66 protein-coding genes, 2 pseudogenes and 1 riboswitch are annotated in these 57,671 nt (G+C 37.1%); of the genes and pseudogenes, 57 read left to right on the top strand and 11 right to left on the bottom strand.

All coding sequences use genetic code 11. The annotated features are described in order from the left end of the window. The 11 genes from CHB72_RS18760 to CHB72_RS18810 all read left to right on the top strand — a co-directional run. A partial coding sequence (locus CHB72_RS18760; RefSeq protein ID WP_207652602.1) for a transposase occupies positions 1–594 on the top strand: 594 nt, incomplete at its 5' end. Between the two features lie 728 nt (positions 595–1,322). Beyond that, complete coding sequence (locus CHB72_RS18765; RefSeq protein ID WP_207652603.1) at positions 1,323–1,922, top strand: TetR/AcrR family transcriptional regulator; 600 nt, start codon at positions 1,323–1,325, stop codon at positions 1,920–1,922. 36 nt (positions 1,923–1,958) lie between these two features. Then, positions 1,959–2,798 (top strand): alpha/beta fold hydrolase, encoded by an 840-nt coding sequence (locus CHB72_RS18770; RefSeq protein ID WP_089284417.1) that lies wholly within the window; start codon positions 1,959–1,961, stop codon positions 2,796–2,798. A 36-nt stretch (positions 2,799–2,834) separates the two neighbouring features. Next, positions 2,835–3,743, top strand: coding sequence for an Mph(B) family macrolide 2'-phosphotransferase (locus CHB72_RS18775; protein WP_089284418.1), 909 nt, complete (start codon positions 2,835–2,837; stop codon positions 3,741–3,743). A gap of 513 nt (positions 3,744–4,256) precedes the next feature. Then, positions 4,257–4,484, top strand: a complete 228-nt coding sequence (locus CHB72_RS18780) for a helix-turn-helix domain-containing protein (protein ID WP_089284419.1) — start codon at positions 4,257–4,259, stop codon at positions 4,482–4,484. 3 nt (positions 4,485–4,487) lie between these two features. Beyond that, positions 4,488–5,387, top strand: coding sequence for a DNA cytosine methyltransferase (locus CHB72_RS18785; RefSeq protein ID WP_089284420.1), 900 nt, complete (start codon positions 4,488–4,490; stop codon positions 5,385–5,387). A 3-nt stretch (positions 5,388–5,390) separates the two neighbouring features. Next, complete coding sequence (locus tag CHB72_RS18790) at positions 5,391–6,290, top strand: DNA cytosine methyltransferase (protein ID WP_278277874.1); 900 nt, start codon at positions 5,391–5,393, stop codon at positions 6,288–6,290. A 126-nt stretch (positions 6,291–6,416) separates the two neighbouring features. Continuing rightward, a complete protein-coding gene (locus tag CHB72_RS18795) occupies positions 6,417–8,927 on the top strand; it encodes a type IIL restriction-modification enzyme MmeI (RefSeq protein WP_176431472.1) in 2,511 nt (836 codons plus the stop codon). A gap of 6 nt (positions 8,928–8,933) precedes the next feature. Then, positions 8,934–10,868 carry a DEAD/DEAH box helicase gene (locus tag CHB72_RS18800; protein ID WP_089284422.1) on the top strand — a complete coding sequence of 645 codons (1,935 nt, stop codon included), beginning with the start codon at positions 8,934–8,936 and terminating at the stop codon, positions 10,866–10,868. Beyond that, positions 10,861–12,042, top strand: a complete 1,182-nt coding sequence (locus tag CHB72_RS18805) for a GIY-YIG nuclease family protein (RefSeq protein WP_089284423.1) — start codon at positions 10,861–10,863, stop codon at positions 12,040–12,042. Before CHB72_RS18800 ends, CHB72_RS18805 begins: the two co-directional genes overlap by 8 nt. A gap of 390 nt (positions 12,043–12,432) precedes the next feature. Continuing rightward, positions 12,433–12,741 (top strand): hypothetical protein, encoded by a 309-nt coding sequence (locus CHB72_RS18810; RefSeq protein WP_089284424.1) that lies wholly within the window; start codon positions 12,433–12,435, stop codon positions 12,739–12,741. Between the two features lie 208 nt (positions 12,742–12,949). On the opposite strand, the gene CHB72_RS18815 is transcribed toward CHB72_RS18810, so the two are convergent. Next, positions 12,950–14,044 (bottom strand): CGNR zinc finger domain-containing protein, encoded by a 1,095-nt coding sequence (locus CHB72_RS18815; protein ID WP_089284425.1) that lies wholly within the window; start codon positions 14,042–14,044, stop codon positions 12,950–12,952. A 422-nt stretch (positions 14,045–14,466) separates the two neighbouring features. Here CHB72_RS18815 and CHB72_RS18820 point away from each other — a divergent pair, with 422 nt between their 5' ends. The 14 genes and pseudogenes from CHB72_RS18820 to CHB72_RS18885 all read left to right on the top strand — a co-directional run. Then, positions 14,467–15,033 (top strand): hypothetical protein, encoded by a 567-nt coding sequence (locus CHB72_RS18820; RefSeq protein ID WP_089284426.1) that lies wholly within the window; start codon positions 14,467–14,469, stop codon positions 15,031–15,033. 357 nt (positions 15,034–15,390) lie between these two features. Beyond that, entirely contained in the window at positions 15,391–15,825 is a 435-nt protein-coding gene (locus CHB72_RS18825; protein ID WP_089284427.1) for a sigma factor-like helix-turn-helix DNA-binding protein, read from the top strand. Between the two features lie 72 nt (positions 15,826–15,897). Continuing rightward, the gene (locus tag CHB72_RS26750; protein WP_176431473.1) at positions 15,898–16,074 is read left to right on the top strand and encodes a hypothetical protein; all 177 of its coding nucleotides are present in this window, start codon (positions 15,898–15,900) and stop codon (positions 16,072–16,074) included. Beyond that, on the top strand, positions 16,067–16,381 hold the full coding sequence (locus tag CHB72_RS18830) for an rRNA biogenesis protein rrp5 (RefSeq protein ID WP_089284428.1): 315 nt from the start codon (positions 16,067–16,069) through the stop codon (positions 16,379–16,381). The genes CHB72_RS26750 and CHB72_RS18830 overlap by 8 nt, the downstream gene beginning before the upstream one ends. Then, positions 16,381–17,532 (top strand): DUF2800 domain-containing protein, encoded by a 1,152-nt coding sequence (locus tag CHB72_RS18835; RefSeq protein WP_089284429.1) that lies wholly within the window; start codon positions 16,381–16,383, stop codon positions 17,530–17,532. The genes CHB72_RS18830 and CHB72_RS18835 overlap by 1 nt, the downstream gene beginning before the upstream one ends. Before the next feature lie 142 nt (positions 17,533–17,674). After that, a complete protein-coding gene (locus tag CHB72_RS18840) occupies positions 17,675–18,448 on the top strand; it encodes an REP-associated tyrosine transposase (protein ID WP_089284430.1) in 774 nt (257 codons plus the stop codon). Positions 18,449–18,665: 217 nt separating this feature from the next. Continuing rightward, the gene (locus tag CHB72_RS18845; protein WP_089284431.1) at positions 18,666–18,866 is read left to right on the top strand and encodes a hypothetical protein; all 201 of its coding nucleotides are present in this window, start codon (positions 18,666–18,668) and stop codon (positions 18,864–18,866) included. 32 nt (positions 18,867–18,898) lie between these two features. Continuing rightward, positions 18,899–19,603 (top strand): JAB domain-containing protein, encoded by a 705-nt coding sequence (locus tag CHB72_RS18850; RefSeq protein WP_089284432.1) that lies wholly within the window; start codon positions 18,899–18,901, stop codon positions 19,601–19,603. 210 nt (positions 19,604–19,813) lie between these two features. Then, positions 19,814–20,446: a TetR/AcrR family transcriptional regulator gene (locus CHB72_RS18855; RefSeq protein ID WP_089284433.1), complete on the top strand. Its 633-nt coding sequence runs from the start codon at positions 19,814–19,816 to the stop codon at positions 20,444–20,446. 1 nt (position 20,447) lies between these two features. Further along, entirely contained in the window at positions 20,448–21,146 is a 699-nt protein-coding gene (locus tag CHB72_RS18860; protein ID WP_089284434.1) for an ABC transporter ATP-binding protein, read from the top strand. Further along, positions 21,146–23,389 (top strand): ABC transporter permease, encoded by a 2,244-nt coding sequence (locus CHB72_RS18865; protein ID WP_176431474.1) that lies wholly within the window; start codon positions 21,146–21,148, stop codon positions 23,387–23,389. The genes CHB72_RS18860 and CHB72_RS18865 overlap by 1 nt, the downstream gene beginning before the upstream one ends. Positions 23,390–23,525: 136 nt before the next feature. Further along, a riboswitch (cyclic di-GMP riboswitch) is annotated at positions 23,526–23,613 on the top strand. A gap of 873 nt (positions 23,614–24,486) precedes the next feature. Next, positions 24,487–24,909: an RNA polymerase sigma factor gene (locus CHB72_RS18875; protein WP_089284437.1), complete on the top strand. Its 423-nt coding sequence runs from the start codon at positions 24,487–24,489 to the stop codon at positions 24,907–24,909. Positions 24,910–25,457: 548 nt separating this feature from the next. Continuing rightward, positions 25,458–25,604 carry an SHOCT domain-containing protein gene (locus CHB72_RS18880; protein WP_089284438.1) on the top strand — a complete coding sequence of 49 codons (147 nt, stop codon included), beginning with the start codon at positions 25,458–25,460 and terminating at the stop codon, positions 25,602–25,604. A 74-nt stretch (positions 25,605–25,678) separates the two neighbouring features. Continuing rightward, a pseudogene (locus tag CHB72_RS18885) lies at positions 25,679–26,455 on the top strand (recombinase family protein); the annotation flags it as partial. 873 nt (positions 26,456–27,328) lie between these two features. On the opposite strand, the gene CHB72_RS18895 reads toward CHB72_RS18885, so the two are convergent. From CHB72_RS18895 to CHB72_RS18920, 6 genes are all read right to left on the bottom strand, one after another. Further along, positions 27,329–29,647, bottom strand: coding sequence for an FtsX-like permease family protein (locus CHB72_RS18895; protein WP_089284440.1), 2,319 nt, complete (start codon positions 29,645–29,647; stop codon positions 27,329–27,331). Beyond that, a complete protein-coding gene (locus CHB72_RS18900) occupies positions 29,644–30,327 on the bottom strand; it encodes an ABC transporter ATP-binding protein (RefSeq protein ID WP_089284441.1) in 684 nt (227 codons plus the stop codon). The genes CHB72_RS18895 and CHB72_RS18900 overlap by 4 nt, the downstream gene beginning before the upstream one ends. Beyond that, positions 30,324–30,929, bottom strand: coding sequence for a DUF308 domain-containing protein (locus tag CHB72_RS18905; RefSeq protein WP_207652604.1), 606 nt, complete (start codon positions 30,927–30,929; stop codon positions 30,324–30,326). The genes CHB72_RS18900 and CHB72_RS18905 overlap by 4 nt, the downstream gene beginning before the upstream one ends. A 66-nt stretch (positions 30,930–30,995) precedes the next feature. Beyond that, positions 30,996–32,033, bottom strand: coding sequence for a sensor histidine kinase (locus tag CHB72_RS18910; RefSeq protein WP_089284442.1), 1,038 nt, complete (start codon positions 32,031–32,033; stop codon positions 30,996–30,998). Between the two features lie 9 nt (positions 32,034–32,042). Continuing rightward, a complete protein-coding gene (locus tag CHB72_RS18915) occupies positions 32,043–32,729 on the bottom strand; it encodes a response regulator transcription factor (protein ID WP_089284443.1) in 687 nt (228 codons plus the stop codon). Next, positions 32,722–32,901 carry a helix-turn-helix domain-containing protein gene (locus CHB72_RS18920; protein ID WP_089284444.1) on the bottom strand — a complete coding sequence of 60 codons (180 nt, stop codon included), beginning with the start codon at positions 32,899–32,901 and terminating at the stop codon, positions 32,722–32,724. The genes CHB72_RS18915 and CHB72_RS18920 overlap by 8 nt, the downstream gene beginning before the upstream one ends. Before the next feature lie 1,352 nt (positions 32,902–34,253). Here CHB72_RS18920 and CHB72_RS18925 point away from each other — a divergent pair. The 9 genes from CHB72_RS18925 (at position 34,254) to CHB72_RS18965 (ending at position 40,449) form a co-directional block, all read left to right on the top strand. Further along, positions 34,254–34,439: a helix-turn-helix domain-containing protein gene (locus CHB72_RS18925; RefSeq protein ID WP_176431477.1), complete on the top strand. Its 186-nt coding sequence runs from the start codon at positions 34,254–34,256 to the stop codon at positions 34,437–34,439. 52 nt (positions 34,440–34,491) lie between these two features. Further along, positions 34,492–35,187, top strand: a complete 696-nt coding sequence (locus CHB72_RS18930) for a response regulator transcription factor (protein ID WP_089284445.1) — start codon at positions 34,492–34,494, stop codon at positions 35,185–35,187. Between the two features lie 3 nt (positions 35,188–35,190). After that, positions 35,191–36,114, top strand: a complete 924-nt coding sequence (locus CHB72_RS18935; RefSeq protein WP_089284446.1) for a sensor histidine kinase — start codon at positions 35,191–35,193, stop codon at positions 36,112–36,114. A 114-nt stretch (positions 36,115–36,228) separates the two neighbouring features. After that, on the top strand, positions 36,229–37,152 hold the full coding sequence (locus CHB72_RS18940; protein ID WP_089284447.1) for an ABC transporter ATP-binding protein: 924 nt from the start codon (positions 36,229–36,231) through the stop codon (positions 37,150–37,152). Continuing rightward, positions 37,145–37,927: an ABC transporter permease gene (locus tag CHB72_RS18945; protein ID WP_089284448.1), complete on the top strand. Its 783-nt coding sequence runs from the start codon at positions 37,145–37,147 to the stop codon at positions 37,925–37,927. Before CHB72_RS18940 ends, CHB72_RS18945 begins: the two co-directional genes overlap by 8 nt. Positions 37,928–37,945: 18 nt before the next feature. Continuing rightward, positions 37,946–38,758, top strand: coding sequence for an ABC transporter permease (locus tag CHB72_RS18950; RefSeq protein ID WP_089284480.1), 813 nt, complete (start codon positions 37,946–37,948; stop codon positions 38,756–38,758). Positions 38,759–38,788: 30 nt separating this feature from the next. Further along, positions 38,789–39,253, top strand: coding sequence for a hypothetical protein (locus tag CHB72_RS18955; protein ID WP_089284449.1), 465 nt, complete (start codon positions 38,789–38,791; stop codon positions 39,251–39,253). A gap of 345 nt (positions 39,254–39,598) precedes the next feature. Further along, the gene (locus CHB72_RS18960) at positions 39,599–40,231 is read left to right on the top strand and encodes a class I SAM-dependent methyltransferase (RefSeq protein ID WP_089284481.1); all 633 of its coding nucleotides are present in this window, start codon (positions 39,599–39,601) and stop codon (positions 40,229–40,231) included. Beyond that, positions 40,228–40,449 (top strand): FMN-binding protein, encoded by a 222-nt coding sequence (locus CHB72_RS18965; protein WP_089284450.1) that lies wholly within the window; start codon positions 40,228–40,230, stop codon positions 40,447–40,449. The genes CHB72_RS18960 and CHB72_RS18965 overlap by 4 nt, the downstream gene beginning before the upstream one ends. Before the next feature lie 174 nt (positions 40,450–40,623). Here CHB72_RS18965 and CHB72_RS28335 read toward each other — a convergent pair whose 3' ends face one another. Further along, the gene (locus tag CHB72_RS28335; RefSeq protein WP_089284451.1) at positions 40,624–40,950 is read right to left on the bottom strand and encodes a helix-turn-helix transcriptional regulator; all 327 of its coding nucleotides are present in this window, start codon (positions 40,948–40,950) and stop codon (positions 40,624–40,626) included. Positions 40,951–41,281: 331 nt separating this feature from the next. Between CHB72_RS28335 and CHB72_RS18975 the strand changes: the two genes are divergently transcribed. From CHB72_RS18975 to CHB72_RS19065, 23 genes and pseudogenes are all read left to right on the top strand, one after another. Next, entirely contained in the window at positions 41,282–41,518 is a 237-nt protein-coding gene (locus CHB72_RS18975; RefSeq protein WP_141131501.1) for a hypothetical protein, read from the top strand. 68 nt (positions 41,519–41,586) lie between these two features. Further along, a pseudogene (locus CHB72_RS18980) lies at positions 41,587–42,755 on the top strand (IS3 family transposase). A gap of 422 nt (positions 42,756–43,177) precedes the next feature. Beyond that, the gene (locus tag CHB72_RS18985; RefSeq protein WP_089284453.1) at positions 43,178–43,477 is read left to right on the top strand and encodes a nucleotidyltransferase domain-containing protein; all 300 of its coding nucleotides are present in this window, start codon (positions 43,178–43,180) and stop codon (positions 43,475–43,477) included. Between the two features lie 24 nt (positions 43,478–43,501). Then, entirely contained in the window at positions 43,502–43,846 is a 345-nt protein-coding gene (locus tag CHB72_RS18990; RefSeq protein ID WP_089284454.1) for a hypothetical protein, read from the top strand. A 12-nt stretch (positions 43,847–43,858) separates the two neighbouring features. Then, entirely contained in the window at positions 43,859–44,104 is a 246-nt protein-coding gene (locus CHB72_RS18995) for a GrpB family protein (protein ID WP_330397088.1), read from the top strand. A 147-nt stretch (positions 44,105–44,251) separates the two neighbouring features. Next, positions 44,252–45,007 carry an MBL fold metallo-hydrolase gene (locus CHB72_RS19000; RefSeq protein ID WP_089284455.1) on the top strand — a complete coding sequence of 252 codons (756 nt, stop codon included), beginning with the start codon at positions 44,252–44,254 and terminating at the stop codon, positions 45,005–45,007. Positions 45,008–45,393: 386 nt separating this feature from the next. After that, a complete protein-coding gene (locus tag CHB72_RS26765) occupies positions 45,394–45,576 on the top strand; it encodes a hypothetical protein (protein WP_176431478.1) in 183 nt (60 codons plus the stop codon). A 19-nt stretch (positions 45,577–45,595) separates the two neighbouring features. Next, positions 45,596–45,889, top strand: coding sequence for a recombinase family protein (locus tag CHB72_RS27475; RefSeq protein WP_242975200.1), 294 nt, complete (start codon positions 45,596–45,598; stop codon positions 45,887–45,889). 334 nt (positions 45,890–46,223) lie between these two features. Beyond that, complete coding sequence (locus CHB72_RS28015; protein WP_330397089.1) at positions 46,224–46,457, top strand: KilA-N domain-containing protein; 234 nt, start codon at positions 46,224–46,226, stop codon at positions 46,455–46,457. Next, entirely contained in the window at positions 46,423–46,791 is a 369-nt protein-coding gene (locus CHB72_RS28020) for a KilA-N domain-containing protein (RefSeq protein WP_330397090.1), read from the top strand. Before CHB72_RS28015 ends, CHB72_RS28020 begins: the two co-directional genes overlap by 35 nt. An 11-nt stretch (positions 46,792–46,802) precedes the next feature. Next, complete coding sequence (locus CHB72_RS28025; protein ID WP_330397091.1) at positions 46,803–46,949, top strand: hypothetical protein; 147 nt, start codon at positions 46,803–46,805, stop codon at positions 46,947–46,949. Positions 46,950–46,979: 30 nt separating this feature from the next. Beyond that, positions 46,980–47,261 (top strand): hypothetical protein, encoded by a 282-nt coding sequence (locus CHB72_RS19015; protein WP_089284456.1) that lies wholly within the window; start codon positions 46,980–46,982, stop codon positions 47,259–47,261. A gap of 14 nt (positions 47,262–47,275) precedes the next feature. Beyond that, positions 47,276–48,508 (top strand): YecA family protein, encoded by a 1,233-nt coding sequence (locus CHB72_RS19020; RefSeq protein WP_089284457.1) that lies wholly within the window; start codon positions 47,276–47,278, stop codon positions 48,506–48,508. A gap of 23 nt (positions 48,509–48,531) precedes the next feature. Next, positions 48,532–48,819 carry a hypothetical protein gene (locus tag CHB72_RS19025; RefSeq protein WP_141131503.1) on the top strand — a complete coding sequence of 96 codons (288 nt, stop codon included), beginning with the start codon at positions 48,532–48,534 and terminating at the stop codon, positions 48,817–48,819. 113 nt (positions 48,820–48,932) lie between these two features. Continuing rightward, entirely contained in the window at positions 48,933–49,154 is a 222-nt protein-coding gene (locus CHB72_RS19030) for a hypothetical protein (RefSeq protein ID WP_089284459.1), read from the top strand. A gap of 642 nt (positions 49,155–49,796) precedes the next feature. Beyond that, positions 49,797–50,084, top strand: a complete 288-nt coding sequence (locus tag CHB72_RS19035) for a type II toxin-antitoxin system prevent-host-death family antitoxin (RefSeq protein ID WP_089284460.1) — start codon at positions 49,797–49,799, stop codon at positions 50,082–50,084. Continuing rightward, on the top strand, positions 50,068–50,385 hold the full coding sequence (locus CHB72_RS19040) for a type II toxin-antitoxin system RelE/ParE family toxin (RefSeq protein ID WP_089284461.1): 318 nt from the start codon (positions 50,068–50,070) through the stop codon (positions 50,383–50,385). The genes CHB72_RS19035 and CHB72_RS19040 overlap by 17 nt, the downstream gene beginning before the upstream one ends. 317 nt (positions 50,386–50,702) lie before the next feature. Further along, positions 50,703–50,867, top strand: a complete 165-nt coding sequence (locus CHB72_RS26770; protein ID WP_176431479.1) for a hypothetical protein — start codon at positions 50,703–50,705, stop codon at positions 50,865–50,867. A 312-nt stretch (positions 50,868–51,179) separates the two neighbouring features. Next, positions 51,180–51,638, top strand: coding sequence for a helix-turn-helix domain-containing protein (locus tag CHB72_RS19045; RefSeq protein ID WP_089284462.1), 459 nt, complete (start codon positions 51,180–51,182; stop codon positions 51,636–51,638). Beyond that, positions 51,631–52,575: a HipA domain-containing protein gene (locus CHB72_RS19050; RefSeq protein WP_089284463.1), complete on the top strand. Its 945-nt coding sequence runs from the start codon at positions 51,631–51,633 to the stop codon at positions 52,573–52,575. The genes CHB72_RS19045 and CHB72_RS19050 overlap by 8 nt, the downstream gene beginning before the upstream one ends. Positions 52,576–53,036: 461 nt before the next feature. After that, positions 53,037–53,639 carry a class I SAM-dependent methyltransferase gene (locus tag CHB72_RS19055; protein WP_089284464.1) on the top strand — a complete coding sequence of 201 codons (603 nt, stop codon included), beginning with the start codon at positions 53,037–53,039 and terminating at the stop codon, positions 53,637–53,639. Positions 53,640–54,093: 454 nt separating this feature from the next. Next, a complete protein-coding gene (locus tag CHB72_RS19060; protein WP_089284465.1) occupies positions 54,094–54,579 on the top strand; it encodes an RNA polymerase sigma factor in 486 nt (161 codons plus the stop codon). Further along, positions 54,576–55,478: a zf-HC2 domain-containing protein gene (locus CHB72_RS19065; RefSeq protein ID WP_089284466.1), complete on the top strand. Its 903-nt coding sequence runs from the start codon at positions 54,576–54,578 to the stop codon at positions 55,476–55,478. Before CHB72_RS19060 ends, CHB72_RS19065 begins: the two co-directional genes overlap by 4 nt. 313 nt (positions 55,479–55,791) lie before the next feature. Here CHB72_RS19065 and CHB72_RS19070 read toward each other — a convergent pair whose 3' ends face one another. From CHB72_RS19070 to CHB72_RS19080, 3 genes are all read right to left on the bottom strand, one after another. Continuing rightward, positions 55,792–56,607, bottom strand: coding sequence for a transposase (locus CHB72_RS19070; RefSeq protein WP_089284467.1), 816 nt, complete (start codon positions 56,605–56,607; stop codon positions 55,792–55,794). Between the two features lie 171 nt (positions 56,608–56,778). Further along, positions 56,779–57,114 (bottom strand): transposase family protein, encoded by a 336-nt coding sequence (locus tag CHB72_RS19075; protein ID WP_089284468.1) that lies wholly within the window; start codon positions 57,112–57,114, stop codon positions 56,779–56,781. Between the two features lie 137 nt (positions 57,115–57,251). Beyond that, positions 57,252–57,512, bottom strand: a complete 261-nt coding sequence (locus CHB72_RS19080) for a hypothetical protein (protein WP_089284469.1) — start codon at positions 57,510–57,512, stop codon at positions 57,252–57,254. Positions 57,513–57,671 lie beyond the last annotated feature (159 nt).

The following is a 57,671-nucleotide window of genomic DNA, read 5'->3' on the forward strand; positions in this document are numbered from 1 at the left end:
TCCAAATTTGTAGTAAAAGGTTTTTCAACTCAGCAATCCAAAAACCTTTCAAAATCAGTGAAGAAACATCAGTGGCAAAAAATCAATATCCAAGTGCATGTTGCAGAGATTCCTACTTCAACAGGTCTAAGGACCATTGTCTGTGAATTCGTTGGGAAGGATGGGCAAATTAAATATTCTCATTTACTTACCAACATTAGAGCTGAAGAAATGAATGCAATCCAACTATTTCACTTTTACAATGAACGACAAACCATAGAAGCCTTCTTTAGAACTTGTAAAGAAGTATATGGTATTAAGAATTTAAGAACATCTAAATTCTATGGCATTTATGGATTTTTATGGCTAGTGTTTATCACTCATAACCTGATTACTTTGATGAAAAATACAGCCTTTAATACATCTAAGCTTAAGGATATGGGTGTCCATTCATTGATAAAAAAACTAGGGACAATCACTGCTAAAGTAATAGAATTAAAAGATCATATTGAGATTGTTGTACCTAGCTTATCAGAACTGACAAAATTATTTGTTGAAGCATTACAGCCTAAGTATGTTCAATTAAGCTTCCATCATTTTCTAAATATAGCTTAGTTATTTGTACAAAACTTAGGTAGCTAATAAGTTTGATGTTATTAGAGAATAAAGTTTAGAGATCGGCTCTGGCGTGATGAAGACCTAGAAGATGTAATCAAGCACCCAAAGGAGAGAACATCGCTTCAAAATGTACCAGTGTGGATCAAGGACTTAATCGCCAGTGTTGAAGCTAGAAAATCAATCAGATGAAGATTGAAACGAATACTACTGGTTTTTGCACCCACCTTGAGACTTATACAAGTAAAAAAGGGGGGATAGGAATTAAGTATTTACCTCGGCTACAGTGCCATTTGTTAAATTGTATAATACTTATGTGATACCACATGTTGAGACGGTGGTGTTAATGTCGAAAAACTAAGACTCTAGAAGCATTGATATTATTGGGTTTCTAGGTTTACAAATAATATAAAGTAAATCTGTCAATTCAACTTTAGCCCTCGATATTTGTTTTAGGGAACATATCGGAGGTATTTTTTTTGGACAAAAATGGGGTTAGGTTGAGGAGACAGATTAGATAAATTCGTGGGGTTGGGTAGATAAATTGGATATACAAAACGGTCTTTTGATAAACTAACGTTGAATTAAATTCAGGCCTTGAAATAGACGTAAAATATAACTTTTGTATCAATCAAAACTATTTTTCTTGATTTTTACATACACCCATGCTACAATAAAAACAAATAAACAATTTGTTTTTATGTTATGCAATGGAGGTGTTTTATGTTGTGCCTAAATTTACAGAGTTAGAAAAAGAAAAAATTCGAGAAGAATTGCTTAAAGTTGCCTATCGGTTTTTTATAGATAAAGGCTTTAAGAGTACTTCTCTTGAGGATATTACTTCATCAGTTGGCATTGCAAAGAGTTCTTTTTATATATTTTTCGAATCAAAAGAAATGCTATATATGAAATTGTTAGCACATGAGGGAGAGCAAATTGAAAAGCAGGTTTGGCTAAAGGTTATAGCTGCAGAGGATATGCGTTCAGCTATAAAGATATACTTAAATGAGATGGCTTTGGAACTAGAAGATAAGATATTAACACAAAGACTTGTTTACGACCTTGAGGAGTACAAGCTTGTATCTAGAAAGCTAAATCCAGATTATGTTGGCTCAGAGCATCTAAGAAGCATCGTCCCTCTTATGGAGTTTATAAAGTTACGTCAAGAATCTAATGAGATTATCGATGAAGAGCCAGGCATTATAGCTGGAGTTTTAAGAGCAGCTTGGTTAATAGGTTCTCAAAAGGGAGATTTGCAGCAATACAATTATGAAAGAATTAAAGAGTTATTATTCGAAGCTGTTGCTGATCGAATCACTCGATTTTAATTTAGACTAGGTAAAGATATATGAAGGTGGTTATCTATGACAGAAAGAATAATTCGTTTTAATGATGTTCATATCTGTACAGAGAGTTTTGGAAATACTAATGAGCCAACTATCTTATTAATAATGGGAGCTACTTCATCAATGATTTGGTGGGAAGAAGATTTTTGTAGGAGGCTAAGCAATCAAGGGTTTCATGTTATACGTTATGACAATCGGGATGTAGGCAAATTTATTACTTACGAATATGGTCATTCGGAATATACCTTTGAGGATTTGGCTGATGATGCAATTCAGGTACTAGATGCGTATAAGGTTGATAAGGATCACATAGTCGGTATGTCTATGGGTGGAATAATTACGCAGATAGTAGCTCTTAAACACCCCGGTAGAGTTCTTACTATTTCACTAGTTATGACATCGAATTATGATACTAGTCTTCCTAAGAAGAATAGCAAAGTAACAGAAGTTTTTGCCAAAATTAACATCAACAACTGGGAAGATAAAGAGGAAGTGATCAAGTATGTTATTGATAGGAGTAAAGTTCTCGTAGGAACTAAGCATCCATTTAATGAAGAGAAAATAAGGAAATTAGCTGGGAGGGATTTTAATCGAGCTAGTAATATGGAGAGAATGGAAAACCATGGATATGTAAAAGGATGGGGATTATATTTATCTAGAACCCATGAAATTAATGTTCCTACACTAGTTATTCATGGGACGGATGATCCTATTATACCTTATGAGCATGGAGTGCATCTTTCTAAAATCATATCTAATGCTGTGCTAGTTAGCCTGGATGGTGCTGGGCATGAGCTACACCATGATGATTGGGATGAAATTATTATTGCTTTATCCAAGCATGCTACAAGTTTATAATTGCTATATAGAAGCTAAAGTCGGGAGTGATTTTTAATGAGTAAAGATATTAAACAAGTAATTGAGATAGCAAAAAAACACAATCTTTTCCTAAAAGAAGAAACGATGCAGTTTAATGAATCAGGGCTTGATTTTCAAGCTGTTTTTGCACAAGATAATAATGGAATTGATTGGGTTCTAAGATTGCCTAGACGGGAAGATGTGATGACTAGAACAAAGGTAGAAAAACAAGCTTTGGATTTGGTAAATAAGTACGATATATCCTTTCAAGCACCAAACTGGATCATTTACACAGAGGATCTAATAGCTTATAAGAAGTTAGATGGTGTGCCAGCAGGTACGATAGATCATAACATAGGTAACTATATTTGGGAGATAGACATAAATAATGTTCCAGAATTATTTCACAAGTCGCTAGGCAGGGTGCTAGCAGAGCTTCATAGCATACCTAGTAATAAAGACGCGGAGCTTGACCTTGTAGTACACACACCAGAAGAAGCAAGAATGTCAATGAAGCAGCGCATGGAGGCGGTAAGAGCAAAGTTTGGTGTAGGTGCGAATCTATGGAACAGATGGCAAGCATGGATGAATGATGATGATATGTGGCCTAAGAAAACTGGGCTGATTCATGGAGATGTACATGCCGGACATACTATGATTGATAAAGATGCTAATGTGACTGGATTAATCGATTGGACTGAAGCTAAGGTTACAGATATTTCAAATGACTTTGTTTTCAACTATAAAGCTTTTGGGGAAGAAGGGTTAGAAGCTTTAATTCTCGCTTATAAGGAAGCTGGTGGATATTACTGGCCTAAGATGAAAGAGCATATTATCGAACTTGACGCAGCATACCCAGTTTCAATCGCTGAGTTTGCATTAGTGTCTGGCATTGAGGAATATGAACAGATGGCAAAGGAAGCATTGGAAGTGCAAGGTTCGTAAGCGGTGTAAATTAGTTATCGATATGTTCCCTTCTACCGATAGTACCAAAAATGCTATGGATATGTTTCCGATAACGGACACTTCGTAAGACATTTATCCTGTCCTCTCAAGCCACGTGGAGTGTGTTGTGTTGATAGAGAAGAAGTAGGTTGGAATCAGTGGTTTAGAAGATTTTATATGAAAATTAAAAAGTAATACATGTTCCCCTAGACAACAAGTTTAGGGGGTTTTTCTTTAGTGGGGGGGGGAAGAAATTTCGCAGAATGAGGGATCGTGTAAAGGTTGGGTTATGTGTATTTCTTTATGGTGATAGTGAAACACCCATCATCGGTATCGAATATTGGCTATTTTTTATTTAAGTTCTATTTAATAGTGATATCTAAAAATGTGCAAAACCTCTCTATTATTGGCGAATAATTTGAATACTTAGATTGAGTTTTATTGATAAGTGGATAGTTAAATGATAAAATATTAGGGGCATTACTAATTCATAAATTGGATAAAGGTGATTTTATGCATACAAGTTACAAAAAACTATGGATATTACTTATCGAGAAAAATATGACAAAAAGTGAGTTGCGAAAAAAGGCTAAGTTGTCTACAGGTGTTTTTACACGATTAAATAAGGAAGAGGCTGTATCACTTGCAGCACTTAAAAGTATATGTGTGGTTTTGTCCTGTGATATTGGTGATATTTGTAGCTTAATTTCAAACGATAAGAATACAGAACGAGAGGGATAAAAGATGCTAAAGACAGTTGATTTATTTGCAGGGTGTGGAGGTATGTCACTAGGATTTCAGAATGCAGGATTCAATATAATAGCGGCATATGATAACTGGAAACCTGCAGTAGAAACGTATAAAAAGAATTTTAAACACCCAATTTTTTTAAGGGATGTTTCGGAAAGTGGCATAATTGATGAGATATTAGGATTTCAGCCTAACGTTATTATTGGAGGGCCACCTTGTCAAGATTTCTCTTCAGCTGGACATAGAGATGAGAGCCTTGGAAGAGCTGAGTTGTCTATAACATATACTGACATTATTATTAAAGCAAAACCTAAGTACTTTGTAATGGAAAATGTCCCTAGAATTAGAAAAAGCGAAACATATAAAAGCGTATATTCTAAGTTAAAGGAAGCGGGTTATGGGTTAACGGAAAAAGTGTTAGATGCAAGTCTTTGTGGAGTCCCACAAAAGAGAAAGCGCTTTTTTCTTATCGGGCATATTGGTGATGCAGATAATTTTCTGGCAGAGAGACTAGATGAAAAGCTTGCAAATAAACCTATGTCAATATACGACTATTTAGGGGATTCCCTAGGGGTTAAGTACTATTTTAGAATACCACGCAGTTATAATAGGAGAGCAGTTTTTAGCATATATGATCCCTGTGTAACAATCAGGGGAGTGGATAGACCGATTCCTAAAAATTATGTAAAACATCCAGGAGATTTGGTTGATATAGGTCCAGAGGTAAGAGCATTAACTCCTATTGAAAGAAGTTACATGCAAACTTTTCCTAAGACTTTTATTTTTGATGATAATAAGTCAAATTTGAATCAAATGATAGGAAATGCGGTTCCTGTAAAACTAGCAGAGTATGTTGCTTCAGCTGTCATGGAGTACGAAAAAAATTTCAATTAAGAGGTGAGGACAATTAAAGTTGTAGATTTATTCTGTGGTTGTGGAGGTATGTCTCTAGGATTTCAGAACGCAGGATTCGATTTAGTTGCTGCATATGATAATTGGGAACCTGCAGTTAAAATATATAAGAAAAACTTTAATCATGCCGTTCATAATAAGGATTTAAATGATGAAACGGTAGATGTAGAAATATCAGCTTTTAAACCTGATATAATCATAGGGGGGCCACCTTGTCAGGATTTTTCAATTGCAGGAAAACGCAATATGGGAGAGAGGTCGAATCTTACAATTAGATTTGCTGAAATAGTATCGTCTGTTCAGCCAGAGTGGTTTGTTATGGAAAACGTGTATAATATTGAACGAATGCCAGTTCTACCTAAGGCAGTTTCAATACTGAGAAATGCAGGATATGGACTTACTATAAAGATTCTCGATGCATCACGGTGCGGAGTACCTCAAGCACGAAAAAGATTTTTTATGATTGGTCATCTTGGTGATACAGATGGTTTTTTGGAAGAACTTCTTAATAGCAGAATGAGCGCAAAACAAATGACACTATATGAATACTTGGGAGATTCTCTAGGTACTCAATTCTACTATATGCACCCAAGAAGCTACAATAGACGAGCAGTCTTTAGTATCCATGAACCAAGTGCTACGATAAGAGGTGTGAATAGGCCGATTCCAGAAGGATACCAAAAGCATCCAGCTGATAAGACCGAAATATTAGATGGAGTAAGAAGTTTGACATCTAAAGAAAGAAGTTATATTCAGACTTTTCCTGAATGGTTTGAATTTGATGGGAGCAAAACTGTTATTGAGCAGGCTATCGGAAATGCTGTTCCGGTAAAATTAGCCGAATATGTAGGAAAGTGTGTACTTGATTATGCCGAAAGGGGGTAATTTTAAATGACGGAATACGAGGCACTACAATTAGATATTAAGAGTATTTGTGCGGAGGAAAATCCATTAGAATTTTTTTGTGGCATTCTAAGATGCTATAAAATCCCAAAAGCAACTATTATGCGTTTGAATTTGCAAGAAAATTTCAAGGTTGATAATGAAATAGGCATATCGAATAAGTTATCATTTATTTTTACTACAAGTGAAAATTTGTATACAAAGTTTGACAGTTTAAAAAGAATACGCCAAAGGAAATCTAGTGCAAGAATTATTATGCTGATGAACCAAAGAGATATTTTGGTGTATGACACTGTATTGGAAGAGTGGTTAGCTGTTTCAAGAATAGAGTTTTATAAACAATATGATTTCTTTCTCCCTTTAATGGGGAGGGAGAAGTCTGTTTTAAATGACAGAAAGACGGTTAACGTTAGGATTGGTGAAAAATTTGCTCAGTTATATAATGAACTACTTATATTAAATTCAGGGGAGACAGGGGAAGAAGAAAAGCTAAGACCTTTTTTGGTTAGGCTACTTTTTTGCTTTTTTGCAGATAGCTTTGGCATCATAATGAATGGCTCACTTCACCAATTGATTACAATGTATAGTAAGCAAGATGGCAGTGACTTATCTAAACTTATAAATCATATCTTTTTATCGTTATATAATAAAACAGATAATACAGTTCCGGAATATGTAACAGATGTAATAGTAACCGATAACATTAGTTTTTTTGCAACTAGGGAAGAAGTTTCGACCTTTGATGCATCAACTAGGAAACTATTATTAGATATATGTGAAATGGATTGGTCTGAGGTTGAACCAGATGTTTTAGGTTCATTAATTCAAACAATTGCTTTTCCTGAAATGGCAGGAGTTGCTTACAATTATACAAGTACTGCAAATGTCTATAAAGTAATAGGACCTCTATTTTTGAATGACTTATATGACAAATTTGAAAAGGCAAAAGGAAATGCTGAAAAATGTAAGGAGATATTACGGGAAATTACATGTATCAAGGTGTTTGATCCCGCTTGTGGAACGGGTAATTTTTTAATGATTACTTTTAGGGAACTTAAGCTACTAGAAAGAAGGGTTAAGACACATCTGCGTGAGATTAATGGTGAATGTGATAGTAAGTATGATGTTGAAATTAGCCAGTTTTATGGAATCGAATTAAATCCTTTAGCATGTGATATTGCTAAGATTGGTCTGTATTTTATAAATTACAAAATGTCTATGGATGAAGAACCAGAATCAATAAGAGACTTAAATTGGCTAGGGACTAATAATGTTATACAGGGGATTGCTACAGAATATGAATGGGATAAGGTATGCCCTAAAGATCAGGGAACTGTGTATATAATAGGTAATCCATCATATAGAGGTGCAAGAAAACAAACTGATATTCAAAAAAGAATAGTAAAAACGGTATTTAAAGAAGAAATAGAGAGAGTAATGAAAATTGGAGATATTGATTTTGCAGCCTGTTGGTTTTATCTAGCCGCAAAATACATAAGTGGTACAAATAGTGGATTTGCATTTGTAACTACCAATTCTCTCACACAAGGAGTGCAAGTTCCTGAGTTATGGCCTGTAATTTTTAATAAAGGAGTTGAAATATCATTTGCACATACTGCATTTAAATGGAAAAATGATGGACAAAACAATACAGCTGTTACTGTAGTAATCGTAGGTTGCCGTTCTGTATGTTTTGTACACGAAAAAACCATCTTTAATAATAATATAGCTTATGATGTAGAAAAAATTAGTCCTTATTTAACAGCTGGAGACGTGATTGTACATAAGGAGAATAGGGCATCAATAAGCGGCTTGCCGGCTATGGTAAAGGGAAATATGCCGTATGGTAAAGAATTGCTTCTTACTCCGACTGAGAAAGATGAAATTCTTACTATTTATCCAGAGGCTGCAAAATTCTTAAAACGCGTAGTAGGTTCAGAAGAATTTATTCACAATATAGAGCGTTGGTGTTTGTGGATTAAAGATAATGATTTAAATGATGCACTTTCTATACCAGTTATTGCTGAACGAATAGAAAATGTCAAGCAAGCACGTTTGGCAAGTACTGATAAAAGTGCACACAAATTAGCGGGAAGAGCACATCAATTTAGAGAAACGAATGAAGCTAGAAAGTATACATTAGTTATACCATCTGTGTCATCAGAAAAGAGGAAATATTTCCAAGTAGGCTATGTTAGCAGAAACACAATAGTTACAAATTTAAGTTTTGCAATTTATGATGCGGATCCTTGGGTGTTTGGTCTGATTGCTTCAAGAATGCATAATCTTTGGGTTAGAACAGTTTGCGGCGGACTTGAAACACGTATCAGATACTCAAATGTAATAGGGTACAACACATTCCCAATTCCAGTTTTATCAGCTGAACAAAAAAATAATATAAGAGAATGTGTCTTTGGTGTAATTATGGAAAGAGAAAAAGAGTCTGAAAGGACGTTAGCAGAATTGTATGATCCAGATGAAATGCCAGAAGGATTGCTATACGCTCATAAAATATTAGACTCAACTATTGAAAACTGTTATAGAGAAGGTGGATTTTATACAAATCAGGAAAGACTCGATTGTATGTTTGAATTGTATAAGCAGTTGAAAGGAGAATAAAGTATTATGGCTGAAAATATTATTAGTGTAGAATACCAGACAACTGGGAAGAGCATCAAAGTAAATAATATGGGGATGCGAGAAATGCAAAGTCGAGCATACGAAGCACGAAATGCACCATACATGTTATTAAAAGCGCCTCCAGCTTCAGGTAAATCACGAGCTTTGATGTTTATTGCATTAGACAAGTTAGCGACGCATCAAGTATCAAAGGTAATCGTTGCAGTACCAGAACGCTCAATTGGTGGTTCGTTTAAGAATACAAATTTAATTGAAGGTGGTTTCCACAGTAACTGGGAAATTGACAACCAATACAATTTGTGCCTACCAGGAGGAGAAAATAGTAAAGTTGCAATGTTAGGAAAGTTTTTGGATTCTGACGCAAATAAATTAGTGTGTACTCATGCGACGCTAAGATTTGCATTCGATAAATTGGGGGCGGAAAAATTCAACAATTGCTTAGTTGCAATTGATGAGTTTCATCACGTTTCCGCTAATTACGAAAGTAAGTTAGGCGAATTGGTGCGTATGCTAATGGACTCAACCAATGCCCATATTATGGCGATGACTGGATCATATTTTAGGGGAGATGGAATTCCGGTACTAATGCCTGATGATGAAGCGAAATTTTATAAGGTGACATATAATTACTATGAACAGCTAAACGGATATAAATATCTAAAATCACTTGGAATTGGATTTCACTTTTATCATGGAAGATATATGGATGCAATAAATGAAGTACTTGATACAGACAAGAAGACTATACTGCATATTCCTAATGTTAATTCAGGAGAATCAACAAAAGATAAGTATATAGAGGTAGATACAATTATCGATAGCATAGGTGATATTGTAAATGTTGATAGTGAGACTAATATATTTTATGTAAAAAGGCCCGATGGAAAGATTGTAAAGGTTGCTGATTTAGTAAATGATAATCCTAGTGAGAGAGAAAAAACCGTGGGTTTCTTGAGAAATATTAAATCAGAAGATGAGGTTGATTTAATTATTGCGTTAGGGATGGCGAAAGAAGGATTTGACTGGGCATTTTGTGAACATGCTTTAACAGTAGGATATAGAGGTTCGCTAACGGAAATTATTCAGATTATTGGGAGATGTACGAGAGATAGTAGCAACAAGACACATGCTCAATTTACAAATTTAATTGCAGAACCAGATGCAGAAAATGGTGAAGTTGTCGAAGCTGTAAATAATATGCTAAAAGCCATAGCTGCCTCGCTTTTAATGGAACAAGTTTTGGCTCCTAATTTTAACTTTAAATCACGCGACAATGGGGAGAATTCGGAAGATGATGCATCTTCAAATACTATACGCATTAATGGTTTGCGTACATCGAATACTTCAAGAGTTAAAAATATATTAGAATCAGATTTAACTGAATTGAAGGCTACAATACTACAAGACCAGGAAATGGTTAAGTCCTTATCGGGTGTTGTTGATAGTGATGTTGTTAATAAGGTGCTGATACCTAAAATAATAATGACTAAATACCCAGATCTAAATGAAGATGAGGTAGAGACTGTAAGAGAACATCTTATAGCTGATATGGTAATTAGACATTCAAAAATAGAAGTGGAAGGAAATAAACGTTTTATTAAGTTGACAGATAAATTTATCAATATAGAGGAACTGAGTATTGATTTAATAGATTCGATAAATCCTTTTCAACAAGCTTTTGAGGTTATATCAAAATCAATCACACCTAAAGTGTTAAAATCTATTCAGGAATGTATTGCTGCATTCAAAGTAAATATGACAGATGACGAGGCAATTTTCTTATGGCCTAAAATAAATGAATTTGTTAAGGTAACACGTAGGCAGCCTTCCCTTGATGCTTTGGATCCACATGAAAGGAGATTAGCAGAGGCACTTGTTTATTTACGTCAGGTAAAGAGGGAGCAGATGAAAAATGAATAAAAAATTTGATTCCATATTTAACGAAGACCATTTGGGCTTATTAACATTACCTGATGCGACTGAGAAATCAGAAAGAACCCCAGAAGAACAGAGACTAATTAACAGCTTTGAAGAAATTAATAACTTTTATGAGGAAAATGGAAGAGTTCCGGAATTAGGAAGTGAGATCGATGAATTTATGCTCGCTTCTCGTTTGCAAGGTATAAGAAATAATCCACAGAAGGTTAAGACATTATTGCCGTTTGATTTCCACAATTTATTAAAGTGTGAATCTAGCAAATCAGTTACTGTTGAGGATATACTAGGAGATGACCCTTTGAATCTTTTAAATGTGCCTGATATGGATGACAGCGTTTTCTCACTTAAGTATGTTAAGAAATCAGATAGAATCCGTCCGGAATATATTTCTCGTAGAAATAAGTGCAAAGATTTCGATGAATATGAAACTATGTTCAACTCAGTACATGAAGATCTAAAGTACGGAAGGCGAAAACTAACAGAATTTAAGGAACAAGATTTAGAAGTTGGTAAGTTTTTCGTACTGAGAGGGATTCTACTATATCTTGAAAAAAGTTCTCATACGTTACAAAAGGAAGAGTATAGCAGTGGGACAAGGTTTAGGCAAGATGGAAGAACTAGGTGCATCTTCGATAACGGAACAGAATCTGATATGCTATTTAGATCCCTATACAAGGCATTACTTAGTGATGGGTTTGGTGTAAGTGAAGTTGAGGAGCATGCTAGCCAAGATGTTCAAATAGATGAAAATGATGTACAAAACGGATATATTTATGTTTTAAGTAGCCTCAGCAATAACCCCCAGATAGAAGGTATAGAAAATCTCTATAAGGTTGGGTATTGCAAAGGTGATGTTACCGGAAGAATAAAGAATGCTGTAAATGAGCCCACATACCTTATGAGTGAAGTAAAAATTGTATTGACAGTTAGATGTTATAATCTAAATGTTCCATATCTCGAAAGTAATATTCATAATTTTTTTAAAGAGGTTAATGTTGCCTTTGAAGTTATAGATAAAAACGGGGATAAACATTATCCAAGAGAATGGTTTATTGCACCCCTTTCGGTCATTGAAGAAGCAATAAAATTAGTTGTTGAACAGAAAATAGAAAAGTATACTTATAACTCAAAATTAGGCACTATTATTAAAATTTAGTGTATTGAGGAATGCAAATATCTGAAGATAAAAAACTAGGTCCAGTCTTATTATATAGTGTATAATAAGACTAAGTAAAATAAATATCTTTATACTTGAAAACATCATTTTAAATAGTAAATAACTTTATCAATTAAATTTTGACTTGCCTTTTATGTCTTCATTCAATACAAACTATATAGGCTATGGACGCAATATATATATGAATTGTATCTATAAAGCCGATATGAAAGATGTGGTTAAATCATACTTTTATGAAAGAAGAGATAAGGTACATTAATTGATGAATTTAGAATGTTTATATCACTTAGTGATAAGGCTTCTTTTTTATCTATAAGGGGAATTAACAGATAATTTTACTGATGAACGAATTTTAGAGGTGATATTATTATGAGGGCAAAGGCTTTTGCAGATTGGTTGATGAATGTCGATCATAGAGATATAAGACAAGCGAGGGATTATGTATCAAGAGTTAGACGCGTAGAAAATGCCCTATCTGAATACTTACTTAGATCTGTAAACTTAGATGAAGAGTTTAATAATGATAATTGTGACTTTATACTTTCTTTACTATCTATAGAACACGATAAAAAAATTTCTAATACAATCAATCTTCCTGAAAGTAAGGACGGTTTATCTAAGTTAAAAACAGCAGTAAATAAATATATAAGATTTTGTAATGCTTTGAAACAAGAGTAGAGTAGAAACTTGTTTTTAGAATGTATAGTTTATAGTTTTTAATTTATCAATAGTAAAATTATGTTTACTCTAATATAAGTCAAGCAAACCCTACTAACCTGAGGAATAGTAGGGTTAAAATTTCATAACACCATTATTTATCTATGTGGGGCAGGGGAAGTTAAAAGACCATCGCTAGCAGGAATTTGTACTGCCGGTTTGGCTTTTTTTATTTTTGGTGAGTTTCACGGTATTTTCTTTGGCTCATGATATTTGCACAACGAATGCTACAATATTTCTTTCTTTTATTAGTGTTCAGTATATCAAAGTAACCATCGCATGTAGGGTTAGCACATTTTTTTATCACTTCAAAATTAGGGTTCAGAAAAAATATGGAAAAATAAATTGCCGTGATTAGATTAGGAATTTTCCAGGTCCCTAGCATCGTGGTTGTATCATAGACGGGACTAATCAGTTTTGTATGGTAGTCAATTTCCTCTTTAATGATTAGTTTTGCCGCATTTATAATTACATTTTCATCCTCTTTATTAGGTCTTATATTTAGAGGTTTAGTTAATTTCACTCCTGCATTAGCTTTAACAGAGCTTATCGAAGTCTTTGTAAAAATATAGTCTAAAAAAGCATGCTGAGCTTGCATACCCTCATCGATACTATCGTAGTATTGGTAATTCCCTTGAAAAGAATAATCCTCATCAACAAAATACTGATAATCTGGATCCGGTTTTTCTTGCATTTCTAATAAAAAATCAGGTGAGGTAGACAATGCCCCTATAGAAATTAAATTTTTTCTGATTTGATGTTCTGGAGATTGATACACTAATTTGAGATTGCCCTCTGAGCTTAAATCGTGAACTGAAGCAGGGTAGGACAGCATGAGCTGGATTAGATTATTTGCCAGGCTCTTAAATGATGGCTCATCATTATGAATCTCCATGATTAACTCAACTAATTGAGTGATTCGCCTTATAACACCAAACAACTCATCACAAGAGTAAAGAGCGTATTTGTCACTGTTACTTTTAAATAAAAAACCATATTCATGAAAAAAATTTATGAGAGCCTGTTCATCTTTTGTTCCGGTAGATAATAACTTTGTAAGTATATCATTTTCAGATAAGCTATCATCGCTTCTGAGTAATCTATCTTTATAATGAAAATTAATGAACCCATCAACTTCTTTAAGCCTAATCGTATTATATGGATTACCTAATTCATCGTACCCACGGTTAAGTTTCACATCAACTTTTGAGTTCGAGAATGTAAAACCTTCTCTAGTTGTAATAAGGGCGGATCTATATTCCATTATTGTCACCTCTATTGTAATAATATAATATATTATATCATATTTAAATTAAAAAACCTAAAAATTGAATATCATTAATAATGTATAATTCAAATAATATAACTTAAGTAATCCTAAACATAATATATAATATTAATAAAACAATAAAATTATTACTAAGTATTATATTTTATATTATTATTTTCTAATGTAGAATTATGATAATGAATCTGATAAAGGGAGGCATGAAATGACCAATAAACGCTGTGCATTCTAATGAAAAGTTACTAGAAAAAATTTACATTGATAAACCTTGATTTTGCAAGGTTTTATAGGAATATGTGGGAAAGGCAGCAATATTACAATAGACAGAACGTATGTTCGATTATATAATATAGATAAGCCCTTTCGCCACAGATTATTCTGAAAAAGGGAGGCTATTCATGATGAAAATGATAAAATTACAGGAACAACAACCATCTTCCAGAAAGTTAAAGGGGGTGACGCTTATGGGGGAATTGAAGAAATCAGACACACAGCAATTCCATAAGACAAAACTTCTTCTATCTATCTATAGGACAGTTGTATGGAGGATAGAAAGTGCAATATATGTGGTTCAAGAGACAGCCCAGGAGTACGGAAGTGACAGAATCTCTGAATTGGTTGATTTTCTTAGCTTAGAACTAGACGAATATGACCTGACTAAAGACAAGAAAGAAATTGAAGAACGTTTGATGTGTATTGCAGAAACAAAACAAATGATTGAGATCGTTGACAAAGCACTTAAGCATTTAAAAACCCATCCTAAGCATGGTCAGATTTATCATGACATCATTACTTATTGCTATATTGATAAAGAAGTGATGTGTGATGATGCCATCATGAGAAAATTGAACCTAACCCAGTCCACCTATTATCGTTATAAAAAGCAAGCAACAGAATTAATGGGTATTGCACTTTGGGGTTATATTATACCGCCCCTCAAAGAATATTGGGACAAGCTCCAATAGCAATCCTGTAAGGGATGGGAAGTTACCTATGGGTTTTTGATTGAGACATTAGAGGAAATTGAAAGAGAAATGATAGGGGATTGACAGTCGAATGGAAGGAAACTGGTAGTCTTTTGAAATTGTTTTGATAGTTTGGAGCTTCTATAATAAGTATAGTGGGAAGTATGTGCAAAAAATGAATACAGTGGCAAATAGCCGCTTGGGTTAGGACTCGGCTTGAGTTTTAATCTAAGCGGCTATTTTTATGCCCTTCGGCCTTATTGGCCCTAGTACGTGTAATGCGTATTAGGGTCTTTTTTTACGTCCATTTTTAAGCATGTGCTTCCTCCTACTTATTTCAAAGGAGGAACTACAAACATGAGTAAAGAGATTAAAATTGGAAAATTATCGGTCCCAGTAAGTGAGGAGATTTACAAGGAGTACTACAAGATGAAGCGCCGTGAGAGGTACCTAGAAGAAGACATCAAGGTTGGTAGCAGTAAGATTGACCCCGAAACAGGCAAAGTGACCTATAAGCCCAGCAAGGAAGATTCTATTGAGAGATTAATGGATAAGGGCCACGACCTTGCAGCAGAGGAGCTTATTGAAGATGTGATAGTAGATAAGGCCATGCTTTTAATCCTGCAAGAAGCAATGAAAGAATTAGATCGCCAAGAGAAGGCGTTAATTAATGATCTTTTTTATAAAGAACTTACGGTTAGAGAAGTGGCAAGTAGAGAAAATATCTCCCACGTAGCAGTTATGAAAAGAAGAGACAAGATTTTAGGAAAGCTAAGAAAATATTTTTTATAAATTTGGTTACCAAACCTTCTCCCTCATTGGCTAATAAGTGAAGGGGTTAATGAAAGATGAGGAGGTGACTAGATGAAAATCAAAACAAAGGAAGGGGAGAAAGAAATTATGACAGTTGCAAATAAGGAAATGCAGGAGGAAATGGTAGGAGTCCTTAATGCCATCAGCATCGTATCCAAAAGATTAGCAAACCGACTGTTAGAGCTGGAAGAAGAAAAGGAAAAGAAGGGGGAAAGGGAGGATGAGTAAAATCAAACATGCCCTAGAGGTGGTTAGTGGCCTTAGAAGCCTAGCAGATAGCATTGAAGGATTGGTTGAAGTCTTAGAGGGGAATGCCACAGAAACAAAGGTAGAAAAAATAGAAGAGCAAGAAGTAAAAAAGGAAGCTGAAAAACTACCTACCCTAGAGGAAGTAAGGGCCAAGCTTGCAGTCCTTTCCCAAAATGGAAAGCAAGTTCAGGTAAAGGAATTAATTACTGAATTTGGAGCTAAGAAGCTAAGTGACATTCCTGCTGAAAGGTACCCTGAGCTTCTAGAGAAAGTAGAGGTGTTGTAATGGGAGAACATGCACTGCTCTCGGCTTCAGGGGCCCATAGATGGCTTAATTGCAGTCCCAGTGTAAGGCTCGAAGAAGAGGTGGGGGATAGCACCAGTGTTTATGCCATGGAGGGAACCTTCATGCATGAGTTATCAGAGCTACACCTTCACTACTTCTTAGAAAACATCACCAAAGCAGAATTTAATAAAAAGCTAAAGCAGATGAAGAAAAGAGAGTTCTATACAGAGGAAATTGAAAAAGCTGTAAACGCTTACGTAGACATAGTGATTGAAAACATTAATGAAGTGAGGTCAAAGTGCAAAGATCCGCTGATTCTTGTAGAGGAAAAGCTAGATTATAGTCCCTGGGTTAAAGAAGGCTTTGGAACGGGAGATGTCCTCATTATAGCTGATGGCATTATTGAAATTATTGATTTAAAGGGTGGTAAGGGAGTTAGTATATCTGCAATAGGAAATCCCCAAATGAGGTTATATGGCTTAGGTGCCATACATGGATTTGGTATGTTATATGACACTCAAAAGATTAGAATGACCATCATTCAGCCTAGGCTTGATAACATCTCAACTGACGAGATGGAAGTAGAAGAACTATTGGAGTGGGCAGAGGAAGTAGTTAAACCCAAAGCCGATGCTGCTTGGGCTGGAGAGGGAGAGTTTAATCCCGGAGAGCATTGCAGGTTCTGTAAAATTAAAGCCACTTGTAGGGCTCGAAGTCGTGAAAACTTAAAACTTGCTTGTATGGACTTTAAAGAGCCAGCCCTTCTTACAGATGAAGAGGTAGTGGAGGTGCTATTTCAAATAGGGGAGCTTCAAAAATGGGCTTCGGATGTTGAAAGTTATGCATTGGAAACAGCCATAAATGATGGAAAACAGTGGCCTGGAATGAAGCTTATTGAAGGTAGAGCAACCAGAAGATTCTCATCAGAAACAGAAGTGGCAGAAAAGCTACTGGAGGCAGGATATCCAGATAATAAAATCTACTCAAAATCCCTTCTGAGCCTTACGAAGCTTGAGAAGGAAATTGGTAAAAAAGATTTTGAAAAGATTATTGGGGATTTAATTGAAAGGCCCCCAGGGAAATTAAAGCTAGTACCTGAAGAAGATAAACGACCTGCAGCAAGAAACAGCGCCCAGAAAGATTTTAAATAAAAATTTTTAGGAGGAATGAAAAGATGGCAAAAGTAAAATCAAAGGGACGGTTCTGTTGATTATTAAAATCAAAGGGACGGTTCTGTTGATTATTAAATCATGTTGAAGTATAATAAAGAAAAAATATAAGGGAGCAATCAAAATGCCACGAAATGCAAGAGAGAAAAGCCAAAGCGGTATATATCATGTAATAATTAGAGGTGCAAATAGGCAAGAGATATTTCATGATGATGAGGACTGCTTAAGATTTCTTGAAACATTAGAAAAATATAAAGTGAAAAGTGAAATTAAGATATATGGTTGGTGTTTGATGAATAATCATATTCATTTGATTGTTAAAGAGGGCAAAGAGGAACTTTCAACAACTATGAAAAGGATAGGTGTAAGTTTTGTAGGGTATTATCACCTGAAGTATGATACTACAGGACATTTATTTCAAGACAGGTATAAAAGCGAGAACGTGGAAAGTGAAGGATACCTAATAACGGTAGTTCGATATATACATCAAAATCCTGTGAAAGCTGGTCTTGTAAATATGCCACAGGATTGGAAATGGAGTAGCTGTACAGAATACTATGGTAAAAAACCTTATAAACAAGGGCTATTAGATAGTGAACTAATACTAAGATTATTTTCAGAAGATAAGAATATTGCAATGAAAAGATTTAAAGAATTTAATGAAGAAAAGAATAAAGATAATTGTTTAGATGAAGTTATTATTAAAAGGTTAAAAGATGAAGAAGCAAGATTAGAAATTAATAAGATGATACCAGGAGTTAGTGTAGCACAAATTAAGAGTTTACCAAAAGAGCAAAGAGATAAAATAATTAAAACAGCTAAATCCTTAGAAGGAATATCTCAAAGGCAATTGGCGAGAATCCTAGGAGTTTCACAAACATTAATATCAAAAGTTTGATAATCAAAAGAACCGTCCCTAAGATTATGCCTAAGATTATGAAAAAAGGTTGTGTTCGTTTCGCTATCTCTATGAGAAATTAAGGTGAAAATCATACCGTCACAGATTATGCAACAATATAACCTTCATATCCCATACGTATATGATTGCCGAGTACAGCTTTAACTCAGAGTAAAATAGATTAATGACCAAAATATGATGAAAGGTGGAAAGACGGATGAATTTAGAAAAATTAAGGGATACGGAATATATAAAGTGCGTAGGTTTACTGGCTGAGTTGGTTGACCTGGATGCGGATGCAAGAGAAAAAATCCATAAGTGCTTTCAAAGTATGGGGATAAAAAGCTTTTTTCTGCATCTTGAGTCATTGGATTTGCCGCCTGAAACTTCCGAGAAGCTGAAAAGCATCCATAATTGAAATGGTTGCTGCAAAAAGGGGGCGGGCATAGCATGAAGCAGGATATATTGCATACCGAGAATTTTTTAAAAGGGTTGACAACCTTAACAGGACTGCCCTATAAAAAAGTTCAGCGGTATGTAAAAGAAAATAACCCCTTTAACATCCTGGAGCATCCCCATATCATGGAACCAAATGAAAAGCAGCTTGAAAAGATAGGCTTGCTCAATGAGTTTATTTCCTCCTACAACATTTTGAAAATCTATGAGAGCAATGAAAAGGTAGTGCTTAATTCATCAACCTTATCAGGTCAGTATTTCTTAGCCCTTTTGGGAGGAATGAAGGATAAAGAAAGGTTTATGGTGGCTTTTTTAGACAGCGGCAATAGCATAATTGAAACAAAGACCATGTCAGAAGGAAGTATTGGACAAACAGCAGTATATCCAAGAGAAATATTGAAATATGCCCTTGCCTGTGATTGCAATGCAATGATTTTAGCCCATAACCATCCCGGAGGCTCCAAAAGTTTTTCTCCGGAAGATAAGGCGTTGACACAGAGGATCGTTGATATTTTTCATCCCTTAGAAATTAAAGTTTTAGACCACATAGTTGTAAGCGGTGCAAGCTATTCTTCCATGGCGGAAAAAGGGATACTTCCGCATCAATGCAGAGGAACGGCAAATTATGAAGAGATTGTATTAGGCCCAATACCTGTGGAAGAAAAGTGGAATGGGGTTAATCATACACATTCACGTTAAATATTCTATTAAATAACGAATTTGTCAACGTGATGTTATTGTAAGGCTTTCGAGGCCCATCCCCCATTCTGAAATTAGGATAAGAGTCAGTATAAATTTTTATGTGTTGCTTTTTTTTTAAAAAAACACCTTGACCAAACTGGTCATTTTGATATATAATAATCATGACCAATGTGGTCATTAAACTATTTGTACTGACAAAGGAATGAGGTGGTTATCATATACCCGAAATTTTTTAGTTTAGAGCAGGAGAAACAGGAACGCATTATTAATGCAGCGCTTAAAGAGTTTGCACAAAATGGTTATGAAAGGGCTTCTACAAACGAGATTATTAAGGAGGCGGAAATATCCAAAGGATCATTATTCAGCTATTTTAACAGCAAAAAAGAACTTTATTTATTCTTGCTTGATTATGTGGTTAAGGTAATCGATAAAATCTACGATGAAGTGGATTGGAAAGAAACAGATATATTTAAAAGAATAAAAGCAATAGGATTAGCAAAATTCAAGATATATAAAAGGTCTCCACAGGCATTTAATTTCCTAAAAGCTGTAGCCCGTGAGGATGCTGTTGAAGTGAAATCTGAAGTAAATAAACTGGAGAAAAACATAACTGAAAGCGGTTTGGAAAGAGGCTATCAAAATATAGACCTGACAAAGTTCCGTGAGGATATTGATATTCAGAAAACGATCAATATTATTAACTGGACGATATTGAGTTTTGCCGAGCAGCAAAGAGACAAAGTAAATTCGATGGAAGATATCGGCATGGAAATTTTCAAAGAGTGGGATGAGTATTTTGACATAATGAAACGTTGTTTTTATAAAAAGGAGGAAGAATAATATGTTTATTGATATTTCAAACTTGAAGAAAAGCTATACAACAGGTGTGGTGATCACTGAAGTTTTGAAGGGAATCGAAATGAAGCTGGAAAAAGGGGAAATAGGCGTCATCCTTGGACCATCAGGTTCAGGGAAATCCACACTGATGAATATTCTTGGCGGCATTGACCGTGGTGACAGTGGTAGCGTTATCGTTGACGGAGTAGAAGTAAACAAATTAAGCGACAACAAGCTGACGGATTATAGACGTGGAGACATCGGTTTCGTCTTTCAGTTTTATAATCTCGTTCCCAACCTGACAGTTGGAGAAAACATTGAAGTCGTTTTAAATATTAGTAAATCACCGCTAAACATTGATGAAGTTTTAGCTGCAGTGGAAATGCAGGATAAAAAACACCGCTTTCCTAGAGAATTAAGCGGTGGTGAGCAACAACGGGTCTCCATTGCCAGAGCCATTGTTAAGAATCCAAAGCTACTGCTTTGTGATGAGCCAACCGGCGCACTTGATTTTCTTACATCTCGAAGCATTTTGCAGCTCTTGGAGCAAGTGAACAAAAAATACGGTACAACCATTTTGATGATCACCCACAATGCTGCGATTTCTGCTATGGCCAACAGAGTATTTAAGCTGCGAAGCGGAGAAATCGTAGAAGAAGTGGTTAATCAGGTGATTGTTCCAGCAGAAAGGATTGAATGGTAATGGTGATTAATAAAAGAATCAAGCGTGTTTTGCTGGAAAACAAAGCACAGTACATCGGATGCATTGTGCTGATTATTTTAAGCAGCTTCGTGTTTACAATGATGAGCCAATTTGCCGATAATTTTGAGCGGTTGGCAAATGAATTTCAAGTCGGGTATATACAGGAAGATGCCACATTCACAACTGACAAAAGCATCGACAACTTGCAGGAGCTTGAGTCCACAGCAAACGCCATGATAGAAGAAGGGAAAACCTTTGATTATACGCTTTCAGAAGGAAAAACGCTACGCATCTTTAGTGAAAATGACAGGGTCAACATTCCAGCAATCATTGACGGTAAAGAATTAAGCGGTAGCGGCGAGATACTCATCAGCCCTGTTTTCGCTAAGACACACAACTACAGAATCGGAGATGAACTGAATATATTGGATAAAACCTTTACAATTTCCGGGTTTACAGCACTGCCTAACTATATTTATCCTCTGCAATCAGAAGAAATGATGATGCCGGTGCCGGGCTTTGGCATAGCAGTCATTAGCAAGGAGGATTTCGCCGCCTTAAATCAAGGAAGCAATTTCTATGCGGTGAAGTTTAACGATATTGATCGAAACCTTCGTAGACAGTCAGCTGAGTTTAGAGAGCTATTGAAGAGCCGCAATATTGATATTCTAAAATGGACAAATATAGAAGATAATAAGCGTGTCAATGTTGTCGATGCACAGGTTGATATTTTAAACCTTGTAAGTAATGGTGTACCGACTGGGATTTTATTGTTGGCCATTATTTTAATCGGCAACGTTATTGGGCGAATGATTAATCGAGAGTCAGCCATCATTGGTGCATTGTATGCCTTAGGTTATAGAAGGAAGGAACTATATCGTCATTATCTGACATTTCCTCTCATGATAGCCATTATAGGAGGTATCATCGGAACCATTCTAGGAATATTTCCGGTACGTTTCATGGTTTCCTTTATGTTTGACGCTTACATTATACCTTTGACTGGAATCCAATACAATCCCATCAATATAATCATAGGTCTGATCTTACCTATCCTCTTCCTAGTATGCGGCAGCTATTTTGTCATACGAAAAGAACTGAAGCATTCACCGGTGGACCTGATGAAGGGCAAGAAGGATAAGAACAAGGTCAATTTCTTGGAGAGTGGGCTCAAGCTTGAAAAACTCAAATTTCCTACACGGTTCAAAATCAAGGGACAGCTGCGAAGTCTATCACGTCTGGCCTTCCTACTCTTTGGTGTTGCCGGAGCCACAATGCTATTGCTTTGGGGTTTTACCCTCAAAAGTGGTTTTGATGATATGCTTACAGGAGGCAGCGTGTATAATTTCGAGTACGAGTATAAGTTCGACAAACTGCGCTATGAACCGCTGCCGGCTGATTCAGAACCCTTCCAAGCATTGTTATTTCTACCAGAGAACGATGATAAAAGAGATTTTTACGTCACTGGCATCTTGCCAGACTCTGCTCTGATTACACTTGTAGATGAATCCGGTACTAAGTTGAGTACCAATCAGGTCATTGTAACGAAGCCGATTGCCAATCTGCTAAAGTTAAAGGAGGGAGATACTGTAGATATCGTTAGCAAGCTGGATGGTCGGATATTTTCAGTAGAGATTGACGCAATAGCCGATACCTACGAGGGTAGATTTATCTTCATGCCCATAGCGGATTTTAATGAGAAATTCGAAATGCCAGAAGGAAGCTATGTAGGGGTCTTTAGCAATGTTTTGTTGGATATTCCCGAAAACCAATCCTACAGCGTAGTGTCTTTAAAGGATAAGTTAGCTGCAATTGAAGAGGTCCTGGGGCCTACCCAGTCAATGATGAGTGTTCTAGCGGTGATAGCCTTTATCATTGGCATGATTGTCATCTATCTTGTAACTTCGATGATCGTTGAGGAGAACAAAGGCACCATTTCCCTCATGAAAATTTGTGGTTATCGGAAGAAGGAAATCAATTCATTAATTCTGAATAGTTCAACCATCGTTGTTGTGATTGGATATATTATTGGCGTACCTTTAACCCTTTCAGCATTGGGGGTATTGGTTCAATCACTGGAAAACAGCGTTGGTATGTCATTGCCGCCTCTGAAAATCGATTTGCCATATATTCTAATTGGGTTTATCGCTGTCATGTTGGCATATGAGTTGTCGAAACTGCTGTGCAAGAAAAAAGTCAATGCAGTTTCTATGAGTGAAGCTTTAAAAGCAGGAGCGGAATAGAAAAAGTTTTTGTAATCGCCTTCTTAAGGTCGCAGTGAAAAAGGTTGCGCCTTAAAGGTGGTTTATACCTTACTAGAAACATAGTTTTCAACCCCAATAACTGTGTATTATGTCGCTGTAAATTATAACTGAATTATAGCGTTAAGGGCAAACCTGTCTAAAGACAGGGACGCAAAGCCATAGGGTCTAAAGTGCTCGATGAACTATGACAGCCGGTTGCCGCATTGACTATGTGTTCAAGGCCTGCCCTTTTTGCGGCAGGCTTTTATTTTTATATGGGATAGCATATGGCTGATGTGATATTGGAGGCGAATAACATGCATAATAGTGATAATAAGGACAAGCTGGGTAAAATTATAAAAGCAGCTAGCAGAAAAAATAAATATCACATCTCGCTATCTCATGTCTATTGAGAATGAAAACAAGAAGCCAAGCTATCATGTTCTTTTTAATCTTATAAGTGAACTGGGCATATCCGCAGATATGATCTTTTTTCCTGAAAAACTGCATGCAGATAAAAAAACTGAGCTGCTTATTCAATTATTATATATGTGCGATGAGAAGGAGCTCAAAGTTGTGACGGCTACAATAAAAGCCTTGCTAGATAATAAGAAATATTAAGCATTTATTTCACAAAGGCTATTAGACAAGGAAATAACTGCTAATTTATTGAAGGCTGATATGTGCCGCTATGTAAAAACGTGAGTTTGGTGAGGCCTTTTCATATCTGAGCAATCAATACCTCACCAAGTTTACTAGTTTGGAGGGTATTAATTATGCTTATAAAGTATGTTATAAAAAATCAACAGCCGCTATTTTTGATTAGCGGCCTAGCGTGATAAATCAGACATCATTTTATGTATCTTAATTAGTAATAAACTGTCAAAAAAAGCCTGTTTCGGTCAAGGGGCCAATGCGGCTATCAAGTAGAACCGTCAGAACCTAAAAACTGGATATATAAAAGCGGAAGTGTTATAAAAGCTTATTTGGATTGTATCCAAGTGAGCTTTTATTGTCGTATAAAGCGGAACTTCGTCGGATGCCGTTCTCCCCCTCTGTTTTGGTTTTTCACAAAAAAATCAAAACGGAGGTTAATAATGATAAGGATCAATTTACGGGATCATTACCCGTTTTATAAATCCGACTTTTTTATTGAAGTAGCAGACGAAATCGCGCTATCACTGAAACGATTTGACCTGGATGAAAACGCTTATCAACTGCGTACATACAGACACAAAGCGTATTACTCACTTGACCGCAACGATGGTATTGAGCATGAGATTATGTTTCTTTCACTATCTCCAGAAGAGATTTACGAAAGAAAGGTCACAAATCAAGAGCTTTATGCCGCCATCAACAGTTTACCGGATAAGCAGGCCAAACGGATTTACGCTCATTACTTTTTGGGCATGAGCAAAGCGGCCATTGCAAAGGCAGAAGATGTCAGGGAAAGCGCAATCAGAGAATCCGTTGAGCGTGGACTAAGAAATATTGAGAAGTTTCTAAAAAAATTTCTCTAACACCCTGCGGTTTTGCCTCAAAAATGAATTGGCTATTAGAGGGACAACTTCTACCCCCTCTGCTGAACTTTGACAATTGAATAGGTGTATTTCGGTACGTTCCCCGTATGTCCTGAAAGGGAAAGCCAGATTGCAGGTACGCCAAGACCACCTGTCCGGCATTTGTCGGATTACAACCGATATATCCATGCCATCACGGATTGGATAAAAGTAAGGTGCGAGCGATCAATACCCGTGCAGTAAATAAATGTTAGTTACATTTAAGGCGGCGACACATGCGGAGGGATAATGATACTTCCGTCCAGCCATAGCCCCGCACAAGCGGGATCACGCAATGGGGGCGGCTTGCAGAGACCCTGGGAGAGGTGAAATTCCTATGAGGGCGGCCAGCTACCGTCTGCCGGAAAAACCATGAAGAATAAAACCAAAACAGAAATGCAGTTTAGGGGTGCGCCTGTTCGTGCGAGTATATATGCGTACCTAATTATGGGCGCACTCCTGATTCTGTAAATCAAAAAAATGTTGGTGATTGCTAAAGGAGGATCATTATGAAGGAAAATTTGATTCGATATAGTATGCAAATTGCTATGTTGGGGCAGCTATTAGCTCTAGCATTAATTACAGAAAAGGAATTCTCTCTGATAAAAAATAGACTGATGCAGGATTATGGTGTTATTTCAGACCTGACATCTTAATTTGCACATTTGTCATATGGCTGATAGCTTATTATACTGATTCCGTAATAATAAAAAGCTGAAAGGAGGACTTTATGATGCATGAAGTTGAAGTAATCAAGGCAAACAGAAAAATATCTGACCGTACATCAGGAAAGATAACAGATATTTTGCGTGTTGCTCCTTATGCAAGAGTTAGTACGGATTCAGAGGAACAGTTAAACAGCTATAAATCACAGGTTGCATATTATACGGATTTAGTGGAAAAACGCAAGGATTGGGAATTGGCAGACATTTATGCAGATGAAGCTATAACGGGCACACAGGTAACGAAGCGCGAAAATTTCCAACGGATGATTAACGATTGTATAGACGGAAAAATTGATATGATCATTACAAAGTCCATATCAAGGTTTGCAAGAAATACGTTGGACACTTTGAAATATGTTCGTATGTTAAAGGAAAGAAATATCGCTGTGTTGTTTGAAGATGAGAATATTAATACAATGACAATGGACGGAGAATTGCTGCTTGTAATATTAAGCTCAGTAGCACAGCAGGAAGTTGAGAACATTTCCGCCAATGTAAAAAAAGGCTTGAAAATGAAAATGAAGCGCGGTGAACTGGTCGGCTTCCAAAGCTGTTTGGGATACGATTATGATCCCACAGACAAGAGTATCTCTATTAATGAGGCAGAAGCCATTGTTGTGCAATACATATATGATAGGTACATTGATGGTGCAGGTGCTTATGTAATCGCAAAAGAATTGACCAAACTTGGCTATAAAACCAAGTATGGAAATACAGAATGGCATGATACGGCAGTCTTGGGCATTATTAAAAATGAAAAATACAAAGGTGACTTCACGATGCAAGAGTAACAAAGGTTATTGTAAATAATAGCACCGATATAATTATTGATGGATTACTATTTGAATTTGAAAATGGATTTTTTAAAGTAGATGAGAAAGAGGTTTATCAAACAGGGAAATCTTATCTTGAGATATCGGGAATTGATTATGATTTTAGTCATGTATACTACTGTGAAGGTAATAATAGAGAAGAAGTTGATTTTAATAGATTTGCAAAAGATGTTGAAGGAAATTCATTTGAAATTATAGATGAGACATATGGATATAACCAGACGAAGTTTAGTGGCAGTTTAGTTCTTGGTGATAAATGGATTGATGTGGAAATCGAAATTTATCACTTTAATAAGTCTTTATATAGGTGGAAAAATAGTTGATATAAAAAAACTGACCCAAAAGGCTTTGCAAGAAGTGACAAAAAACCGAACAGTTATTATGATAGCACACCGCTTAAAGACTGTAAAAAATGCAGACCAAATTATTGTCATGGACTCAGGGCGTGTTATGGGCACGCAGAACGCATGAAGCATTATTGAAAGAATGTGCAATATACAAGAAATTATGGAATCTTCAAAAGGTTTCTGAAAATGCCAACTATGTGAATTGAGAGAGAAACGATTTGGAATAGAGGATTAAACTGTATGATATTTCCATTGACATAAAAAAGACTGCTCCTAAAGCCGCCATTGCTATGTGCTGGAAAGGGCGGTCGTATCACACCTCCAAAATTTCATAGAAGAATAGAACACGGCGGCTTTGAATGTTATTTCAAAACCGCCGTTAGGCATTGTTGCTCTTTAAAAGGCATAGCTATACCACCGCCAAAACAACGGTTTTTTTTATTACCGTGTCCGGCTTTCTAAATACAATTTGCTGCTATTCTGCATTCACAACATTCACAATACTCATTTTTTCAATTTTCTTAGTTGGCGAAATCACTGCGATAAAGGTTGTTAGGATTGCAGCCAAAATTACAACAATCAGAACCACAAGCGGTGGCTGCCAAGGCTCTCCCCAATTCGATGTAATCAACATTCCAAAAAAGAAGCGGTGTAGAAGCAGCCCTAAAATGCCACCCGTAAGGCTGCCGGATATGGCGTAAGCAGCGGCCTCGGCTGTTACCATTTTTTTAAGCTGTTTACCTGACATGCCTACCGCACGCATCATTCCATAATTGCTTATTCTGCTTGAAACACTTGCATTTACAGTGTTGATAATATTAATCAGAGCAACAAATGCAATGACCATCAAAAATCCGTAGACAAATACCGCCATTGCGAAATAACCTGTGCGTACCTCGTTGTTTTGCTGCTGTAAATCCAGAAGTTTCATTTCCGGCGTAATCAGGTTTCTAACTTGCTCGGAAATGTCCTGCTTAACCTGTATATCAATAACCTTGTAGCTATCTACTCCGGTTAAAGCCGTGAAAGTGTTTTCAGAGCAAATGATAATCCATTCCCCATTAGGCGAATCAATCGGTACATCAGAAAGAATACCCGCAACCTGTACTTCATGCGGTTTTTCGCCGATGTTCAGTGTAATCATATCTCCAATCTGCCAGTTAAATTCCTGTGAATATCCGTAATCAACCAATACGCCGCTGCCATTTTGCACGTTGTCAATGCTGCCGGAAATAAGTGAATCTTTCGTCCATGCAAATTGAGGTTCATCATAGGAAACCAGTGTAGCCATATTGGTATCCCGCTTGTCGCTTGCAGGAATGTCCGTGTAAAACATACGGCCATATATATTCTCTATATGTGGAAGTGCCTTTATTTCTTGTTTGAGCGAACGGTCGATCACAACGGTATCCTGTGTTCCCTCAATGGATAAATCCGGCGCATAAGGCTTCAAGGGATTTAACGCATGGTTCATAAAGGTAATTAAGATTGTAAAACACAAGAACAGGACTATGCTGATTGCAAAAGAACCCGCAATCAATACCATGCTCTTTTTATTGGAGAAAGCGTGGCGAACAACCATTGCCGTATCCACATGGAACAGCTTTGTATTGGACGCTTTATTCACCGCCTGATTATTCGTTTGATTGATATTTCCCGTTATGGCGGCCTGTGGGGATACCTTTGCGGCGCGCTTCGCGGGGGAATTAGAAGCTATCATTACTACCAAGACCCCTAATATCGTTCCGGCTGCAATCCCAAGCCAGCTTATTTGAAATGTCGGCATTGCAGGAAGATACTGGGAGTTGAGTTTGTTTAAGACGAGCATTGCCGCCCATAATACCACGCACCCGGACAACAGTCCAACGGGGATTGCTTTCGCGCAATATCGCAAGCCCTCCAACCGGATATACCGCTTCACTTGCTTTTTCGTAGCACCAAGACAACGCAAAAGTCCAAAAAATTGTGTTCTCTCCAATATACTCATGTTGAAGCTGCTTGCAATCATAAAAGTACCGGCCATAGCGACAAGAATAAACAGTATTCCGGCCGTAAGATATATTTCCTGCATGGTCGTATCGTTTGATTGCCCCATCAACCCAAGAAGCATGACGTTTGTGGAAACCTGTTCGTCACCCAGGCTATATTTTGACTTAATATCTGCAATCGCTCCATTGATATTCACGCTATCGCCGAATTGAACATAATAATATTCTTTGTATAAATCGGCGGGGAGCGCGCGCATACCCTCTGTTGATAACTGCAAGCCGTGAGCGTCCGACCCTTTCAGGGTGGAATAGTCCCCAAAAGTCCCGGTAATCGTATACTTCCGCACTTGCCCGTCAGAAAAGGCAACCTCTATCGTATCTCCAATGGAAAGACCGAATTGTTCAAGCCCCTGCCTGTCAAGCAAGGCCTCCTGCGCTGTAACGGGATAATTGCCCTCGGTGAGGACCATGTTCATTTGCTCGGCAAATTCTTTGCTGCTGCTCTGCACAACCAATTCTTTCCCCTGATAGGTTGTTTCATCGGCCATGCCCAGCCAGCTTGATACGTTCACATCATCACGGCTACTTATTTCTCCCGCTGTGCTGTCTGATATACCCGTAAATATAGCGTGCCAGTTGCCATATCGGCGGATAGTTTCCTCTTTTTGGGATTTCAGGCTCATATCAGCCATGCCGAAAATCGCGGTTATTAGCATGACAGACAAGCAGATACAAACCACAGTTAGCCTATTTTTCTTTTTGTGTGCTTTCGCATATTCTGAAACAAGACCAAGATAACTATTCATTCAGCATATCCCCCCAAATCGGTTAATACGCCGTCTGATACTTGCAGTACCCGGTCAGCTGTGGAAGCAATACTACGATTATGTGTAATCATGATGATTGTCTGTTGGTAGCGTTTGGACGCTGTTTTCAGAAGCGAAATTACCTCGTTACTGTTTTGGCTGTCCAAGTTGCCGGTGGGCTCGTCCGCAAGTATCAACATGGGTCGGGTAATCAGAGCGCGGCCAATCGCCACACGCTGTTGCTGCCCGCCAGATAACTGTCGGGGTAGGTGTCCGCGTCTGTCCTGCAGGGAAAGAACTGTAAGTATTTCCTCTACATATGCCTTATCCGGCTTTTTATAATCGAGCAATACGGGAAAAGTAATATTCTGTTCAACATTGAGTTCAGGAATAAGGTTATAAGCCTGAAAAATAAAGCCTATATTACGGCGGCGAAAAATAGTCAGTTTTTCGTCGTTCATGCGGAATATATCCTTGCCGTCTATCAGAACATTCCCGGACGTAGGCGTATCCAACGCGCCTATCATATTCAAAAGTGTACTTTTCCCGGAACCCGACTCACCAACAATGGCGACAAACTCACCTTTGGGAACGGAAAAACTGACATTCTTTAATGCGTTGACTGCGGCTTCCCCTGTACCATAAGTTTTGTTAATAGCATTTACTTCTAATAAATTCATTGTATATCCTCCTCATTTAAGCGGTTGCCTACATTCTTTCGGTAGACGAGATATGCTACCAATTCATATAAGCAGGCGAGCAGCAAAGCGGCACCGGAAACCTTTGTAAGTCCGGGAATACCGCCAATGCCAAATCCAAATGTAAAGACGAGAACAGCCGCACCACCCAAAAAGGTAATTCCAGAAAGAGCAACCAGAAGCCCCCTTTGCATGAATGTATTTGCGCACAGGGCGATTACAAAATAAAGGATACCCTCCAACAGCAGTAATCCACCAAGATAGACAGGGGTTACTTGAATCAGCAAATGTCTAAAGATAATGGAATGGATTACTACCACAATGAGCAAAACAGCAATCACAAGGCTAAAATAACGGAGAAGCGAACCCGCTTTCTTTTCGTGAATGTGATTCGCGGCACTCTCCCGGACGAAATCCACAATACGCCAAATACCGTCCACAAGCATATATCCGACAATCGCATAGAACATTCCGTCAAGCAAAAAGTCCGGCAGAGCGAACAGGATAATCCCCATGCTTCCCCAAAACGCTGCCCGAAGCATTGCGAACTTTGCAAATTTGTCAAATAATAATGATTTTTTCAAAATGAATCCCACCTTTCTATATAAGGTAGGGTAATACTCTTATCTTACTCTCACATGAATTTCTGCTTACATTTTAGTAAGGTTAAGAAAACTTAAAACAAATATGCTCCCTTTACCCAAAGCACTGTCCACTGTGATATTACCGTCATGTGCTTCTACGATTGCCTTTGCCAGCGGCAGTCCAAGGCCGATACCTTGCGTATCTTTTGATAAGCGGCTGCGGTAAAATCGCTTAAAAATATGGTGTATATCTTCCGGGTGTATGCCGCTGCCATTGTCCTTTATGGTTATCTGTGTGACAGCCGGGAGCTTTTTCCACTCAACTGTAATCTGGCTTCCTGTATTCGTATGGTCGAGTGCATTTTTTACAATGTTACTAATGGCTTCTGTTATCCAATCTCTGTCACAAAAAAGCTGGGTATCATTTGGCCCTGACAAGGTGATGGTTTTCTTTTCCTCATTGGCACGAAATTCAAAAAGCTGATAAATATCATTTATTATATTCGCTATGTTTTCAGGTGCCTTTTTTATAATAATAGCCCCTGCGTCTAACTTTGTAATTTTCAAGAGGTTTTGAACGAGCATTTCAATCCGTTCAATCTCTTTCTCTGACTTAACTGCAAATTCTTTTATAGCGGCAATATCTTCTGGTTTGTCCTGTAAAAGTCCGTTATAGATAGTGAGGGCAGCAAGGGGTGTTTTTAGTTGATGAGAAATATCGGAAATAGTACCTTTCAAAAACTCTTTTACTTTCTGCTCTTTTAGCGCATGGGCATTAAGTGCCGTAGCCAGTGTGTTTACTGCATGGAAAAGCTTGTACAAGCTGCCTTCCTTGTCGCAATCAATTCGGATATCTGTATTTCCTGAAAGGTATAAATTGATTTGAGATACCGCTTCTTCCATAATCTGATTTTGCTTACGAAAATAGAGAAAGCAAACTCCTAAAATGCACAATGCAGCGAACAAAGACAGCAATAGTATGACTAGGTTCAATGTGCCGTAAAACAGCCATACAAATAACTGAAATAAAAGGATAAAACCGCCCAATATACACGATATTGCAGCAAAGAAATTTTTAATATCCTTATTGGTAAAAATCTTCACCTGCCCACCTCAATTCAATATATTCCATTTATACCCCATGCCTCTGACAGTCAGTAGCATTTGCGGGTCACCCGGATTGTTTTCAATCTTCATTCTTAGCCTGCGAATATATACTGCCAATGTATTATCGTCAACATAGCTGCCCTCACCGTCCCATAGCTTATCCAGAATTTTTTCTTTGGATAGTATGATGTTGGGATTTTGCATGAGCAGACAAAGTAATCGGTACTCGGCTGTTGTCAAATCCAAAAGCTGCCCATCTTTATAGACTTGTCCTTGCAGCAATAAAACTTTTATCCCATTGGATATTATTTCCGTATCCGCCGTTCCAAAGTTCTTTGCTCTCCGAAGCAAAGCGTTAATTCTCGATATGAGAACCCCTAATTTAAACGGCTTAGTAATATAATCGTCGCCGCCAATATCAAGCCCTGTAACGATATTCATTTCTTCATCTGACGCAGTTAAAAAGATAATCGGCACTTTGGATACCTGACGTACTTTTTGACATACCTCAAAACCGGAACCGTCCGGCAAGGACACGTCCAGTATCAATAAATCGTATTTACCGTCTGTCCAAATGGTATTGGCTTCTCTTACAGTTCGGGCAATATCTAATTCAAAACCCTGCCTTTTTAGTAAACAGGAAAGCCCATCAATCAGGCTTAAATCATCTTCAAGAAGTAACAGCCTATTCATTATTTTCCTCCTTTGTTCGTCCATCTTTAGGTTTTTCTATATTGGCTGGAATAAGCCATAGATTTCCCTTTTTTATCGCTCCTGGTATTCGTCCTGCCGAGCAGTAGTAATTTACCATACGAGCAGTAATTCCCCATTTTTCCCCGGCCTCTTTCACTGTTAAATATTCCATGTAAGCACCGCCTTTTTACAGATATGCTTATATTATATTTCGAGATGTCGAATAATTCAAGTGTGTCATTTTTAAGAGCATTTACGGCATAGCCATCAGCAGCCAGCTTGCGAATAAATGCGCTTTGATTTTGGCTGTTCACTTCTGCCATGCGCTCTCGTATGGCAGCTAATTCTTCATGAGTTACCATGATATGAAGCCGCAAATTCCGTTCTCCTTTTGACATAATATTTTACCCTCCAATCAGTAGATTCGTTTATCTCGTTCTACTTATTAGGACAGAAAAAGCAAAAAACAAGTGTATCGCTCATAGTAAACGATACGCTTGTTTTAGACATTTTACTTGGCAGCAGCCCATAAACAATATAGTTTTCTTATACTGTCTTATGCAGGACTGCCATTGTAGGCTCTGTTTTTCAAAATCCCCAAAGTCAGTTTTTTAATGATTTAATAGAGAAGCGAAGACTTGATAATTATTTCAAAATAAAGCGTGAAGCAAAATACGATGGACTGAGTTCAATTGTAAGGCAACTATTTTATCTGACAGCGGAGAACAAAAAGAGATTCACCGTTTTTTATAATTAAAGAATTGTTGGTGGGATGCCTTGACGGAATAGTCGGCAAAATTATAAAACCGGATGCTTACGCTGTATCCGATGAGGATGTGGAAGAATTTGACCTGAAATTTTATCCTAACGTTAAAGTATATTAAAATAATATAATCAACTGAATATGCTGATAAAAAGTTGTTTGCTTTAAAATGGAGTAGGCAACTTTTTTATATAAAAATTAATAATGCATATGCCACCACAAGGAGTTAGCTTATATAGCCAGCTCTTTTTGTACCCTTCAATTTGAAAGTAGGATTAAAACTTGATGCAATGATAATCGCCATCACCAACCCAAAAGGAGGTGTTGGTAACCACCTGTATCAACTTGGGCATGGGACTGGAAGTTGAGGACAAATAAGTTCTGCTTTTTGGAATTTTAGTTGAATAAGGCTGTGCTATCGGTTCAAGTAAGTCAAACTTTTAATGAAATTTGCATCGTTATGTGGTGTTACTTTCTCATTATTCCTATCTTCAGTTATGGCAAAATGCTTCATGTATCCGTTTGAAAGCATTAACCTATCTGAATTTCAGGAAGGCATACCGTTCATGTTTCACTAGCTTAAGGCCAGATAGATCTTGTGTTTTTAATTACCGTTTTGATGCGTTGGTGCTGGTTGTTTCTACTGACGAGAGAATTATTGCAGCCAAGGGAGTAGTGTATCCTGTTGGATACATGAGGTTCTTGATTTTATTCGCTTTTGCGCATATAATATGATGAAGAAATATTGTGGAGGAATGCAAATGATTGATTATATATCTGTACAGCAGGCGGCAGATAAATGGAGAATTTCCAAGCGTAGGATACAGAAGCTCTGTGAAGAAAACAGAATTGACGGAGCGGTTCGCTTCGGTCATGCATGGGCGATACCTAAGGATGCCCCAAAGCCTCCTGACGGCAGACTGAGAGAAAACAAAGTAAAAAAATAAACTGCTATTTACTTCGTTACGAAAAGATTATTATATTGTAGGAGGGTTAATTTTGGATTATAAAATTTTAATAATTGACGATGATAAAGAGCTATGTTCTTTGATAAAGCAAAGTGTGGGGACTGAAAGTATTGATTCGGATTATTGTTATTCGGGCATAGACGGGTTGTACATGCTTGCCAAAAATGACTACCATCTTATCCTTTTGGACGTGATGATGCCAGGGATAGATGGTTTTCAGACGATGGATAAAATACGTAAGCAAAGCAGTGTCCCCATTCTTATGCTGACTTCCAAAAATGACAGCATGTCAAAAGTGCATGGGCTTCGTTCTGGTGCTGATGACTATTTAACAAAACCTTTTGACATGGAAGAACTGATTGCACGGATAATTTCATTGATACGTAGATACACACGCTTTAGTTCAGCGGACAGTGATTCACATCCTCTTACTTACAAGGGTCTTACAATAGACTTTGACAGCCGAAGTGTTACTACGAAAAACGGAACATTTGAATTACCGCCAAAAGAATTTAATCTACTGCTGTTCTGTGCGAAAAATCAAGGAAGAATTTTAACAAAACAACAAATTTACGAGGAAGTTTGGGGCGAGCCTTACGTTTATGACGATAGTAATATTATGGCAATCATCAGCAGAATTCGAAAAAAAATCGAACCTGATTCCGGCATTCGGTTTTATATCCAAACGGTAAAAGGGATTGGTTATCGTTTCAACAAGGAGGTGTAGGCTGTGATACTCGATGTGACTTTAGGCATAATATTATGCTTTGCTCTCCTTTTCGGTATCTCCTGTATGGCAAAGTTGATTGGGGTCAAGCGGCAGCTTCAGGATATGACAGATGCTCTGAACGATATTGAAGCAGGAAACGGAAATCGCAGAATCCTTGCCACTGGCAATGAGTTGACCGTAGACATTTCCTATAAAATAAATGAAATCGTCTATCATTATGAAGAACAGTTCTCTAAGCTCAGAGTAGCGGATGAAACCAACCGCCAGTTCATGACCAGCCTCTCCCATGATGTACGGACACCGCTTACCACCCTGATAGGTTATCTGGACGCAGTACACAGAGGCGTTGTTACCGGGCAAGAACGCGAGGATTATCTGGAAATCGCAAGGCGCAGGGCCTATGACCTGAAGGGCTATATCGACGTCTTGTTCGACTGGTTCAAGCTCAATTCAAGTGAATTTTCCCTATACATCCAGCGGGTGGAGCTTGCGGAGCTTACGCGGGATATTTTGAAAGATTGGATACCCATCTTTGAAGAAAATCATCTGGTCTACGAAATCGAAATCCCAGAAAGGCCGCTGTACACAAAAGTTGATCTGGATGGATACGCCCGTATTGTCAATAATCTATTACAAAACGTCATTGCTCACAGTCAGGCAACGCAGATTAAAATTGAAATGACACAAAAAGAAAAGGAATTTGAGATTAGTATTACGGACAACGGAATTGGAATTGAGAAAGCTGATTTGCTGCACATCTTTGAGCGACTGTATAAATGTGACAAAGGGCGATCTGGTAAGGGAAGCGGATTGGGGCTGTCCATCGTTCGACAGATGGTGGAAAAAATGAATGGTAGAATCACTGCACGAAGTGAGCCAGACAAATATACGATTTTTACTATTTTCTTTTCTTCGGCTAATTGAGAAAATCCCTGCCGGTGGACAGGGATTTGATTTATATAAATTGCAAGGTTAATGCAAGGTTAATGCAAGATTGACCTGATAGACTGATTTCAGTAAGAAAAGGAGGTTCATAATTTGAGTGATATTATAATTGAAACAAAAAATCTTACCAAACAATATGGAGAACAGAAAAGTGTTGCAAACCTAAATATTCATGTAAAAAAAGGGCGTATCTACGGCCTGCTAGGGAGAAATGGAGCTGGAAAAACCACGACGATGAAAATGCTGCTAAATCTGACGCAGCCCACTTCTGGTGAGGTTGTAATTTTTGGTAAGAATATTCAGGGAAACGAAAAGAAAATCCTGCCCCGTATTGGCAGCTTAATTGAAGCGCCGGGTTTTTATCCCAACCTGACCGGTACTGAAAACCTGAGTATATTCGCTCGGCTTCGGGGTGTATCCAAGCGAGATGCCATCTCAAGCGCCTTGGAGGTCGTTGGTCTGCCATACGGCGATAAGAAGCTGTTTTCACAATACTCTCTCGGTATGAAGCAACGTCTGGCCATTGCCCTCGCCATCATGCATGATCCGGAACTACTGATTCTGGACGAGCCGATCAACGGGCTTGACCCCATCGGCATTGCAGAGGTCCGTTCCTTCATCCGGGAACTGTGCGACGCGAGAGGAAAAACCATTCTGATCTCCAGCCACATCCTTTCGGAAATCGCCTTGTTGGTAGACGACATCGGTATTATCGACCACGGGGTCCTTCTGGAAGAGAAAAGCCTTGCCGAGCTAGAGGAAAAGAACAGCAAGTATGTCCACTTCATCGTCTCCGACATGGCACAAGCGGCTAGAATCATAGAGCAAAATTTTGGGACGAAAAACTATACAGTAGAAGACGACCACAGCCTTCGCCTGTACGATGTGAGTTTGCCGGTGACTGCCCTCAACCGTGCTTTTATTGAAAACGGATTGGAGGTTGCTGAGGCTCACACTTGCGAGGATACGCTGGAGGATTACTTCAAGCGAGTAACCGGGGGTGAGGGTATTGCTTAATCTGATTATCTGCGAATTTAAGAAATTGAAGCGAAAGAAAATCTTTTCCTTTGCTCTGCTGGCTGCTTTTATTTTTCCTGCATTAGGTTCGGCTTTGATTGCGGGGCAACCTAATGCAGCTTTTGACGATATGATGAGTTTCGCTCGTGAGGAAAGCAACTTTTTACTACTGATGCCGCTGCTCATTATACTAGCGGCTAACCTATTTTTCACTGAGCAAGACAATGATACGCTCAAGAATCTGCTTTGCATCCCCGTATCGAAAAAACGGCTGGTTCTTGTAAAGCTGCTGGTGCTGCTAATCTTTTCCATTGTATTCCAGATTGTTGGATTCGCAATAAGTACTGCAATGACTGTTTTGTATCATATTCCACTGACAGATATCACTCTGCAACTTATCTTAATGGCTGCGATGGCGGTGCTCCTGTGGGCGGCTGCGCTTCCCTGTATTGTGTTGGTTCTTTGGTTTAACAAAAGCTACATTCTTTCTGTAATCATCGTGTTTTTTTACACGCTCCTAAATTATGCTATGCATTTTAGTGAGGCGATTCTGGTGCAGCCTTTGGGGTTCAACGTCGGGACGCTCATGCCGATTCCCATGATTTTCCGATGGCTATACCAATTCAACACTCCAACCGGTGAGATACAAACGGCGTTTTACAATCGTTTCAGCCCATATTTTGCATCCACCTCGGTATGCTTTTGCGTATTGCTTATCGAAGCTTCAGTTTGCACATTGTTGATGATCCGCATCTATCAGAGCAAAGAAATATGAAGGGAGGGGAAATCTGTGATGTTAAGTATTATAAAAACCGAATTTGAAAAATTAAAGCGACTTCATATTTTACTGATCGGCCTGATTGGGATGGCTTTTCCTGCAATCCTGTCCGTATTTACGCAAGCAGTTGTCACGGAGGAAGGAAAAGTACAGAATTTTGATTTTGCCGCCCTGTTCAACAGTTCCATCTGGAACAGCGTTACGATTTTCATGCCCGTGATTTTTACGCTGATTGGCGGCTATCTGATTAACAGAGAATACACAGATAATACCTTGAAAAGCATCCTGCCGGTGCCGGTGACATTTCGGCGTCTTTTGTTCGGAAAACTTCTGGCAATTGGGCTTTTAAGTGTAGTGTTCGGATTTTACTGCTATATAATAACTGTGCTCGTTGGATATTTGTCCGGCGTACCGGACTTGAGCGTTGCTGTTCTTGTCAAAAGTCTTTGGCAGATGGTAGGTATTGCCGCCTGCACATATATTGCGGTTCTACCAATTATTGCTTTTACAAGCAAACGTCCAGGAGCCTTTATGGGTGGAGTTATTGTATCCTTTATTACTGGATATTCCGGCATGTTCATTAAGAATGTTGTAGGGCGTAGCCTGTACCCGATCTTGGCGGGTTTTACCGTAATTGGGTTTGATACAAAAACATTCATGAACACGAATGAACCTGCCAATTTGATGCTTTCTTCCTTGTCATTGGTGGTAATGCTTCTGCTTACGATTATGATTGTGATGCTGACAAACCTGCCGCAGGCGACTTCCAAGAATCAAAAGCATAAAAAGTCAAATATTTTCCTTCGGCCAGGGCAAAGAAGCCGATGATTTTTATACAAGGAAAGGTTGGTAATTTCAATGAAAAGGCTGCTCTTTATGTCCGCAGTGGTTGTCCTCTTGGCTATGGGAATTCTTGCGGGCTGTTCAAAAGATGAAATTCTTGACACGTACAATCAAGCCATCCAAGCGGCTGGTGACGCTCAATTGACCGGCAACTGGTCTTTGGAGGGAAAAAGAAAATATGGCGTGGATCACTATACAGGCACTTATACTGCAGATTATGAGGGATTTTCAGGAACAGAGTACCTCTTTGGAGGGACTTCCATTGACCGTGAAGCGGGAAATAAAATTGAGGTCATCTGTAATTTGAGTATTACGGATGGTACGGCTAAACTGGTTCTGCAATCCGGATCAGATGCCCCCCAAACCCTAATCGAAAGCACAGGCTACTATTCTGAAACGATTGAGCTGCCGCCCGCTGGTAATTACATTCTTGTAGAAGGGGGGGAGTTTACCGGCTCCATTGAATTGGAAATCAAATAATAAAATAAGATTTGTGGTAACAAGTCAAGAAAAGGTTTGATATAACTTCGACGAATTCCCCAAAAGGCAATACTTAACAAACCTAGACTAAGTAGGTATTTGGGAGGATATGTGCATCGAGCATTTCGTCGATTCTACACACTACTTTCCAATGTATAGAGTTGGTGGTTGCGTAGTAATGCTCATGAAAAGTAAAAAGAATAAACTCATCAAGATCAAGACTATCTTCATGAAGAGAAAGAAAGTGATTTCAAAAGAAAATTCAAAAAACAACCCTGTATTTAAGAGAAGTGTGACGTTTGAAAACACCTACTAAATTGAATGAATGAAAGGACCAGATGCGAGATGATTCAAAAAGATTACTGGGACAGTGTCTCTGAAAAAAAACAATTTACAACACCTTTTCAGGCTGATGAATTCAGTAAATATATCAGCAAAAATAATACTATTCTAGATGTAGGATGTGGCTATGGTAGAACGTTGGATGAATTATACCAAATAGGTTTCAAGAATCTGATAGGCATTGACTTTGCAGAAGGAATGATCAAACGTGGCAGAGAACAGTTCCCCTATTTGGATCTAAGGGTGAAAGAGGATGCTTTCATTGACTTTCACGATAATAGTGTTGACGCAGTGATTTTGTTTGCAGTACTGACTTGCATCTGCAACAATACAGAGCAGATGGAACTAATCAAAGAAATACATCGTGTGTTAAAACCGGGCGGCGTGCTATATGTGAATGATTTTCTTCTGAATACAGATGAAAGAAATGTTAGCAGATATGAACAGTTTGCCGAGAAGTACGACTTGTATGGTGCATTTGAGCTGCCTGAAGGTGCTGTATGCCGCCATCACAGCGAGAAATGGATACAGGAGCTGCTTGATGACTTTATCACTTTACAATATAAGTATATTACTTTCACTACCATGAATAATCATAAGTCCAATGGTTTTTATTTTATCGGGAGAAACAAATGAAAGTTGTTGAAGGCTACGGTGGTGATATGATGGTGGAAGTGAAATTTAGTTCGATGAAAATGCTTTCAGTTGCGGTAAGTAAACACAATGAAACAGAGGGACTTGGTGATAAGGCAATAAATCATTTATCTAAGGCAATTGTAGAAGCTCAAACATATGATGTGGATACTAGTAACGGCGGCCACCGTTACTTAGTATCGCCATACAAGATGGGGTGAAAGATTGTATGGAACAAGCAAGAATAAAATAAGGAATAGGAAGGTGAAAAGAGATAAGCTGCTGTCGGATTATCTCTTTTTTCATTTTCATTTGATATTGGTTATAATCTCTTGTAATTTGCTAAACAGCTTTAAGAAATGCGAAATTGTGAATGAAAGTTAGAATAGCTTATTTTAATGAGATACTAACGTTCCTGGACTAACTCCAAATTTCTCTCTAAAAGAGCGAGCAAAGTGGCTAAGATTATTGTAACCGACGGCATGGGCACTTTGGGTAACACTACAGTTATTTACAACTAATAATTTATAGGCTTTTTCAAGTCTTTGTTCTCGAATAAATCCATAAACTGTATTTCCATATAAAGCTTTAAACCCTTTTTTAAGAGTGCAATCATTTATACTTATTGCACGTGAAAGCTCAAGAAGCGATGGAGAGTTTTCTAAATTTGATAGTAAGATGTCCCGTGCAATTGCTAATTGTCTATACGTATATTCGTTCATTGAGGCAGGTGTTTGACATAAAGGTAACTATTTTAAAACATCCTGTTTTAAATATGCCTGTATGTCTTCCATACGATTTAAGTTTAACCAGATAGGGTGGAGTTTAATACGAATCATTATTAAAGTGAGGGTTTTATATGAAAGAACTTTTAAATATTTATTCATATGCAAATAGCTCAGAAAGAGATATGGCAAAAGCAATCATGTGGCTGATTTTGTCGGGCGTATTTGGGGTAGTTCCTTTTTTTAAGTCAATCATATACTTGTGTGTCTTTATGAAAAGGGAGAGGCAGAGCTAACTTATTTGGGGATAATGTCAGGATTAATCCTAATGAGTTTGTTTATAAAAACACGAGCACATGGTTGGGGGCTTGGAGCATCTCATCATTTGGCATATAATGCGTTGATGGGATTGCGTGAAAAGATGGTGGATAAGCTTTTAAAAATGCCTATGGGTAAGGTCAGTCAGTATGGAACAGGAAATTTAAAAAAGATTTTTGTAGAAAATATTGAGGATATGGAACTGATATTGGCACACATGATACCAGAGGGTGTGGCAAACATTTAGAGTGTATTAGATTTGCTGGACACGTAGAAAGGTTGTTATAATAAACCTAGAAAGGACGTGTTTCAGCTATGAGTAATAGAAATAAATTTACTGATGACTATAAAAAAGAAATGGTGAAGCTTATTACCGAATTAGGCAAAAAACCAGCTGATGTAGCCAGAGATATAGGTGTTACCCCTACTACTATTAGAAGGTGGGTAAAACAGTATAGTTTACATGGAGAAGATGCTTTCCCAGGGAAGGGAAACCTTCGACCAGCTGATGCAGAACAAAGAAGATTAGAGAAAGAAAACAAAGAGCTTAAGGAGGAAATTGCCATCCTAAAAAAGGCTATGGGCATCTTCAGCAGGGACGTGAAGTAAAGTATTTGTTTATAGAAAAACATAGCTCCGAATTTTGCGTCAAGAAGATGTGCCAAACTTTTGAAGTCAGTAGGAGTGCTTTTTATGGCTGACAGAAACGCCCTATAAGTCATAGTAAGAAGGAAGATATCAAGCTATTAGCTGATATTAAAGAAATATTTGATGAATCTGATGGAACCTATGGTCATAGACGTATCAAAAGAAGGTTAAAGAAAAAAGGTATAAGAGCCAGTAACAACCGTATTAGAAGGATCATGGGAGAAAATGACTTAGTAAGTGCATTAAAAACAAAATTTAAAGCCACTACAAATTCAAATCATAACTATCCACTAGCCCCTAACCTATTAACCAAAGATTTCACAGCTCAAAGCAAGAATCAAAAATGGGTTGGTGATATTACCTATGTTGCCACTAGTGAAGGATGGCTTTACCTAGCAGCTATTGAAGATCTGTATCATAAAAAGATAGTAGGTTGGGCTTTAGACAGCAGAATGACTAAACAGTTAACGCTTAATGCCTTAGACCAAGCTATTATACGTGAAAGACCAGCTAAAGGTTTGATATTCCATTCATATAGAGGGTCGCAGTATGCAGCCTACGATTATCAAGATAAACTTAGAGAAAATGGAATAAGGCAGAGTATGAGCGCCAAAGGGGACTGTTATGATAACGCTTGTATGGAATCGTTTTTTGCAACCTTAAAAAAAGATTTAATTCATAGAAGACGCTTCAAAACCCGTGAAGAAGCTAAAATAGCTATTATTAACTATATAAAAACCTGGTATAACTATAGAAGAAGTCATAGTAGCTTAGACTATATGTCTCCTATGGAATATGAGCTGCATTATAGCCAAGGTAAGGATTTAGCAGCCTAAAAGATGTGTAAAAGACATAGTTATATAAGCAATACCCCACTACAAGTACTTAATGGAAAATTTATAAATTATAAGGAATAAATTACATAATAAAATCTACTATAACATCTCAGTTGTAGGATTAATAAGATATTCTATGAAAACAAGTAAAAGAAACCTTTATTCGTGTCCAGCTAGGTTATACCACTCCAATCGGTGATATAATGCCCAAAGCATACATTTGCAAGAATTGCAAAAAAAATTTACTTGATTACTCAGAAACAGTTTAATAGTATTCTTGTTATGAGAATGCCCTTTATTACAGAGTACAAAAAAAGAAAATCCAGAAGCATTGAGATGAAATATTTTGTACTAACTGATTATATACGCTTGGATGGATTCTTCATTCATTGCAGCAAAATTTACATTTACGAGGTGAGAAGATGAACTTCTTTATAGATGAGTGGATAGATAAACTTGTATCAAAAATAAAAAATGAATTTGGAGATAGACTTGCCTTTATTGGTTTGCAAGGAAGTTACAAACGCAAAGAAGCGGATGACAGCAGTGATATAGATATTGTAGTTATCCTGAATGAGCTGGCTGTGCAGGATTTGAAAAAATATCGAGCGATAATTTCCAAAATGCCTTATAAGGAAAAAGCCTTCGGGTTTATTTCCGGTAAAAGTGAGATCATAGGTTGGGAAAAATCTGATTTGTTTCAATTCTATTATGATACGTAGCCAATCTACGGAAGCATAGACTATTTGCTGCCGTCAATTGATAAAGAGGATGTTAAACGTGCTGTAAAAATAGGTGCGTGCAATCTGTACCATGCGTGTTGCCATAATTTTCTCTATGAAAACAGCTCTGAAATTTTATCGGCATTGTACAAGTCAGCATTTTTTATTTTACAAGCTAAATATTTTGATGAGACAAACCAATACATAAGTAGCAAGGAAGAGCTAATAAAACACTTGGATGGGATAGATAAAGGGATACTGAATATTTGTATGGATAGAAAAAAGCTAACTGCTATGGATGAGGATGACTTGATCATATATTATGATAAATTCATCTCTTGGAGTAGTGTTCTTTTACAGTCCTACTGATGAGGGGTAAGCATGAAAAAAGAATTATCTGAGATGTCACTGAAAGAATTGTGGGAGTTTTTTCTTATTACCTTGAAAGAGCACAATCCCAAATATAAAGAGTGGTATGAAATCGAGGAAAGACAGCTTTTCAGTTGTATCAAGAATCAGGATATAAAACGTATCAACCATATCGGAAGCAGTGCGGTAGAAGGATTGATTGCAAAACCGACCGTAGATATCTTGTTAGAAGTTGATAACAATATTCTAGAGTTATAAAACGAAACATCAAAATTGAATGCGAATAGATAAATAAAATTTATCGTTCTGATTATGAGTTTTAAGCCTGTTGAGTGGAGTAAATCTTACTGATCTACCGGTTATTAATGTATAAATATATAAGGATATAATAAATGGAGGAGAACTATGACAGAAATAATAACATTACGTTTACTGTTTCAACTGGGAAAAATAAAGTTTTATATTTACCCAGTTGTATTGAAAAATAAAGACAATTTAATTTTAATTGATACTGGATACCCAATGTTTTTACCTGTAATTGAAAGAGCTTTTGACGAAAAAGGATTAGATATTACTAAATTACAGCAGGTTATTTTAACACATCATGATCATGACCATATGGGGGCAATAAAAGAGCTTATTACAAAGTATCCTAAAGTCGAGGTAAAGTGTTCAAATAAACAGGCACCTTATGTTTTGGGGCAGAAAAAATTGTTACGTTTAGAACAGGCTGAAAAAATTGGCGAAACGTTAGAAGGGAATGCAAAAACAGATAATGAAATGTTTATTCACATGCTGAAAAGCGTTCAATATATAGATAATGTTACGCCTGTATCGGATAATGAAATAATATGTGATGGCGTAAAAGTAATAGAAACACCAGGACATATGCCGGGACATATTTCAATTTATGTTGAATCTGAAAAAACACTTATAAGCGGTGATATGCTCATTTCAGAGGAGGGAGTTTTAGCTATTGCATCAAAAGAATTTGTATTGGATGAAGATGCAGAAATTAAGTCATTAAAAAAAGTGTATGATTACAATATTGAAAAAATTGTGTGCTATCACGGTGGAGAATATACCAGTAATAATTTAAAAATGGAATTAAAAAGCATTATTGAAAACGGATATACAAAATCAAATCTACTTTATGAGTGAGACTATGAGCGAGCAAATCTTGATTAAACTTATGAACTTAGTATCATCCCTATTTTAGGAGGATTGGCGGTAAAGCATTCAACCAACCCTTGAAGCGGTGATAATGATGACATAATAATTATGCATAAATTGATTACTTTCCTATTAAAAATGTATCTTTTATGCATTTACATGAAAAAATATGCAAAAATCCAGTTGATATGTTTACTACAATGGCACATGTGGAATCCATAGTCCTGTTGCAGAGCGAAAAAACGCTGAATTTTTAAGGGTTTGCAGGATTGTAAATGAAAACATGTTTTGACGTGAAAGGATGCTTTCACGTCTTTTCTTTTGTAAAATATTAATGAGCTTGCCCATTTTATATAGATGATGTAGGAACGTAAATGAAAAATGTCAGGATTATTCCGGTTGTACCTAAAGAAAATAAAAAACTTAAGGTTGCCGCCTATTGCCGGGTCAGCACATTTGGGCCGGTGCAGCTGCGCAGCCTGGAGCTTCAGATAAAAACTTATACGAAGATGATACGAAGCCATCCCAACAACGATCCAGAAAATGCTCAAGAATGAAAAATACAAAGGCGATACGATGCTGCAAAAGACTTTTACCGAGGATTTTATGACCGGTAAGAATAGCAAGAATATTGGGCAACGCAGCCAGTATTACGTAAAGGACAGCCATCCAGCGATTGTTTCTGCTGAAGTGTTTGGTAAAGTACAGGAAGAAATGGCGAGACGCGCAAGATTAGTTCATAAACAGGATGGCACAGTAGAACCCAGCGGAAGCAAATACAACGGTAAATATCTTTTGGGGAATTTGCTTGTGTGTGGTGATTGCGGAGCATCTTATCGGAGAAGAACAGAAAGAGGTAAGGTGGTTTAGAGATGTGCGACACGGATAGAAAAAGGGAAAGATTCATGTGCCAATTCGCCTACGTTGGACGAGGAGTGGATTAAGAAAGTGCTTAGCAAAATGGTATGTGAGAATGATGCTTATGATGAAAGTGTAATCAGGAATAAAGTTGATAGAATTCAGGTCTTTAATTCGTATAGTATAATTTGTTATAAAAATGAAGAGCAGGCTAAGATATTTTTCTAGAAAGATAGAAGGCGAAAAGTTCATATTATAATAATGCGAATATTGGTAAAATATAGTATAATTAAAATGATTATATCGATTATTCAGAGATTAAGGCACTAAGAAAGAGGATGATCCAATGGCAAAGAAAACTGTAAAAGAAACAATTCACGCCAAAGGTATGGATATTGCTATCTATACTGAGGATTTTCAAAACGAATTTATCTCGCTTACAGATATCGCACGCTATAAAAGTGATGAACCTAAAGATGTCATTAAAAATTGGATGAGAAGTAAGGATACAATTGAATTTTTGGGTCTCTGGGAACAATTACATAATGAAAAATTTAAAGGTCGAATTCGACTCCTTTAGAAGTCAAGCCGGTTCAAATGCTTTTACACTATCACCCCCAAAATGGATCGATAGTACCAATGCAATTGGTATTGTTTCTAGATCCGGCCGAAATGGTGGAACTTTTGACCATTCCAATATTGCTTTTGAATTTGCTTCCTGGATATCGGCGGAGTTTAAGCTGTATATTATCAAAGATTATAAAAGACTGAAAAACGATGAAAGCAGCAGACTATCTTTAGGTTGGAATCTAAATCGTGAGATATCAAAGCTAAATTATAGAATTCACACTGATGCCATCAAGGAGAACTTAATCCCACCGGAATTGACACCATATCAAAGAACCAATTGTTAGTTTTAGCGAATATGGAAAGCTATAATGCCATTTTGATTGAGCAAGGCAGACCTCAAGCAGAAAGGCTTCAATTATTGAATCAATTAGCCATTCGACAGTTAAAAGCAATTGAAGAAATAGGTACGGATGTAATTAGAAAGCTGGAAAACAAAGAATGAAAAACGGTAAGAAAGCGAGGAAGTCTATTAATGGCGCACTATTGCAGAATATGCGGAAGAACACGGGCTAATGAAAAGTTTTCAGGAAAAGGACATAAAAATCATGTATGTAAAGATTGCTCCGGCAAATCCGGCAGAAAAGCTAAGAAGAACAGCATAGATGAAAACGCTTTTGCCTCTGAAACCACGGTACTGTTAAATGATATGCCGATCCAACCGGAAAGTATGTATTTCGATGATAATTGGTTTTCTGAAATTGATTTTGAAAAACAAAATATAGATGATGAAAATGTTGAAGAACTACCATTTTGAAAGAGGGAACCTTGATGAATGAAAAAATTGATAAGAAAACAGAAGCGGCTCTAATAAGAGCACTGGAAAATGCAAAGGCCTTTAGCCAACAACTGCAGGAAAACAGAGAGAAGCGGCTTTGGAAGAAGGTCGATATTCCATGCAGCCTTTATGATGCTATTAACGGATTAACAAAAGCTGAAATGGATACAATCTGTAAAAACTATGATTTCAGAAATTTAAGCTCTCTTAAAAAGGCAGAGCTGGCATCGGAGCTTGCCAAATTGATTCCTTTAAAGTTTAAGAAGGTTATCTATACATTGGATCAAAGCAGGTATGACTTTATCAAAGTAATCATTAAGAATTCGGGAGTTATACCCGATATGGGTATTTCTGTTTCTAATGCGGAAGCATTCATGGAATTTAGTATCATTTTTCCCGGATTATATGACGATCAAAAGATATTGTTTATGCCGAATGAACTTATAAACATTTTCTCTCAGATAGATAGTAGTGAGTTGGAAAACATTGTACAGCGAAATACCGAGTGGATACGCTTAACCCGTGGATTGCTTTATTACTACGGTGTCATGGACGCATGGCTCGTTAAGGAGAAGATAAGCGAGCTTACAGGGCAGGAAGTTGACATTCTGGAATTTATGAATGTAATGTCCTTTGCCTGTGATTTCTATGGACAGGCCCGATACACGTCATATGGATATCAGGATGACAGAGTTTTAGATGCAAAGAAAATTGTTGAAGAACACAGAATGAGACCGGGCGTTGATTATTATCCTTTTACAAAAAAGCAGCTGTTAAAAGCCGGTGATCCGGATTATGTTGATAAAACACCGGAGATGAACAGCTTTATCAGTTTCCTTTTAAAGCATTACAGGCTATCTGATCAGGAAACAAACGAAATTGCATTGCAGATAACCAATATGATCAATGCGGATTCAAAACCTACTCTGATTATTCAATACCTGCAGAGCTGGATAGAGTTTCCCTCGTTTGAATTTGTGCAGCAGTTAACAGCAAGAATAATAGAATTATATAATAATACCCGCCAGTGGGTGTTAAAGGGACATACTCCCAATGAGTTGTTCCAGGAGGAAAGAAAGTTTTTAAAACCTTTACCGCCTCAGCCTTTTAAAATGGGTAGACCGGATTCGAATGTGATTGAGATGCCGACCCGTACCAAGGTTGGACGAAATGATCCTTGTCCATGTGGTAGCGGTAAGAAATATAAAAAGTGCTGTGGCAAATGAAGATAATGCCGTCGCCAAGGGGGTTGATGGATAACTATTGGAGAATAATTAAAAAGGATGATAGCCTTATAACAATAGCGTTAAGGGATAAGGCAAAAAATATACTGAAAAGGATTACATTTTATGATGATTACTCAAAGCCAATGGAATCGCATGTAACCAAAGAAAATGAAAAGTACTATTTAAAGGATATAAGCCTGGACATTGAGTATTTTGGAAGAAGCTACAAGAAGGCAAAAATTCAAAAGAATATTGATGGTAAAAGCGCTTTTCAGGTAGCAGATGAATTAAGAGATCTACTTTTTGCTTAGGAACGCTTATTCCATTCTGGGACAATTAGGTATTCCTGTATCTAATGCAGTGAACATTATGGCAGATTCTACGGATATCAGAATTTCTTAAGATATAGAGAGGATTAAAAAAGATGTTGACCAAAAAGTTTTTCAAAGATAATCCCGTAAAAGAAAATACAGCACAACAGTTCGCATACAGTATTCTGCTGTATGACGGGTTGGAAGAACTTGCAGTTGAATTTTCAAAAACCCAGATAAAAAGAGGTGAAGAAGAGGCTGAGGCTATAAAAAACGAGTCTTCTCCGGAAGCTCTCTTAAAAAGCAAAAACCAATTATTGCGAAAAACTGGTTGAAATAATTGACGAAATTCGGTCTCCATATGCCTTGTCTTTAGTCTGCATCCTGATTGGTTTTTTTGGAAATAAATCAGATATTGAGTTGCTATTACGAAAACATGCAGAACTGAAATCGCTCTACCCGGATCGTGATTATGAACAAGGTGCGCTGCTGGGGATTATAGAATTAAGAGAACATTTCAATTTACTACAACGTTGAAAAAGCAGGAAAGAAAAGGCGAATCCCTATAATAATGTATATGATGAATTAATGTATGATAATTTCAGGCATAATGAATTCTGTAAAATCTACGGAAGTGGAGAAAAGTACAAAAAATTCTATGGCAGGGAAAAGATAGTGAAACAAATATATATTTCCGCCAAGGGGATACCAGCTTTAACGGGCATCTTTTTTGACTCCTCAAGGCATGTGGAGGTCGTCGCGAGGGTTGATAGGCTGAAACGCTGATGAATAGAGGGTTTGCTGGACTTTGGTAAAACATAGAACCCTTCTACATGAAAAAAAGATGTACAATATTGGAAGTTGTCATGGACTTGATTATAAAGCAGCGGATGCCTTCAGATTTACAAAGTGTTTCTATTGTAGTACAATAAGCATATAATAAAGATATAATAATGCTATGAAACGAGGTGATCGGGATGATGAATATCAAGCCCTCTGCGGCAATTCGAAAAAACTACAATGAGATTTCCGAACTGTGCAAGAGGTCTGGAGAACCGGTATATCTGACCAAAAACGGAGAAGGAGATCTGGTGGTAATGGATATTGAAGCCTTTGCTAGACGTGAAAGCATGCTGCGTCTTCGTGAAAATCTGATTGTTGCGGAGGAAGGCAGGTTGAGCGGCAAAAAAGGCTATTCCGTTGACGAGGTGTCTAAGATGATGAAGGACGCTGTCAAGGAGGTATTGGATGGGCAACGAAAGTAAGTTGTATAATGTGATTATCTCCGATGAGACGGCTCAAATGCTGGTATCTCATTCCCGTTTTCTTGCACAGGTCAGTGAAACAGCAGCCCTGCAACTTATTGCTGAGTTTAATGAAAAAGCAAAGTCCCTGGAGAAATTTCCAGAGCGGAACCCATGGCTTTCCGACCCGCTGGTGCCATCGGGCAAATACCGCAAGCTTCTGATGGCAAAGCGGTATCTGCTGGTATATCAGGTGAAAAACGGAACTGTATACGTAGATGCCGTGGTGGACTGCAGGCAGGATTATGGCTGGCTTCTGTAGGCATATTTGTTTAGGAACTGAAACACCATATGAAATGATTTAACGTAAGAATAAACCAAGTGAAATCGCCACAGAAATGTGGCGTTTTTTATAGAGAAAAACAATCATTAAAAGTAAGCGCCAAAGAGGTTCTTTCCAACTTTATTTGAATGAACTTATTTGTACTCATAAAATTTGCGAATTTGCAGAGTTTCTTCAAAAATAGGTTTTGTTTTTCAAATAACTTCGGAAAGAACCGCCAAAGAATTGCCGCCTAGTTTATCATAGGAAGCTTTGCTAAAATAACAGATAATAAGATTTTTAAGGGGTGATTTGTTATGCTTAGCGAAGCACCAGGTATAGACTGGGAAGATATTTTAGATAAATTCTCTTCATACGAAGGAACCATAAGAGGCTTTTGCAAAGAAAATAATATAAGTGTTCATCAGATTGATTATCGTAGGAGTATTCTTGTTTTTCAATTTTCTCCTAGACGGAGGTAAGGAATATTTACGCCGATCAGCTGAGGAAGGCAGTTATTTTGATTTATTAATAGTTGAAAATGAATAAAGGATATCTTGAAACGTAAGAGTTTTACTTTTATGCCTTTTCAATTTAAGCAATTGAAACCGTTTTTCTATATGCGGCGGGTCCGTGCTTGTGTAGGACAGCAACGTTTCCATCAATCATTATGAATGAGAAGAGGATACAGTGACATCTGGCGGTACTGTTTGGAAATCCTCATTTGCATTTTGTGTTATAACTTCCCTTGACACTATATCGGAACACCGATATAATGAATGTAGGTGATGAAAATGACAATACAACAGCTTTTGCAGGATATGCAAATGTCCCGTTATCGATTATCGAAAATCAGCGGGATTCCATGGGCAACTCTCGCAGATATTTATTCCGGGAAAACCCATCTGAACCGATGTGGCGCGGGAACGCTTTCCAAACTGTCCAAAACACTTGGTCTATCTATTGAGGAACTGTTGGCGCTGGAAACAGAGCCGAAAAAAAACACAGCCGCTGGGAAACCAAACATAAAAACTTACTTGGAAACCGGACTATCGGAGAGTGTCCAAAAAGCAATAAAAGACTATTTACAAGGCGAAAAGGAGCAGGTGCTATATCTTGACTGCTTGTGGAATGAGTTATATGGAGCCATTAATGCTGACCTTTGGGCTGGCTTAATTACTGAGGAACAAGCAAGCTATCTGCGTGTAAAATATCTTGGCACAGAGGGAAAGGAGGATGGTATTAATGATTGATTTTACATTGTGTGAAGTAAATAAATTCAGAGCCTACGGCGGGGCAAATGGAAATAAAATCAATATTCTTTATGGGGGCAATAGCTATATGCTTAAATTTCCGCCTGCCCCAAGCCGCAATAAAACTATGAGTTACACCAACGGATGTATCAGTGAATACCTCGCCTGCCATATTTTTGCAACCCTCGGATTTAAAACCCAAGAGACTCTGGTCGGTACTTATACTGATCCACGCGGGAAGGAAAAAGTGGTAGTAGCCTGCGGAGATTTTACCGAAGGCGGCAAAAGACTCATTGAGTTTGCGCATCTGAAGAATACCTGTATCAGCAGTGAACAGAATGGATATGGCAAAGAACTTTCATCCATCATACAGGCAATAGATGAACAGACGCTTCTGCCGCCGGATCAGCTTCGGGATTTCTTTTGGGATATGTTTATTGCCGATGCACTGCTTGGTAATTTTGACAGGCACAATGGAAATTGGGGCATTCTTGTAGATGAACACTCTAAGACGGCTGAAATTGCCCCCGTTTACGACTGTGGTTCCTGCCTCTACCCGCAACTTGCAGCCAAGGATATGGAGGCTGTTCTGAACAGTGAAGATGAGATTGACAGGCGGATCTATGTTTTCCCTGCCTCGTCCATTGAGGAAGATGGAAAGAAGATTTCCTACTTCGAATTTATCTCTTCTCTGAAAAATCCAGACTGCACGGCGGCCCTAAAAAGAGTTTCTGCACGGATTGATATGGAAAAAATACGCACGCTCATTGATGAAACTCCGACACTGCTTGAAGTACAAAAGGAGTTTTATGCGGTAATAATTTCAGAGCGAAAGGCAAAAATCATTGATTACAGCATGGAACAACTCATGAAACTAGACGGACAGGAGCCGGAGCGAGAGGAACTACAAAGCCGTGGACAGCAGTTTACCATGTAATACAAACACCCTGTAAAAAGAACCGTGCTGTTTACAAAGATTTGTACGGTTCTTTCACCTTTGTTGCCCCCTGTTTGCCACTGTGTCGGCTTTTGGCAAGACTGGATTTTGTCACTGTTTGAAAAAGTTGCTAAGACTAAAATTCTCAGTACGCTGAGGATTTTATTGTTGGTAGCTTTAGATTTTTTCTTTAGGAGCAAGATTTCGTGCAAAAATTGAAGTTGATAGAGCAATTTTTTAGAAGAAAAAGCTGCCTCCAAGGGGGGACCAACGTCGAGGCCCATACTTTTTGTAGCATCAAGGCATACAGAAACGGTTTGCATGTTGAAACGAGCATAAACCCTGATAAATAATAAATAAAGGTTCTGATTGATCTTAGAGCTCCAGTGACAAAGTGACTCCTTGAGGAGATAAAACAGATGACATTAGATTTTTTATTGTGGTAGATTGGAGAGGTAATAATGGGAAATACGGATAAGTTTGAAATGATAGCTAATATATATGACACTTCTGAAAGAATCCAAATTGCAAAGGTATCATCAAATGCCATTCGTGAATATTTAGTTGATACCAAAAGTAAGAATGCTATTGATTTTGGGTGTGGAACTGGTCTTGTGGGAATGAACTTGTTAGATGATTTTAATTCTATGATTTTTCTGGATACATCACAGAACATGATTAATCAAATAAAGCAAAAAATTTCTAGTTCTAATATACAGAATGCAGCTACATTATGTTTTGACTTTGAAAAAGATAGTCTTTCGGATTTACATGCTGATTATATTTTTATGGTTCAGGTTTTACTCCATATTAATGATGTTGAATTAGTATTATCAAGATTATATGAGGTTCTAAAAGAAAGCGGACATTTACTAATCGTAGATTTTAATATGAATGAAAAAATAGACTCTGATATGGTTCATAATGGATTTGATCAAATAGAGTTAACTGATATTATGACAAAAATAGGATACAGGGATATTCAATCTAAAACTTTTTATACTGGAAGTAAAATATTCATGGGGCATGATGCATCTTTGTTTATTCTTGATTCTCAGAAATAGAAATATTTAATTCCGTTATTGGATTTAAGTATCTTGAGATTAATTGAAAGCGGCAAATTATAATAGAGACAATTTGAAGAACTATTCATGTATTGACTTAAGAAAAATGACCTTTCGCCAAGGCACCACCAGGTTCAAGCGGCATCTTTTTTATCTCCTCAAGGCATGTGGAAACAGTCTGTCTGCTAGAGCGAAAATAGTCAGTAAAATCAAGGGTTTCATGGGATTGCAAATCAGATAGTCTCGTGTGTTTTAAGTCTTAGGGAACATAAATACTATTTTTCGAGATTGATTTATGGGGTGGAGTTTTGCAGATATAGTTAAATAATTCAGCAAAACAGAAAAGAAGTACTGATATTAAATATCTCAAGGTTTTATTAAGCTTTGAGATTTTTTTAAAAATTTCTTGTAAGATTATCAAGTCCCGTGCATCTTATAGGTAGGAGGTGAAAAAGTGACAGAGCTTGAGGAGATTTATAATAATTATTTTAAGGATGTTTACTTATTTATATACAGTATATCTAAAGATAAACATATAGCGGAGGATTTAACATCTGAAACATTTTTAAAGGCAATAAAATCTATCGATAGCTTTAAAGGAAACTGTGATATCAAGGTGTGGTTATTTCAAATAGCAAAAAACTCATATTATTCATATGTAAGAAAAAATAAGAATTTGGCAGACTTAGACTTAATACCTGAACAAAAAGATGATATTGATATAGAAAAATCAGTATGTTCATCTGAAGAGTCAATGAAAATTCATGAAACTCTCCACAAATTATCTGAACCATATAAAGAAGTTTTTTCTCTACGAGTTTTTGGAGAACTGAGCTTTAAGCAGATAGGTAATTTGTTTGGGAAAACAAATAATTGGGCTTGTGTCACTTTTCATAGAGCTAAAAATAAGATTAGAGAAGAAATGAGGAATAATTGGTGAAAGTTACATGTAATGTTATAAGAGATATTTTACCTTTATATTTAGAAAATATGCTCAGTGATGATTCTTGTGCTATGATTGAAGAACATATTGAACAGTGTCAGGAATGCAAGATCTATCTTGATGAAATGAAGAATTCTAATAAAATACCAGTAAATACTAATACCTCTCCTTTATTGAAGATAAAATCAACATTACGAAAGAAAAAAATTCTGACAATAATATTCTCAATGATGCTTTCGGTTATGATTCTTGTTATAACAATTGCTTTTTTGACTGCTCCTGAGTATATTCCATATAGTGAAGAAAGTGTGACAATAAACGAAATCGGTAATGGATCTGTAATCGCTATATTTGAAGATACAGTATCTGGATATGATATCAGTAGCTATCCTGCAGATGACAACACTGGTTATGTTTATCACATAACCACATGGGATAGCATATGGAATAGAACTATTAAAAAAACTCGTGCGAATAATACTATCTTAAATCCAAATAATGAAAATGTAGCTGCGGTATATTATTACCAGACTGATGGAAGTGAAGATATTTTGATTTATGGAAAAGATATTAATCCAAATGGAGGAATAGTTACATTGCCAAGATTATTTTTAACATATTATGCATTTATTGCTTTGATTTTGGTTGCAGTATGTGGATTTTTTATGACTTTGTTCCGTCGCCATAAAAAAGTGTTTAACTTGACAATGAAAATATTGTTCCTGCCAGTATCATATCTTTTAGGACACTTGATGATTAAAGGAGTTTCAACTACATCATATACTGCGACGCGAGATTTTTATGCAATATTGTTAGTTATGATTCCGTTGTATATTGCATTTATAACCGCTGTTAGATTAATTAAAGAAAATAATAAGAGAAAGATAGGAGCGTAGTCGCTCGAAGTTTACCCCCTGGGGATAGGTTTCGTTAAAAGGTTCAATCACCAACATTCATTTGTTAAATTGTATAAGAGTGATGTGATACCGCATGTAGAAACTGTGGCTCTGATATCTAGAGTTTAGAAGGGTTTCAGAGGTTATAGAACTAAAAAATATACTATTTTGCCACCCGTTTTTACATTACAACTGGGTGGCAAATTTATTTGGGTGTATAATCAGTAGGAATATAGTAAGCGCCAAAGAGGTTCTTTCCAGAGTTATTGGATTCTGGCGTTGAAATAAAGCAATAAAACAGCTTTCTTATTGCCTAGTTAACACTTATTTTCTTCAATGCCTCCAGTTGCAGAACTTTACTTTTCAACATATCAAAATGATTTCTGCCATACATGACTCTTTTAATCGTCTTAATTTTATTGACGCTTCCTTCAGCTAAACCATTGTTATAAGAATAATCAATGGCATTTTTTACTGAATCATAATCTCCTTGGATACCCGTCACAAAGCTTGTAATTTCCTTTAATTCTAAGGCACGCGCCTTTTCTACCCAAAGGGAAAGACCAGCACTCTGACGACTTAACAATAGCGTCTTAAAGTCTGATAGCAGCTTAAGTAGCTCTGATAGAACAGGGTATTTTTTCAGGACTTCATCCAGCTGGTTCTTTGAGATCCCCTTGATTTTTTCTATTGGTTTGTAGAGTAGCTGATAGATTACTCGTTTGTCAATCAACTCAGAAGGTTCTTGGTGTTCAAGTAAATCTTTAGCAATTCTTTTTTCTTTGGAGACAAATACCCTAAGTGCTGCAACACTTCCCCTGTATCCTTTGGAACGAAGTCCTTCTGTAATTTTTTTGTAGGTAACAGCTTCTGCCCTCAATGTTAGTATTTCGTCTTTAAACGGTATCAATGGTCCTGGCCGACTGGTGCCATATTGCCCATGTACAGGATTATAACCTTCTATAAGATAATTATTTATACTGGTAATACTTATTCCTGTGAGTTTATATATATCAAGTTTGCCACATCCTTGATCATGTAGTTGCTTAACTTTTTGGATCTTGTCTTCTACTTCTGTATCCCGTGATTCGAGCATATCAATCAGGCAATTTGTTTGAGCATCAATCATGATTGTCCCATAGGTACGTCCTTTACGAATGGCAAAATCATCAATGCATACATATTCAATCTTATCCTTAGCTATGCTTACTGTTTTTTTTTAGGTAATTGCATATAGAGCTTTTCTTCACATCTACTGTCGTTTCAGATAGATATCTAGCTGCAGATACGGGGCTTTGCGTTAATGAGACCCTTGCAATTTCATCCATAAGTCGTTTAGTTTTTTTGATTTTGCATCTATAAAATCGAATGTCTCTGAAAATGTATAACGAGGACATTCTGTACTAACACAAAAAAGATTTCTGTTTTTGATAACAATGACAACTTTTTTACCCTGTATCGGCAAATCTTGAAAACTCTTTTTGTAACGGGAATGGACTTTACTGCTTTGAATCAAGCAGTCAGGACAGGGTACACTTTTCAAATTTGACATAACATTTATGTAAAGTGTATCTCCTATAAGTTCATGGCTAACATAGTCAAGTGATTTATCAAGATATTTTACAATAGTATCCATAATTAATAGCCCCCCAATTGATGATAGTCTAATTATATCATCAATTGGGATTAAATCCAATAACCTTGGAAAGAACCTCTTTGGCGCTTACCAATTATCGGCAGAAACAGGAATTTCTCATGAACAAACAAAAGCTCTTAAAAGTGTGCATAGTTGGCATTCCAGTATTTTGTGCGATATAAGTCAATAATATTTTGTTTTATATCAGTATCAATTGCATGGATAGGTCGTCTGCCTTTATTGCCATGTACAAAGAATTCTTTGTCCTTTATTTTGTATCCTTGAATCATACGGTTGATATGTCTTATGGTACATTTCAACTTCAAAGCAGCATTCTTCTTATTACCATTTGTTTCAAATAACTTTTTAATTACTTCGTATTTGTATTCCACTGTCATGTTTAGATATACTTTTCTGATAATGATCACTTAAGCTATATAATGTTTATGATGTTTCATTATATATGATTATTATATTTGGGACATAATCAAAACTCGTATAATAGGACATAATCATAAATCAATCATAGTTTCTCAAATCTTTTTAAGAATGCCATT

The sequence above is a fragment of the Anaerovirgula multivorans genome (assembly GCF_900188145.1).
Classification (GTDB): Bacteria; Bacillota; Clostridia; order Peptostreptococcales; family Natronincolaceae; genus Anaerovirgula; species Anaerovirgula multivorans.

What these genes read in the sequence shown, in the direction of transcription:
- CHB72_RS18960 (WP_089284481.1), top strand. Translation starts at nt 39,599, where the DNA reads ATGATTCAAAAAGATTACTGGGACAGTGTCTCTGAAAAAAAACAATTT.
- CHB72_RS18995 (WP_330397088.1), top strand. Translation starts at nt 43,859, where the DNA reads ATGAAAAAAGAATTATCTGAGATGTCACTGAAAGAATTGTGGGAGTTT.
- CHB72_RS18915 (WP_089284443.1), bottom strand. Translation starts at nt 32,729, where the DNA reads ATGAATAGGCTGTTACTTCTTGAAGATGATTTAAGCCTGATTGATGGG.
- CHB72_RS26770 (WP_176431479.1), top strand. Translation starts at nt 50,703, where the DNA reads ATGCTTAGCGAAGCACCAGGTATAGACTGGGAAGATATTTTAGATAAA.
- CHB72_RS18955 (WP_089284449.1), top strand. Translation starts at nt 38,789, where the DNA reads ATGAAAAGGCTGCTCTTTATGTCCGCAGTGGTTGTCCTCTTGGCTATG.
- CHB72_RS18880 (WP_089284438.1), top strand. Translation starts at nt 25,458, where the DNA reads ATGAAGGAAAATTTGATTCGATATAGTATGCAAATTGCTATGTTGGGG.
- CHB72_RS18925 (WP_176431477.1), top strand. Translation starts at nt 34,254, where the DNA reads ATGATTGATTATATATCTGTACAGCAGGCGGCAGATAAATGGAGAATT.
- CHB72_RS18820 (WP_089284426.1), top strand. Translation starts at nt 14,467, where the DNA reads ATGATGAAAATGATAAAATTACAGGAACAACAACCATCTTCCAGAAAG.
- CHB72_RS19075 (WP_089284468.1), bottom strand. Translation starts at nt 57,114, where the DNA reads ATGGATACTATTGTAAAATATCTTGATAAATCACTTGACTATGTTAGC.
- CHB72_RS28025 (WP_330397091.1), top strand. Translation starts at nt 46,803, where the DNA reads ATGGAAAGCTATAATGCCATTTTGATTGAGCAAGGCAGACCTCAAGCA.
- CHB72_RS26765 (WP_176431478.1), top strand. Translation starts at nt 45,394, where the DNA reads ATGAAAAATGTCAGGATTATTCCGGTTGTACCTAAAGAAAATAAAAAA.
- CHB72_RS28015 (WP_330397089.1), top strand. Translation starts at nt 46,224, where the DNA reads ATGGCAAAGAAAACTGTAAAAGAAACAATTCACGCCAAAGGTATGGAT.
- CHB72_RS27475 (WP_242975200.1), top strand. Translation starts at nt 45,596, where the DNA reads ATGCTGCAAAAGACTTTTACCGAGGATTTTATGACCGGTAAGAATAGC.
- CHB72_RS19040 (WP_089284461.1), top strand. Translation starts at nt 50,068, where the DNA reads ATGGGCAACGAAAGTAAGTTGTATAATGTGATTATCTCCGATGAGACG.
- CHB72_RS19045 (WP_089284462.1), top strand. Translation starts at nt 51,180, where the DNA reads ATGACAATACAACAGCTTTTGCAGGATATGCAAATGTCCCGTTATCGA.
- CHB72_RS19000 (WP_089284455.1), top strand. Translation starts at nt 44,252, where the DNA reads ATGACAGAAATAATAACATTACGTTTACTGTTTCAACTGGGAAAAATA.
- CHB72_RS18835 (WP_089284429.1), top strand. Translation starts at nt 16,381, where the DNA reads ATGGGAGAACATGCACTGCTCTCGGCTTCAGGGGCCCATAGATGGCTT.
- CHB72_RS18965 (WP_089284450.1), top strand. Translation starts at nt 40,228, where the DNA reads ATGAAAGTTGTTGAAGGCTACGGTGGTGATATGATGGTGGAAGTGAAA.
- CHB72_RS19035 (WP_089284460.1), top strand. Translation starts at nt 49,797, where the DNA reads ATGATGAATATCAAGCCCTCTGCGGCAATTCGAAAAAACTACAATGAG.
- CHB72_RS19015 (WP_089284456.1), top strand. Translation starts at nt 46,980, where the DNA reads ATGGCGCACTATTGCAGAATATGCGGAAGAACACGGGCTAATGAAAAG.
- CHB72_RS18840 (WP_089284430.1), top strand. Translation starts at nt 17,675, where the DNA reads ATGCCACGAAATGCAAGAGAGAAAAGCCAAAGCGGTATATATCATGTA.
- CHB72_RS18810 (WP_089284424.1), top strand. Translation starts at nt 12,433, where the DNA reads ATGAGGGCAAAGGCTTTTGCAGATTGGTTGATGAATGTCGATCATAGA.
- CHB72_RS18900 (WP_089284441.1), bottom strand. Translation starts at nt 30,327, where the DNA reads ATGAATTTATTAGAAGTAAATGCTATTAACAAAACTTATGGTACAGGG.
- CHB72_RS18895 (WP_089284440.1), bottom strand. Translation starts at nt 29,647, where the DNA reads ATGAATAGTTATCTTGGTCTTGTTTCAGAATATGCGAAAGCACACAAA.
- CHB72_RS19030 (WP_089284459.1), top strand. Translation starts at nt 48,933, where the DNA reads ATGTTGACCAAAAAGTTTTTCAAAGATAATCCCGTAAAAGAAAATACA.
- CHB72_RS18785 (WP_089284420.1), top strand. Translation starts at nt 4,488, where the DNA reads ATGCTAAAGACAGTTGATTTATTTGCAGGGTGTGGAGGTATGTCACTA.
- CHB72_RS18800 (WP_089284422.1), top strand. Translation starts at nt 8,934, where the DNA reads ATGGCTGAAAATATTATTAGTGTAGAATACCAGACAACTGGGAAGAGC.
- CHB72_RS18780 (WP_089284419.1), top strand. Translation starts at nt 4,257, where the DNA reads ATGCATACAAGTTACAAAAAACTATGGATATTACTTATCGAGAAAAAT.
- CHB72_RS18875 (WP_089284437.1), top strand. Translation starts at nt 24,487, where the DNA reads ATGATAAGGATCAATTTACGGGATCATTACCCGTTTTATAAATCCGAC.
- CHB72_RS18805 (WP_089284423.1), top strand. Translation starts at nt 10,861, where the DNA reads ATGAATAAAAAATTTGATTCCATATTTAACGAAGACCATTTGGGCTTA.
- CHB72_RS18815 (WP_089284425.1), bottom strand. Translation starts at nt 14,044, where the DNA reads ATGGAATATAGATCCGCCCTTATTACAACTAGAGAAGGTTTTACATTC.
- CHB72_RS19070 (WP_089284467.1), bottom strand. Translation starts at nt 56,607, where the DNA reads ATGATTGATGCTCAAACAAATTGCCTGATTGATATGCTCGAATCACGG.
- CHB72_RS18860 (WP_089284434.1), top strand. Translation starts at nt 20,448, where the DNA reads ATGTTTATTGATATTTCAAACTTGAAGAAAAGCTATACAACAGGTGTG.
- CHB72_RS18865 (WP_176431474.1), top strand. Translation starts at nt 21,146, where the DNA reads ATGGTGATTAATAAAAGAATCAAGCGTGTTTTGCTGGAAAACAAAGCA.
- CHB72_RS26750 (WP_176431473.1), top strand. Translation starts at nt 15,898, where the DNA reads ATGAAAATCAAAACAAAGGAAGGGGAGAAAGAAATTATGACAGTTGCA.
- CHB72_RS18770 (WP_089284417.1), top strand. Translation starts at nt 1,959, where the DNA reads ATGACAGAAAGAATAATTCGTTTTAATGATGTTCATATCTGTACAGAG.
- CHB72_RS18920 (WP_089284444.1), bottom strand. Translation starts at nt 32,901, where the DNA reads ATGGAATATTTAACAGTGAAAGAGGCCGGGGAAAAATGGGGAATTACT.
- CHB72_RS18985 (WP_089284453.1), top strand. Translation starts at nt 43,178, where the DNA reads ATGAACTTCTTTATAGATGAGTGGATAGATAAACTTGTATCAAAAATA.
- CHB72_RS19050 (WP_089284463.1), top strand. Translation starts at nt 51,631, where the DNA reads ATGATTGATTTTACATTGTGTGAAGTAAATAAATTCAGAGCCTACGGC.
- CHB72_RS28020 (WP_330397090.1), top strand. Translation starts at nt 46,423, where the DNA reads ATGAAAAATTTAAAGGTCGAATTCGACTCCTTTAGAAGTCAAGCCGGT.
- CHB72_RS18950 (WP_089284480.1), top strand. Translation starts at nt 37,946, where the DNA reads ATGTTAAGTATTATAAAAACCGAATTTGAAAAATTAAAGCGACTTCAT.
- CHB72_RS18845 (WP_089284431.1), top strand. Translation starts at nt 18,666, where the DNA reads ATGAATTTAGAAAAATTAAGGGATACGGAATATATAAAGTGCGTAGGT.
- CHB72_RS18775 (WP_089284418.1), top strand. Translation starts at nt 2,835, where the DNA reads ATGAGTAAAGATATTAAACAAGTAATTGAGATAGCAAAAAAACACAAT.
- CHB72_RS18975 (WP_141131501.1), top strand. Translation starts at nt 41,282, where the DNA reads ATGAGTTTGTTTATAAAAACACGAGCACATGGTTGGGGGCTTGGAGCA.
- CHB72_RS18830 (WP_089284428.1), top strand. Translation starts at nt 16,067, where the DNA reads ATGAGTAAAATCAAACATGCCCTAGAGGTGGTTAGTGGCCTTAGAAGC.
- CHB72_RS18850 (WP_089284432.1), top strand. Translation starts at nt 18,899, where the DNA reads ATGAAGCAGGATATATTGCATACCGAGAATTTTTTAAAAGGGTTGACA.
- CHB72_RS18825 (WP_089284427.1), top strand. Translation starts at nt 15,391, where the DNA reads ATGAGTAAAGAGATTAAAATTGGAAAATTATCGGTCCCAGTAAGTGAG.
- CHB72_RS28335 (WP_089284451.1), bottom strand. Translation starts at nt 40,950, where the DNA reads ATGAACGAATATACGTATAGACAATTAGCAATTGCACGGGACATCTTA.
- CHB72_RS19020 (WP_089284457.1), top strand. Translation starts at nt 47,276, where the DNA reads ATGAATGAAAAAATTGATAAGAAAACAGAAGCGGCTCTAATAAGAGCA.
- CHB72_RS19055 (WP_089284464.1), top strand. Translation starts at nt 53,037, where the DNA reads ATGGGAAATACGGATAAGTTTGAAATGATAGCTAATATATATGACACT.
- CHB72_RS19080 (WP_089284469.1), bottom strand. Translation starts at nt 57,512, where the DNA reads ATGACAGTGGAATACAAATACGAAGTAATTAAAAAGTTATTTGAAACA.